Annotated in this window: 46 protein-coding genes (1 of these 46 running past the window's edge); 26 read left to right on the top strand and 20 right to left on the bottom strand. The window is 37.9% G+C overall.

Going from position 1 to position 57,671, the window contains the following annotated elements:
• On the bottom strand, positions 1-421 hold the 5' end (the start) of the coding sequence (locus tag JIV24_RS03275) for a TonB-dependent receptor domain-containing protein (protein ID WP_200463577.1). 2,024 nt of this gene lie to the left of the window's left edge; only the first 421 of its 2,445 coding nucleotides appear in the window; its start codon is at positions 419-421; the stop codon falls past the left edge of the window.
• A gap of 282 nt (positions 422-703) precedes the next feature.
• Here JIV24_RS03275 and moeB point away from each other — a divergent pair, with 282 nt between their 5' ends.
• The 3 genes from moeB to JIV24_RS03260 all read left to right on the top strand — a co-directional run bounded on the left by moeB (position 704) and on the right by JIV24_RS03260 (position 3,528).
• On the top strand, positions 704-1,813 hold the full coding sequence (moeB, locus tag JIV24_RS03270; protein WP_200463576.1) for a molybdopterin-synthase adenylyltransferase MoeB: 1,110 nt from the start codon (positions 704-706) through the stop codon (positions 1,811-1,813).
• Positions 1,814-2,043: 230 nt separating this feature from the next.
• Positions 2,044-2,940: an NAD(P)-dependent oxidoreductase gene (locus JIV24_RS03265; protein ID WP_200463575.1), complete on the top strand. Its 897-nt coding sequence runs from the start codon at positions 2,044-2,046 to the stop codon at positions 2,938-2,940.
• 57 nt (positions 2,941-2,997) lie between these two features.
• Complete coding sequence (locus JIV24_RS03260; protein ID WP_200463574.1) at positions 2,998-3,528, top strand: hypothetical protein; 531 nt, start codon at positions 2,998-3,000, stop codon at positions 3,526-3,528.
• A gap of 2 nt (positions 3,529-3,530) precedes the next feature.
• Here JIV24_RS03260 and JIV24_RS03255 read toward each other — a convergent pair whose 3' ends face one another.
• The 5 genes from JIV24_RS03255 to ligA form a co-directional block, all read right to left on the bottom strand.
• Entirely contained in the window at positions 3,531-4,913 is a 1,383-nt protein-coding gene (locus JIV24_RS03255) for a COG3014 family protein (protein ID WP_200463573.1), read from the bottom strand.
• Positions 4,914-5,047: 134 nt separating this feature from the next.
• On the bottom strand, positions 5,048-5,641 hold the full coding sequence (locus JIV24_RS03250; RefSeq protein ID WP_200463572.1) for a penicillin-binding protein activator LpoB: 594 nt from the start codon (positions 5,639-5,641) through the stop codon (positions 5,048-5,050).
• Between the two features lie 76 nt (positions 5,642-5,717).
• On the bottom strand, positions 5,718-6,602 hold the full coding sequence (gene dapA / locus JIV24_RS03245; protein WP_234445686.1) for a 4-hydroxy-tetrahydrodipicolinate synthase: 885 nt from the start codon (positions 6,600-6,602) through the stop codon (positions 5,718-5,720).
• Between the two features lie 9 nt (positions 6,603-6,611).
• On the bottom strand, positions 6,612-7,157 hold the full coding sequence (locus tag JIV24_RS03240; protein WP_200463571.1) for a DUF6913 domain-containing protein: 546 nt from the start codon (positions 7,155-7,157) through the stop codon (positions 6,612-6,614).
• Positions 7,158-7,189: 32 nt separating this feature from the next.
• Positions 7,190-10,009, bottom strand: coding sequence for an NAD-dependent DNA ligase LigA (ligA, locus tag JIV24_RS03235; RefSeq protein ID WP_200463570.1), 2,820 nt, complete (start codon positions 10,007-10,009; stop codon positions 7,190-7,192).
• 160 nt (positions 10,010-10,169) lie between these two features.
• Between ligA and JIV24_RS03230 the strand changes: the two genes are divergently transcribed.
• The gene (locus JIV24_RS03230; protein WP_200463569.1) at positions 10,170-11,807 is read left to right on the top strand and encodes an ABC-F family ATP-binding cassette domain-containing protein; all 1,638 of its coding nucleotides are present in this window, start codon (positions 10,170-10,172) and stop codon (positions 11,805-11,807) included.
• Positions 11,808-11,920: 113 nt separating this feature from the next.
• Here the strand turns inward: JIV24_RS03230 and JIV24_RS03225 are convergent, their stop codons facing one another.
• Positions 11,921-13,549 (bottom strand): AMP-binding protein, encoded by a 1,629-nt coding sequence (locus JIV24_RS03225; protein WP_289047860.1) that lies wholly within the window; start codon positions 13,547-13,549, stop codon positions 11,921-11,923.
• A gap of 272 nt (positions 13,550-13,821) precedes the next feature.
• Positions 13,822-15,075 (bottom strand): MBL fold metallo-hydrolase, encoded by a 1,254-nt coding sequence (locus tag JIV24_RS03220; RefSeq protein WP_200463568.1) that lies wholly within the window; start codon positions 15,073-15,075, stop codon positions 13,822-13,824.
• 200 nt (positions 15,076-15,275) lie between these two features.
• On the opposite strand from JIV24_RS03220, the gene JIV24_RS03215 reads away from it, so the two are divergent.
• Positions 15,276-16,103 carry a hypothetical protein gene (locus tag JIV24_RS03215; protein ID WP_200463567.1) on the top strand — a complete coding sequence of 276 codons (828 nt, stop codon included), beginning with the start codon at positions 15,276-15,278 and terminating at the stop codon, positions 16,101-16,103.
• 387 nt (positions 16,104-16,490) lie between these two features.
• On the opposite strand, the gene JIV24_RS03210 is transcribed toward JIV24_RS03215, so the two are convergent.
• A complete protein-coding gene (locus JIV24_RS03210; protein ID WP_200463566.1) occupies positions 16,491-18,908 on the bottom strand; it encodes a TonB-dependent receptor in 2,418 nt (805 codons plus the stop codon).
• A gap of 136 nt (positions 18,909-19,044) precedes the next feature.
• On the bottom strand, positions 19,045-19,329 hold the full coding sequence (locus tag JIV24_RS03205) for a hypothetical protein (RefSeq protein WP_200463565.1): 285 nt from the start codon (positions 19,327-19,329) through the stop codon (positions 19,045-19,047).
• Positions 19,330-19,398: 69 nt separating this feature from the next.
• On the opposite strand from JIV24_RS03205, the gene JIV24_RS03200 reads away from it, so the two are divergent.
• Positions 19,399-19,725, top strand: a complete 327-nt coding sequence (locus tag JIV24_RS03200) for a hypothetical protein (RefSeq protein WP_200463564.1) — start codon at positions 19,399-19,401, stop codon at positions 19,723-19,725.
• A 928-nt stretch (positions 19,726-20,653) separates the two neighbouring features.
• Positions 20,654-23,257 (top strand): TonB-dependent receptor domain-containing protein, encoded by a 2,604-nt coding sequence (locus JIV24_RS03195; RefSeq protein ID WP_200463563.1) that lies wholly within the window; start codon positions 20,654-20,656, stop codon positions 23,255-23,257.
• Between the two features lie 94 nt (positions 23,258-23,351).
• On the opposite strand, the gene JIV24_RS03190 is transcribed toward JIV24_RS03195, so the two are convergent.
• The gene (locus JIV24_RS03190) at positions 23,352-23,921 is read right to left on the bottom strand and encodes a hypothetical protein (protein ID WP_200463562.1); all 570 of its coding nucleotides are present in this window, start codon (positions 23,919-23,921) and stop codon (positions 23,352-23,354) included.
• A 153-nt stretch (positions 23,922-24,074) separates the two neighbouring features.
• On the opposite strand from JIV24_RS03190, the gene JIV24_RS03185 reads away from it, so the two are divergent.
• From JIV24_RS03185 to JIV24_RS03175, 3 genes are all read left to right on the top strand, one after another.
• Positions 24,075-25,346: an LVIVD repeat-containing protein gene (locus JIV24_RS03185; protein ID WP_200463561.1), complete on the top strand. Its 1,272-nt coding sequence runs from the start codon at positions 24,075-24,077 to the stop codon at positions 25,344-25,346.
• A gap of 142 nt (positions 25,347-25,488) precedes the next feature.
• Positions 25,489-26,898, top strand: coding sequence for a dicarboxylate/amino acid:cation symporter (locus tag JIV24_RS03180; RefSeq protein WP_200463560.1), 1,410 nt, complete (start codon positions 25,489-25,491; stop codon positions 26,896-26,898).
• 97 nt (positions 26,899-26,995) lie between these two features.
• Complete coding sequence (locus JIV24_RS03175) at positions 26,996-27,517, top strand: hypothetical protein (RefSeq protein ID WP_200463559.1); 522 nt, start codon at positions 26,996-26,998, stop codon at positions 27,515-27,517.
• A gap of 227 nt (positions 27,518-27,744) precedes the next feature.
• Here JIV24_RS03175 and JIV24_RS03170 read toward each other — a convergent pair whose 3' ends face one another.
• The 8 genes from JIV24_RS03170 to JIV24_RS03135 form a co-directional block, all read right to left on the bottom strand.
• Positions 27,745-28,167 carry a hypothetical protein gene (locus tag JIV24_RS03170; protein ID WP_200463558.1) on the bottom strand — a complete coding sequence of 141 codons (423 nt, stop codon included), beginning with the start codon at positions 28,165-28,167 and terminating at the stop codon, positions 27,745-27,747.
• Between the two features lie 181 nt (positions 28,168-28,348).
• Complete coding sequence (locus tag JIV24_RS22745) at positions 28,349-29,023, bottom strand: sensor histidine kinase (protein WP_289047889.1); 675 nt, start codon at positions 29,021-29,023, stop codon at positions 28,349-28,351.
• A gap of 236 nt (positions 29,024-29,259) precedes the next feature.
• Positions 29,260-29,877: a hypothetical protein gene (locus JIV24_RS03160; protein ID WP_200463556.1), complete on the bottom strand. Its 618-nt coding sequence runs from the start codon at positions 29,875-29,877 to the stop codon at positions 29,260-29,262.
• Between the two features lie 100 nt (positions 29,878-29,977).
• Positions 29,978-31,489 (bottom strand): PepSY-associated TM helix domain-containing protein, encoded by a 1,512-nt coding sequence (locus tag JIV24_RS03155; RefSeq protein ID WP_200463555.1) that lies wholly within the window; start codon positions 31,487-31,489, stop codon positions 29,978-29,980.
• Between the two features lie 91 nt (positions 31,490-31,580).
• Positions 31,581-32,843: a GNAT family N-acetyltransferase gene (locus tag JIV24_RS03150; protein WP_200463554.1), complete on the bottom strand. Its 1,263-nt coding sequence runs from the start codon at positions 32,841-32,843 to the stop codon at positions 31,581-31,583.
• A gap of 1 nt (position 32,844) precedes the next feature.
• The gene (gene rsgA, locus JIV24_RS03145) at positions 32,845-33,903 is read right to left on the bottom strand and encodes a ribosome small subunit-dependent GTPase A (protein WP_200463553.1); all 1,059 of its coding nucleotides are present in this window, start codon (positions 33,901-33,903) and stop codon (positions 32,845-32,847) included.
• 371 nt (positions 33,904-34,274) lie between these two features.
• On the bottom strand, positions 34,275-35,513 hold the full coding sequence (locus JIV24_RS03140) for a hypothetical protein (protein ID WP_200463552.1): 1,239 nt from the start codon (positions 35,511-35,513) through the stop codon (positions 34,275-34,277).
• On the bottom strand, positions 35,500-36,822 hold the full coding sequence (locus JIV24_RS03135) for a DUF4270 family protein (protein ID WP_200463551.1): 1,323 nt from the start codon (positions 36,820-36,822) through the stop codon (positions 35,500-35,502). The genes JIV24_RS03140 and JIV24_RS03135 overlap by 14 nt, the downstream gene beginning before the upstream one ends.
• Positions 36,823-37,088: 266 nt before the next feature.
• On the opposite strand from JIV24_RS03135, the gene JIV24_RS03130 reads away from it, so the two are divergent.
• The 16 genes from JIV24_RS03130 (at position 37,089) to JIV24_RS03055 (ending at position 55,924) form a co-directional block, all read left to right on the top strand.
• Entirely contained in the window at positions 37,089-38,105 is a 1,017-nt protein-coding gene (locus JIV24_RS03130) for a Kelch repeat-containing protein (protein ID WP_234445685.1), read from the top strand.
• The gene (locus JIV24_RS03125; protein ID WP_200463549.1) at positions 38,092-38,436 is read left to right on the top strand and encodes a DUF4907 domain-containing protein; all 345 of its coding nucleotides are present in this window, start codon (positions 38,092-38,094) and stop codon (positions 38,434-38,436) included. The genes JIV24_RS03130 and JIV24_RS03125 overlap by 14 nt, the downstream gene beginning before the upstream one ends.
• A 361-nt stretch (positions 38,437-38,797) precedes the next feature.
• The gene (locus JIV24_RS03120; RefSeq protein WP_200463548.1) at positions 38,798-39,238 is read left to right on the top strand and encodes a hypothetical protein; all 441 of its coding nucleotides are present in this window, start codon (positions 38,798-38,800) and stop codon (positions 39,236-39,238) included.
• A gap of 95 nt (positions 39,239-39,333) precedes the next feature.
• Entirely contained in the window at positions 39,334-42,645 is a 3,312-nt protein-coding gene (gene secA, locus JIV24_RS03115; protein ID WP_200463547.1) for a preprotein translocase subunit SecA, read from the top strand.
• Between the two features lie 144 nt (positions 42,646-42,789).
• Positions 42,790-43,575 carry a prolipoprotein diacylglyceryl transferase gene (gene lgt / locus JIV24_RS03110; protein WP_200463546.1) on the top strand — a complete coding sequence of 262 codons (786 nt, stop codon included), beginning with the start codon at positions 42,790-42,792 and terminating at the stop codon, positions 43,573-43,575.
• A gap of 131 nt (positions 43,576-43,706) precedes the next feature.
• Positions 43,707-44,300 (top strand): TetR/AcrR family transcriptional regulator, encoded by a 594-nt coding sequence (locus JIV24_RS03105; RefSeq protein WP_200463545.1) that lies wholly within the window; start codon positions 43,707-43,709, stop codon positions 44,298-44,300.
• Positions 44,297-45,445 (top strand): hypothetical protein, encoded by a 1,149-nt coding sequence (locus JIV24_RS03100; RefSeq protein WP_200463544.1) that lies wholly within the window; start codon positions 44,297-44,299, stop codon positions 45,443-45,445. The genes JIV24_RS03105 and JIV24_RS03100 overlap by 4 nt, the downstream gene beginning before the upstream one ends.
• A gap of 29 nt (positions 45,446-45,474) precedes the next feature.
• Positions 45,475-46,176: an ABC transporter ATP-binding protein gene (locus JIV24_RS03095; protein WP_200463543.1), complete on the top strand. Its 702-nt coding sequence runs from the start codon at positions 45,475-45,477 to the stop codon at positions 46,174-46,176.
• Positions 46,177-46,226: 50 nt separating this feature from the next.
• Positions 46,227-47,390 carry an ABC transporter permease gene (locus JIV24_RS03090; RefSeq protein ID WP_200463542.1) on the top strand — a complete coding sequence of 388 codons (1,164 nt, stop codon included), beginning with the start codon at positions 46,227-46,229 and terminating at the stop codon, positions 47,388-47,390.
• Between the two features lie 64 nt (positions 47,391-47,454).
• Positions 47,455-48,609 (top strand): ABC transporter permease, encoded by a 1,155-nt coding sequence (locus JIV24_RS03085; RefSeq protein WP_200463541.1) that lies wholly within the window; start codon positions 47,455-47,457, stop codon positions 48,607-48,609.
• A 369-nt stretch (positions 48,610-48,978) separates the two neighbouring features.
• Positions 48,979-50,253 (top strand): ABC transporter permease, encoded by a 1,275-nt coding sequence (locus JIV24_RS03080; RefSeq protein WP_200463540.1) that lies wholly within the window; start codon positions 48,979-48,981, stop codon positions 50,251-50,253.
• A gap of 377 nt (positions 50,254-50,630) precedes the next feature.
• Entirely contained in the window at positions 50,631-51,365 is a 735-nt protein-coding gene (locus JIV24_RS03075; RefSeq protein WP_200463539.1) for an outer membrane lipoprotein-sorting protein, read from the top strand.
• Positions 51,366-51,825: 460 nt separating this feature from the next.
• Entirely contained in the window at positions 51,826-53,172 is a 1,347-nt protein-coding gene (locus JIV24_RS03070; protein ID WP_234445684.1) for an ammonium transporter, read from the top strand.
• 20 nt (positions 53,173-53,192) lie between these two features.
• Positions 53,193-53,543: a P-II family nitrogen regulator gene (locus JIV24_RS03065; RefSeq protein WP_200463538.1), complete on the top strand. Its 351-nt coding sequence runs from the start codon at positions 53,193-53,195 to the stop codon at positions 53,541-53,543.
• 130 nt (positions 53,544-53,673) lie between these two features.
• On the top strand, positions 53,674-54,783 hold the full coding sequence (locus JIV24_RS03060) for an SPFH domain-containing protein (protein ID WP_200463537.1): 1,110 nt from the start codon (positions 53,674-53,676) through the stop codon (positions 54,781-54,783).
• Between the two features lies 1 nt (position 54,784).
• The gene (locus JIV24_RS03055) at positions 54,785-55,924 is read left to right on the top strand and encodes a zinc finger domain-containing protein (RefSeq protein ID WP_200463536.1); all 1,140 of its coding nucleotides are present in this window, start codon (positions 54,785-54,787) and stop codon (positions 55,922-55,924) included.
• A gap of 76 nt (positions 55,925-56,000) precedes the next feature.
• On the opposite strand, the gene JIV24_RS03050 is transcribed toward JIV24_RS03055, so the two are convergent.
• Positions 56,001-57,530, bottom strand: coding sequence for a DUF4301 family protein (locus tag JIV24_RS03050; protein WP_200463535.1), 1,530 nt, complete (start codon positions 57,528-57,530; stop codon positions 56,001-56,003).
• Positions 57,531-57,671: the final 141 nt, after the last annotated feature.

Below are 57,671 nucleotides of genomic sequence, written 5' to 3'. Positions count from 1 at the left end.
CAACTGATACGACTTTTTTATCGATGTGAAATTCAACAGATTGTCGTTCGGCAATTACTTCTACTTCTTCGAGCGATTGATTGGCAGAACCGAGAGTGATGTTACCTAAATTTATCATATCACGACCGCCATCAACCACAATGTCGTCGTAGCGTTTGTTCTCATAACCTAAGAATGATACAACCACATAGAAGTTACCTTCTTTGAGTCCTTTGATTTTAAAGTTACCATTCTCATCACTAATGGTACCATTAATAACGCTATTGTCTTGTGCATTATAGATAGCCACTGTGGCATATTCCACAGGTTTTTTTGAATTGCCATCGTACACTTTTCCTTTAACTATTCCTTCTTTCTCGGGTGAATTTGCCATTAATGAAAGAGGAATAAGCATTCCTAATAAGAGGGTTAAAATCTTCACTTTCGTTTTTGTATTTAAAATCCGTTACTTTTTTACTTATCTCTGACGCTGATGTTTTTTTAATCCTGCGCATTAGTTCAACAAAAAGTTACCTAAAAGGATTAATGAACTTTTGCTGCAATTTAAAGCTGCAGAGCTATAATAACTTATGAATCCTGACTGTGTGTAATTATTACTCCTATCGCTTTCCTTTGTTGTTCAAAGGAAACAAACGATTTCTCTATAGTCATAATTGTATGGGCTAAAGTAATTATCTTCACGACCGAAACATTATTATTTAACATGTCATTAACAAAAGAAGAGTTAGAGCGCTACAAGCGTCATACTCTATTACCTGAGATTGGAACAGAGGGACAGAAGAAGCTTAAAGCGGCATCAGTTTTAATTGTTGGCACCGGTGGATTAGGTTCACCTATAGCGATGTATTTAGCAGCTTCTGGAGTAGGGCACATTGGTTTAGTTGATTTTGATGTGGTTGATGAATCTAACCTTCAACGGCAGATTATTCACAAATCAAGCAGCGTTGGTGAAGCTAAGACAGAATCAGCATATGCGACTCTAAAGGAGATAAATCCTTACATTAATATCACCTTATATAACGAAGCATTAACTTCTGATAATGCTATAGAAATAATCAAATCGTACGATATTGTAACAGATGGTACTGATAACTTTGCCACGCGATATTTGGTCAATGATGCCTGTGTATTGAGTGGTAAAATAAATGTATTTGGCTCTATTCGACAGTTTGAAGGACAAGTAAGTGTTTCTGGCGCCAGCGATGGACCATGTTATCGTTGCCTTTTTCCGGAACCGCCAGAACCAGGGACTGTACCATCATGTGCCGAAGCGGGCGTAATGGGAGTGTTACCTGGTGTAATTGGTACACTGCAAGCTACCGAAGTGATTAAACAAATTGTGGGTATTGGTGAACCATTGGTAGGTCGATTATTGAACTACGATGCACTTAAAATGCAATTCGGTGAAATAAAGTTTATGAAAGATCCCGATTGTCCGTGTTGTGGAAATGAACCAAGCATTAAAGAATTGATTGATTATGATGCTTTTTGCGGTCAGCAGGCAACGAATGAATCGGTTGAGGAAATATCTGCAGATGAGTTAAAACACATTTTATCTGGGAATGAAAATACTGTATTGATAGATGTACGTGAACCCATTGAACTTCAGCAAGGCTTGATTGCTAATTCAATTAATATACCCATGCAACAGATTCCAAATCGCTTAGCTGAGATTCCTAAAGAAGTACCTGTTGTTGTTTATTGTCATTTGGGAATTAGAAGTGCACATGTTATTGAATATCTTAAATCACAAGGTTATAAAAAGCTGATTAATCTTGAAGGAGGTTACGATGCCTGGGAGTCGGTAAACTAGAAACACCCACAATCATGGAAAAACTCATTACGAAAAAGAAGTGGATGGAAATGCTACTGAGTCTCTCCATGAATGCTTTTGGGGTTAAGATTTGGCTTGTTTAATAGTGGTTGCCAAAATATAAATTAGAGATACGCTTGTCGTAAATTTAAAGTTAAATAAACATGAAGTTTGCGTGCAACTTTGTAACAACCCCACAATGCATACAAACTGCTAAAATATAGAAAGTAATGTTCCGCCAGATTGTTATTCTTGATTATACCGGTTTGCAAGGTTTTGCTATTGATAAATTGCAAGCTATTTCTGATAGTCCAATCAAAATGTTTAACGATATACCTAAAACAGATGAAGAGATTATTAGCAGAATAGGTAATGCTGACTGTTTATTTGTATCATGGAATACGCCGGTTACTAAAGATGTTATAAGCGCTTGTACAAACCTAAAGTACATTGGTATGTGTTGCAGCCTGATTGACGAAGATTCGGCGAATGTAGATGTCCGTTTTGCCAAAACGAAAGGAATAGTGGTTAAAGGTATACGCGATTATGGCGATGAAGGAGTAGCAGAATTTATTGTTTCTGAATTAATACAACTGCTAAAAGGACTTGGCAAGTATCAGTGGCAATTAGAACCTGTTGAGTTAACAGGGCGAAAAGTAGGAATAATAGGCATGGGAACGACTGGTTTGATGACCTCCAAAAGACTGCAGGCCTTTGGTGCAAAACTGTTTTACTATAGCCGCTCAAAAAAGGAAGAAGCTCATGGGCTAGGAATCGAACACCTGCCTTTGGAGGAACTGTTAAATACTTGTGATATTATTTCTTTCCATTTGCCTCGTCATACAAAAGTTTTGAGCGACGACAATTTAATGCAATTAGGTAGTGGGAAAATACTTGTTAATACTTCATTAGGATTACCATTTAATAAGGAGCCATTCAAGAAATGGTTATTAAAAAGTAACAACTACGCCATTTTTGATGTCTGTGGGTTTGGTCCCTTTTTAGATGAACTATCGAAATGCGATAACCTGATTTATAGTGAACATACTTCCGGATGGACCAAGGAGGCGAAAGAACGCCTTTCTTATAAGGTGTTGGATAATGTGGAAGAATATCTGACAGGATAATTTAGAATTGTCATTCCGAACTGAATATTTATATTTGCCGCCTGATTTTATGAAGGTATGAGTAAAAAGGCGATTTCGAAGAATTCTGTTACCAAAATCATGCGTGTTTTGCACCGCGATATTGGTTTTCTAATGATTGGTTTAACCATTGTTTATTGTGTTAGTGGTATCGTATTGGTTTATCGCGATACTGATGTATTTATCATAGACAAGCATTACTCTGAAAATATTGGAAAAAACAGACGGCCACATGAATTGGGGTCAGCACTTAAATTGAGACGCTTACATGTGTTAAAGGTGAGTAACGATAGCATTTATTTCAATTATGGTAGTTATTGCCGTTCTAGTGGAGAGGCTAATTATACCATTAAAACTTACCCAGATATTGTGTGGACCATCAATAGCTTTCATAAGATAAAAAGTCGTTATATGAGCCATTGGTTGGCTGTTGTCTATGGTGTGTTATTGCTGTTTTTAGCCATCTCTTCGCTGTGGATGTATAAACCAAGTTCGAAGAAGTTTAAAAGAGGACTGGTACTTACCGCCATTGGCTTAGTAATCGCTGCAATCCCCTTGTTTATAGAGTAAACTTATCGTTGGTCGCTTTCAAGATTGTGGAAAGCAAAAAATGTTGTTTGATTCTTTTTAATGTCAAAATTAAAAGGAACTGAATTCTGCATGCGGCCACTGGTGTTTAATTGTACGCTGTTCATTCCTTCATCAAGTGGTATGCGACAATAAGAAATACTATATGGCAATGATTGCCAGTTTCGTGTATCGGCTTTTTCGGTCATAGCATTAACGATGCTAACAATTGTTCCCAGGTTTTCATTCTCGTTACGGGCTACTTCCTCCAATGCTTTCTTAGTAGCCAATCGAGCAATTCCAGCTGCCATCTCACGCATCATCCGATCGCTCAAACATTGAAAAGCAACGGCATTAATATCTTCTCCCAACTGTAAGTCATACTCTTCACTATTGGCGGAGATCGTTGCTTTTGTAAAAATGGGTTTGCGCTCGTGATATTTAGGAAAAGCAACCCTTAAGAATGACAGGTTTTTAAAGGCTGCCTGGTCGTTTCTTGATTTATTACCAATGTAAATCGGAAATGAAAAATCATGTTCTTCGTTGGCTAAGGTTATCCAACCATCGTTATAGCCAGTGTTGGTGAAATTAATGCTCCACTCATCTTTCACAGGACCAAAACCATTTAACCAGAAAAAAACCAAATGACCTTTCTCATTGTCTTCAGGTTCGTATTTAAGGTCAAATTTATTTTCATAAAAGTTTAGTTCAGAACCGAATCCCAGCTGTTGAGCGGTACGCATTAAGTCTTGTTTTAATTGCTCTGGTACGTTAACGCCAAAAAGCTCTTTGTAGTCTTCCTCGTATATTTCTAAGGCATTTCGGTAAGCAATAAATGCATCATTGGTATTTCCTGCAGCTTCATATATCAAGCCCATCATACAATGTGCAAAAGCATCTCGCGAATATTTATTTTTGTTCTTCTTGTATTTGTCATTGAGCTTTTGCAGTACAATATTCACACGGCGGCATTCTACTAATGCACCTTCATAATCTTTGAGATAGATATAATTAAGGGCCTTGTAAAAATGTATCAATACAGCTTCGAAATCTTCTGGTCTATAGGGTTTAACCATCGGATTCGTTATTAGGGCTAATGCTTCGTTACCAAATGATTTACTGAAATCTTCCACATAATAATCGGCCTGATTAAAGTAATTATTACTCAACTCATATTGCCCGTTCATAAAACAGACAACGCCACGGTTACAAAAATACAGATAACGATTCTTTCCTTCGGCGCCTTTAGAATCATTTGATAATTCTTTGTCGGCAGCCTCAAACTGCCCGGAGGCAATCAGGCTTTGTAGCTTAATGTTTTGTTCGTAATAAGTGGCACAGCCAAAAAAGAAGAGGGAAAGAAATATGGTGAGAATTTTGGATTTCATAGGTCGAAGTGTGGGCAGAGGTGTAGATTTTAAGTTAAAGGGGTTAATGGTTAATTATCAATGATTAATTATCAATTATCAACGATAAGTTATTGATTATTAGTAATTAACCATTAGTAATTAACCATTAACCATTATTTATTTATGTACTTTTTAATTTCTTTGTCACCAATCCATACAATTTCATTGGTCTCAAGATTAGATAGTTCCATGTTGATTTTGTAGAAGTTAACGCGCTCCTTTTTGTAAGTGTCAACAATGGAGTTAATATCTCCATTCAGCATAAAATCGGCACCTAATTCTTTACCCCATGCTTTGGCTGTTTCCATACTCGACATTTCTTGTTGAGTAGCTCTTTCGCGACGCAATTCCTCACGTTTTTCACCTGCCTGAACTAATCTGACACGGCCGCTATTGATAAAGGCTTTTTCAACATCTTTAACAAAGGTTTCAGCGCTAATGTGCTCATGTGATTTATTGTAAACTAAACCAACAACTACCACTGGCTTTTTACCATTGTTGTCTTCCTGATGATTACCAATCCAGGCGCCGCCTAGTACTTGATTAACCATTTCTTCGGCTACTAATCGTGAGTCGGTATCATTCCAGCGACCACTTAAATCGATCGTTTCTTTGGTGTCAACGCGTTCAACCTTATGGCTTGAACATCCTTTGATGAAAGTTGCAGTTAATACAATTGCTAATACGAAGGTTAAATTTCGTTTCATAAGTAATAAGTTTAGATTTATGGATATTCCTTTTTAATCCGTGTTTGGTTAATCAAAAAGCATTCCAAAAAACGGTTTAGAATGCATTAAAATAACCCTTTAATTCATTATATAATTTGTCAGTTGTAGAAACAAGTGGCAGACGCAATTGGTTGTCAATTATTTGTCGCATTTCTAATAGTGCTTTTATGCCAGCAGGATTTCCTTCAACAAAAATGTTATTAATTAAATCAATGAGAGAATAATGTATCTGACGTGCTTTAGGCATATTGTTTTCTACGGCAGCATTCACCATGCTACTGAATTCAACCGGACATGCATTTGCAATCACAGAAATAACACCATTGGCACCAGAGGCAATAAGCGGTAAGGTGGTGGCGTCATCTCCCGAAAGAACTGCAAAATCCTGCGGCTTATGCTTGATGATTTGCATTATTTGTTCCCAATTACCAGAAGCTTCCTTTACTGCAACGACATTTTCTATGTTACTGGCTAATTTTAAGCAGGTATCTGCATTTAGATTACAGCCTGTGCGCGACGGTACGTTGTACAAGATTACTGGCACCGGCGAAACATCAGCAATGGCTTTGTAATGTTGATATAAGCCTTCTTGTGTTGGTTTGTTGTAAAATGGAGTAACAGATAAGATCGCATCAACGCCATCAAAATCGGTACGGTTAATGGTGTCAATCAGTTCGTCAGTATTATTGCTACCCATACCTAATATTACAGGAAGCCGATTGCTATTAGCTTCCTTGATGGTATGTATGACTTCCAGCTTTTCTTTATTACTCAGAGTGGCCGTTTCGGCTGTTGTACCAAGTGCCACGAGGTAATTAACGCCACCATCAATCACATAATTCACTAGCTTTTTAAGCGCCGAATGGTCAACAGCTTTATTGTTATCAAAAGGTGTTACCAGAGCTACACCTGTTCCGGTAAGTTGTTGGGGAGATATCATGGATTGTCTTTAGTTGTTGATTAGTTTCAGGTAACGGATGATTTGCTTTTTTAACTCAGAAGTGTCGCTTTCATTTTTTAATTCTATCATGAAGTCGTATAACTCATTATCCAATCCGGCTTTACCCATTTTAAATTCAGCCTTCGAAAGCTGACCCAGGTAATCAATAGCAAAAGGCTGTTTGTCCACCAAAATGAATAAGAGATGAAAGGGCTTATTCACAAATTCTTGAAGTGCATCATTTTTTAATGCATAGAAAAAACTAAAATCACTTCTGCAAGCGAAGGTGTAAGTGCTGTCACCAATGTAATTATCATCTCTTTTCTTTTTATCGATAAAGCCTAAAGCTTCTGAGGTGATATTGGCATCCTTTAACTCATTAATGAGTTCTTTTACAACTTTAAGGTTGCGGTCGTCTGTTGCATCGTATAGTATACCAGCACTTTGAGCCGTTTCCAGGTTGTGCATCCTCTTTTTTCGAGGTGCTTTTTTATGCTGGCTTTCTAGTTTATATATGGCGACTTTCTGTCGTATTGTTTCAATGAAATTGCTCATTTATCCTGTGTGTAATATGAATTAGTATGTGGTTATGCGTTTAATAAATTGAAAAACTCTTCTTCAGTAACAAAATTAATACCGAGCTTTTGGGCCTTTGATTTTTTTGATGCGCCAACATTTTCGCCTGCTAATACAAACGAAGTTTTGGCAGAGATTGAATTAGTACATTTACCACCGTTTTCTTCGATTAACTTGGCATAATGCGGCCGTGGTTGCGATAATGTTCCTGTAATCACAATTGTTTTACCTTCCAGCTTACTGGATCTGTTGGCCGATTTTTCTTCCAGCTTAAACTGTAAACCTGCTGTTTTAAGTCTTTCAACTAGATGTCTGTTTTGTTCATTCTCAAAGTATTGCACCAGACTCGAGAGTATATTGGCTTTTACGCCTTTTATTTGTGCATAATGAAAGTAAGCTTCCGGAATATCGTTTTTGACTTGTTCGCGCAATACGTTTTCAAGGGCTTCTTTTGTGCCAATGTCAATATTGGTTTTGCGCTTAGAGTTCAGGTTTTGAGTGAATGATTTCTGAATGGCATGAATGCTGTAAATATCTTCAAAAATGCTTAGAGTTTGGTATAGGTATTGCGATTTTTTCAAATCACTTTTGGGTGTGTATTTGATGGTTGAAGGCGTTTCCTCTTCGGGTAAGCAATCTAAATACAACTCTTTTAATCTTTCCAAAAGACTTGGTGCAGATGCTGCACTAATATTTTCAACATTATTCACTGTTTTGCAGATTTCCTTCGCTACTGTTTCACCAATATCTTTAATGCCCAATGCAAAAAGCACTTTCTCAAATGGTTCTTTTTTCGAATTTTCGATACTCTCAATTAATTTAGAAACCGACTTTTCCTGGAGCGTTGTTTTGCTCAAAACGTTAAGCTTATCAACTATTCCTTTATTTGTTTTAGAGTTAAGCGTGGTGATTATCGATTGTGCCACCTCATTATTAATGCCCAGTTTTATCAAATCGCTTGCTTCGCATTTGGCAATCTGGTAAATGTAATCGTATGTTTGAATTACTTTTTCCAAATCTTCATGACTGGCCTGGGGGATTCTAAAATATTTAAGAATAGTGATTAAACGTATGCCTTCACTATCGTTTTTGTCATCTTCAAAATGCGTAATAATATCCTGATTGAATAAATCAGATTTATAACCGATAATGCTCGCAATGAATTTAGTTTGCTGTGCTTTATCTCTGAATTCTAACCCTTCAATGCCACTTAAGGAATCAGAACTTGCATTTAGGTAATTTTCTAAAGTTTCATAATGCCTGGTGAGAATGCCTGCATTTTTTAATGTCATTGGCTTGGAACCGATATTTAAGGCGTAAATAACTTTTTCTAAAGGTATTTTTGGTTGCTCATATAGCTCATCTTTTGGCAGGTTGAGTCGCTCCAGGCCGATAAGTTGATTTTGCTTATTGTTTAATTCGTATAAATCAGCTACGTTTTTGATATAGCCTTTTTCTATTAGCAAAGAGATTATACCTTCACCAAGGCTGTCGATGTTCATTGCTTTGCGACTCACAAAATGACTGATTCGGTTTTCTATTTGCGGAGGACAACCTGTTTCATTAGGACAATAATGTGCCGCTACACCTTCTTCTTTAACTAAAGTAGTACCACACTCAGGACAATGACTAATAAATATAAATTTATCAGCGTTTGCTTGACGCTTATCAATATTAACCTTGGTTATTTTTGGTATTATTTCACCACCTTTCTCAACAAACACCGTATCTCCAGTATGTAAATCAAGTGAGTCAATAATATCGGCATTATGCAAAGAAGCGCGTTTAACGGTTGTGCCGGCCAGTTGTACTGGCGATAAGTTAGCTACCGGTGTGATTTTTCCGGTACGCCCAACCTGGTAGGTAATTGATTGAAGCAATGATTCAGCTTCTTCGGCTTTAAACTTGTAAGAAATAGCCCATCGTGGTTCTTTGGCGGTGTAACCCAGCTGTTCCTGGTAAGCACGGTTGTTAACCTTTATTACAATACCATCAATTTCAAAAGGCAGATTAAAACGCTCCTTATCCCATTTATTAATGAATTGATAAATGTCTTGCAAGGAGTTGCAGACTTTGTAGTGTGCTGGTGTTTTAAAACCCCATTGTCCGGCATTTTTAATGTTATCTGAATGAAGAGTGGTGTTTAAATTATCGCTAAAGACATAATACAACAAACAATCTAAACCACGTTTGGCAACTTCTTTACTCTTCTTAAGTTTTAATGAGCCAGCGGCTGTATTTCTAGGATTGGCAAATGTTTTTTCACCTTTAACTTCAAGCTCAGCATTTATCTCATTAAACTTCTTTTTAGGAATAAATATTTCTCCTCGTATAACAAATTCATCAGGATAACTACCCTTCAATTGGAGCGGGATGCTTTTAATGGTTTTGACATTGGCCGTAACGTCGTCGCCTTTTTCGCCATCACCACGTGTAACAGCATTTGATAATTCGCCGTTTTCGTATGTTAAGCTAATGGATGCACCATCGTATTTTAGTTCACAAACAAACTCTACCTCATGACCAATTTCTTTGGAGATTCTATTGTAAAAGTTTTCTATTTCGGCTTCATTGTATGTATTGCCCAACGATAACATTGGGTACTTGTGAGTTACCTGTATGAAATCGTTAGATAAATCACTACCAACACGTTTTGAGGGGCTGTTTGGCTCATCAAACTCAGGGTGTTGTTTTTCCAGTTCAATAAGTTTCTTCAATAACTGGTCAAAGTCATAATCTGAAATTTGTGGCTCATTCAGTACATAATACTGATGGTTATATTGGTGAAGTTGTTCTCTTAACTCTTGTATCTCTTTCCCGATATCAGGCATTACTTGTGCTTTTGTAAGGTTAACAAACAAAAATACAATAATATTTCAATCACTGTGGAGGAGTTGTTGTTATTCTGTCCATCAAATGACGAATTCTTCGGACTGCAAACTTCGGACTTCGGACTATAGTTTTATCTTTGCGGCGCTAAAAATAGATAATATGATTTCGGTAGATGGATTGACGGTAGAATTTGGTGCTACCACACTGTTTAAGAATATCTCTTTTGTAATTAATGAAAAGGACCGTATTGCCTTGATGGGGAAGAATGGAGCCGGGAAATCAACTTTATTGAAGATTCTTGCCGGAGCACGTGAGGCTAACAAAGGTCATGTGGCGGTGCCTAATGATAAGGTTGTGGCCTACTTGCCTCAGCATTTGATGACGGAGGATAACCGGACAGTGTTTGAAGAAGCCTCTCAGGCTTTTGCTCATATCTTCGCGATGGAGAAGGAGATTGCTGAAATTAATAAAGAGCTGGAGTCACGTACTGATTATGAGTCGGAGAGCTACTACGAATTAATAGAAAAGGTATCGACACTCAGTGAGAAATTTTATTCGATTGAGGAAACGAATTTTGATGCCGAAGTTGAAAAGGTATTGTTGGGCCTTGGTTTTATGCGCGATGATTTACAGCGCCCAACCAGCGAGTTTTCAGGAGGTTGGCGAATGCGTATTGAGCTCGCTAAGATATTGCTTCAAAAACCAGACTTAATATTGCTCGATGAGCCAACTAACCACCTGGATATTGAGTCGATTCAGTGGCTCGAGGAATTCCTGATAAACTGTGGTAAAGCGGTGATTGTGATTTCTCACGACAGGGCTTTTGTTGATAATATCACTACGCGTACCATTGAAGTTACCATGGGACGTATTTACGATTATAAAGTCAATTATTCTCAATATTTAGTGCTGCGTCAGGAGCGTCGTGTGCATCAATTGAAAGCGTTTGAAGAGCAGCAGAAGATGATTGCTGAGAATGAGGCTTTTATAGAGCGTTTTAAGGGTACATATTCCAAAACACTTCAGGTGCAAAGTCGGGTAAAGATGCTTGAAAAACTCGATAGGGTAGAAGTCGATGAAGAGGATCGTTCATCACTGCGCCTTAAATTTCCTCCGGCACCTCGTTCGGGAAATTATCCTTTAATAGCCACAGAAGTAACAAAGTATTACGATGAACATCTGGTTTTTGCCGATGCTTCGTTAACCTTGGAGCGTGGTGAGAAAATAGCGTTTGTAGGTCGAAATGGAGAAGGTAAATCCACTCTGGTAAAAGCCATTATGAGCGAAATTGATTATAAGGGCGAACTGCAATTGGGGCACAATACCATGATTGGCTATTTTGCACAAAATCAGGCTTCTATGTTGGATGAGGAACTAACGGTTTTTCAAAGCATTGATGATATTGCCGTTGGTGATATTCGGACAAAAATTAAAGATATGCTCGGTGCCTTTATGTTTGGTGGCGAAGATATTGATAAGAAGGTACGCGTATTGTCAGGAGGTGAGAAAACACGATTAGCGATGGTTAAATTACTGCTTGAGCCGGTTAACTTGTTAATTCTGGATGAGCCAACCAATCACTTGGATATGAAAACAAAAGATGTGCTTAAAGATGCCCTTAAGGCCTTTGATGGAACGCTAATACTGGTATCTCATGATAGAGATTTTCTGGATGGTTTGGTTGATAAGGTATATGAATTTGGTAATCAACGCGTGAAAGAGCATCTTGGAGGTATTCAAAGCTTCCTTGAGATGAAAAAGATGGCGCATTTGAATGAATTGGAAAGGAAGAACTAATTTTCGAAGTTCTCTAAAATATATTTATTAGCCACTGGACGTAGTCGAAGTGATTGTTGTTTTCATCCCGACTACGCTCAGTGAGCGAATTTTGTTTAAGGAATAATTACGAGTTAATTGCGTTGAACCAATCCAAGTTCTTTCGCTGATATTTCCCTCATTTCTACTTTTCGTACTTTACCGGTTACCGTTGTCGGAAACTCCTCTACAAATTTCCAGTATTTAGGAATTTTAAAGGTGGCTATTTGTCCTTTACAATAGGCTTGTAAGTCTTCACCAGAAATCTTATCCCCATTTTTCATGATAACCCATGCCATCACTTCTTCGCCATATTTAGCCGAAGGAACACCAATAACCTGAATGTCTTTGATGGCATCATGCTGATGCAGAAATTCTTCAATTTCAAAGGGTGAGATATTTTCACCACCTCGAATAATTAAATCTTTGATTCGCCCTACAATTTTGACGTATCCACTTTCATCCATTTCGGCCAGATCACCTGTATGCATCCATCGTCCTTCATCAATTACTGATGCAGTAGCTTCTGGATTGTTCCAATATTTCAGCATCACCGAATAGCCGCGTGTACAGAATTCACCTCGCTCACCACGTGTTACAATGGCGCCGGTTTCAGGGTTAATGATTTTAATTTCAATGTGAGGATGCACCATGCCAACTGTTGCACAGCGACGATATTCGTTGTCATCAACAAATGTTTGAGTACTAACGGGCGAGGTTTCAGTCATTCCATAGCAGATGCCAACCTCCCGCATATTCATCTTTTCACGGACTGCCTTCATGGTTGATTCGGGGCAAGAAGCACCGGCCATAATACCTGTTCGTAAGCTTGAATAGTCGTACTTGTCAAAATTCGGATCATTTAGCTCTGCGATAAACATGAGAGGTACGCCATATAATGAGGTGCACTTTTCATTCTGAACCGTTTGAAGCACTGTTTCAGGTACAAAGGCTTCTCCTGTGAGCACCATGCACGCTCCGTGAGTGATGCATGCCAGGTTAGCCAATACCATGCCAAAGCAATGATATAATGGAACTGGAATACACACACGATCTTTCTCGGTGTATTTTAAGCGCTGACCAATAAAATAGCCATTGTTTATAATATTGTGGTGGGACAGGGTAGCACCTTTAGGAAAACCTGTGGTGCCTGATGTGTATTGGATATTGATGGCTTCATCAAACTGAAGCGTTTTTTCTAGTTCGACAAGTTGTTTGCTTGATACCTTTTTTGCTGCATCCAGCAGGCTTTGCCAATCGTGGTCAATGACAATGATGCTTTTTAGATGAATACATTCACCTCTCACTTCGTTTAAAATGTCCAAATAGTTGGTCTGACGAAAACCTTTAGACATGATCAGCAGGCTCGTTTCAGATTGCTTTAGTGCGTATTTTAATTCGGCTGACTTATAGGCCGGATTGACATTCACCAGGATTACACCAATGCGTGCAGTGGCGAACTGGACCAAAACCCACTCGTAACGATTGGGTGACCAAATACCGACGCGATCACCTTTTTTTACACCATAGGATAATATCCCTTTAGCAACTTCTTCTACCTGCTCCCAAAATTCTTTATAGGTGGCTTTGTAGTTCTGATAAGGAACTACGAGGGCGTCGCTGTTTGGGAATTTGTCAACAGTTTGTTTAAGTTGTTCTGATATGGTAATGCCCAAAAGGGGCGTGTCCGACGTTCCGTGGTCGTACGATAAATGATTATTCACAATGTCTGGTTTAATTAGTTATGTTTTGTTCTGGAAGTAATTACTATAAATTAAAACGAAATTAGTAGTAATGTACTGTTACAAATATAAATTTTTAATTAAACCGTGGTGTGATTAAGTCATGTTTTGTTAATCAAAAAATGGATAAAATAACGATTGTTGTCATCTGTTACTTCAATATTTGTCCAAAAAAATAGATTGTTCTTGTTGGTTAACAGTCATGTTCTGTCAGAAGCTAATTGCAATTATTGATTGAAGTACGATGTTAGCAATTAATCTTTAGCTACAGCATTTATATCAATGATTAGGTTCCTATTAGACGCTTCCCACCATTTTACGGTAACTGGTGTTTCTCCATTTAGAATGATACCTTCCCCAATTTGAGGACTTATGATTTTAACTTCAAGTTTATTAGCAGCTATAGATGCTCTGGTAATTGGCTCGAGCCAATCGTGCATGGCTAATTTAAAACCACCCCAATGAATGGGCATTACTACAGATGCTTGAACATCTTTCCCTGCCTGAATCGTTTCTTCAGGCATCATGTGTATTTCTTTCCAAAGCTCGTTATACTGACCACATTCCATCAGAGCCAAATCAAACGGCCCGTATTTTTCACCGATGGTTTTAAAATGCTGACCATATCCACTATCTCCACTAAAGAAAATGTTTTTTTCGGGTGTTTTAATTACCCACGAACACCATAAGGTAGATGCCTGATCATTAAACCATTTGCCACGACCCGAGAAATGCTGAGCAGGTGTACAGGCAAGCGTCAGTTTATCAAGTTTTATTTCTTGCCACCAGTCTAATTCGCTTATGCGATGTTTATCAACGCCCCATGATACGAGATGGGAACCAACACCCAAAGGTGTATAAAAAGCTTCTGTTTTGTCCTTAAGTCGTGTAATTGAACCATAATCTAAATGGTCGTAGTGATCGTGAGAAATAATGATAAGGTCAATTTTTGGTAATTTTTCGATATCAATAGGTAGCTGTTTATTAAATCGTTTAACGCCTACGAAAGGGACTGGAGATGCTGACTGTCCCAACATGGGATCAATCAATATGTTTTTACCGTTGGTCTGAATCAAAAAGGATGAGTGACCAAACCAAAAGAGGCGCATATCGCCGTTGTATTCAGCCATATTAGAGGAATCCATTTGGACAATTTGAGGTGTCTTTTTTGGAGTGGCATTAGGGTGGGTATTAAACTGTTCTTTAATCAACGCCCAAAACTTAGAACCAGACATCTCCATCTTAACGTCGCCGATATTTGCAAATTTTCCGTTACGATACTGTGGTGATTGACTATAGGTATTTTGGATAGTTTTAGTTGCTGTACCGCCAAATTGAGGACTTAATGCCATAAAAGCTACAACTGGCAGAATGATGGTACAAAGGATGCTAACGATTATAATCATTGTCTTCTTTCTTTTACGCATATCCATTTCATTATTAACCATAACAAAAGTAGTGGGTGTTTTGTGCGCAGCTGTATAAATTTTACTTCTTGTTGTATGCATTTTCCTGTTTTGCTAAATGTTGAGTGCCAATAGCGGTGTAGTATGATAAATGCACCGGTGTATTTTTAATAGTGTATAGTGTTGATACAGATGAAGTAGGAGGTATTAGGATTATGGTGTTTGCAGATTGGCCTACGGCAAAGCCATTTTTGGAAAGGATATTGATGATTAGTCATTCAAGTACGATAAAATTTATTGATATGGCAGCATGTAAATATTGTGGTGAGAAAGCCGGCTTTTTAAGTAACAAGCATTATTTCTGTGAACTTAAATACAAACAGGGGAAACAGAGAGTAGCTCAAATGGTGGAATATATATTGCGCAACGGAGGTGAGTTTAGTAGCCTCAAAAAACGTATTAAAGAAATCGCAATTTCTAGTGCTGTTCGATTACAAGAGCTCGATGCAATTTATATTAAAACCTTTAATAAGGCTGTTAACAGTTTGATTGAAGAGGGGCATTTTACCGAAGCCATTGAAGATCGAATAGCTGAATTTCAGCAAGCGTTTCAATTGTCGCAAGAGATGCTGGATCAGGACGGCACCTTAAAGAGAGTAGCTAAATTATCGATTATACGTGATTTGGACAAAGGGCTAATTCCCGAGCCAAGAATGGTTGTTGAGTCTTACCTGCCATTTCATCTGCAAAATACAGAACAGCTTATTTGGATTTTCAATGACGTGGAGTGTTATAAGCAAAATCCCAATTTGCAGGCTGATACAAGCCTTCGGATGCTTGGTAAGAATGAAAAAAGGCATTATTACCGTAAAGTTGATGAGAAAAGTGAAACCGTTAAAATGGTTCAGATGCAACATATGGGTGATGGCACCTGTGCATTGACCAATGAGCATGTGTATTTTACATCGGGTAATAAAAAATATAAACTGAAAATTAATAATATCGCCTCCACTGAAGCATTTAAAGATCAGATTAGTTTATTCAGAGAAGGATTTGATTCAGATGCACAGCTCTTTAAAAACATTGATGGCGTGTTTATGTACAATGCCATTAATCGTTTAATAAGCTAAGTTACATTATGTAGAAAAGCATCACCATTGTGATTTGCAACAGGATTGACAATGAGTAATGACTATTTAGTCATGACGCTGTTTAAGTTTTTTCTTATGACTAAATAGTCAAAGTATGTTTTACTCTTTCCGGAACGCATGACTATTTAGTTAAAGGCCATTTACGTATTGAAAAGGGCTGTGACTATTTAGTCAAAGCTTGTTTCACTGCTGATTGAAGCTTTAACTATTTAGTCACGCTATGTTTCACTAGTGAATTGAGCAATGACTATTTAGTCAAAGGCTGTTTCTTTAGAAGAGTGCCATTTTACGATTGATTTTCGCTTGGCTTGAGCAAAAAAAAGCCCGAAATGAGCCGGGCTTTCAGTATTATGAATTCTATTATAATTAATGTCCGAAAACATTGCTAAGCTTGATGCCTGCATACACCGTTCGTGGGTTGGTAGGTCCATAAACATATGCCGGGTCACGATTGAAGCCTGAATCAAAGTCATCCTGGTATGAGTTAAAGATGTTTTTAACACCCGCAAAAGCGGTTAATGGAAGTCCACCTACTTTTAATTGATACTCAGCTTTTAACCCAAGGTCGAAAAAGGTTGGTGTAGTACGAATTACTCCCGGGTCTTCATCGCCGATGATAATAGGTGTTTCACCTGGCTTAAGCTCCTCACCATAGTAGGCAATCTTCATCTTACCTGTGTAAGTACCACTAGCTATTAAGGTTAATTTTTCTCCAACTATATAATCTACTGCAAAGAATCCGTAATCATTTGGTGTACGTAAAAAGTCACTTTCACCAAGCTCAACAGCTTCGCCAAATTCACTTGATTGAGTGGTATATCCGGCTCTTATATAGAATTTGTTGTTGGGCGAGGCTGTTAATTCAAAATTCACACCTTTAACTTCAGCGCCATTTTCTGCATTACTGCGAATGTATGTTGTAACACCAGTATCCTCATCATGCTCTGGCGATTGAGCAAAGGCATCATCCAGGTTGGTGTAAAATCCTTCTACCAATAGACCAACATTCCAGACACCAAAGCGGCGATTAAAATCAAATGAAGTCATGTATGAATGACTTGTTTCTTGCTTAAGGTTCGGGTCATTTGCATGAATCACTTTACGAGAACCTGAAGTTTCGATGTGTAAATCTTCATCAAATACCTGAGGGGCACGATAACCTTGTGAATAGCTAACACGCCATTGTAAGGATGGAATAACATCCCATAATAAGTTTACGCGGGGGCTAAACACATTGCCATCGTTGTTACCTTCTTTATGATCTAAGTCGGTAATCTTATAGCGGTCAAATCGAGCTCCAAGCGATGCTTTTACAGGGCCTAGTTGGCGATCGTACTGAGCGAACACGCCATATACATTCTTGTTCTGGTCAGTAATGGTGGTATTAGGGATATGCTCAAAGCCTTCAATAGTTGTTCCGTCACCAGCATAAATAGGATTTTCATAATCAGGATATCCCAGTTTTTGGTCAAGCATGTCGTCGTGTACTAACTCAATACCTGTTACAATGCTGTTTTTTCCAAAATCAGATTTAAACTGTATTCCAATATTGTAAGTCATCCCATCTGTTTGACCATAGTCTTGTAAACTTTTATCAGCACCATAATAAGATGCGCGATCAACATTCTGAGTAGAACCGTATACCGACCACATACTACCTGTTCCTACAAAACGCTCGTAGGTACCTGCAATGGTTGTGATTTTATGATCGACTGCTTCTGAAATTTCAGCTTCATGATTTAATTTATCAAAGTCATTTCCGCCTCGGCGTTCTTCATTTACACGCATAAAATCAAAGGTGATTTTATTGCGGTAGTCTATTCGATGATATAATCTAGCTCCTAAAGTCAGGTTTTCAATTTGCGATATTTCAGAGAAGCCATCGTTATTGGCATCATAGGGGTCTTTATCGCGATAGAAGCCATACAAGGCTAAGCCGGTTTTTTTATCGTCACTTACAATGGTGGTATTCATGTTAACTGAATAATCGCCTTGAGCTTCACCATCGGTTCCAGCACCAACTGAGTTGTATTGTGCAGTTAAATCGTATGAGTTAACCATTGGATCTTTTGTAATCAGGTTAATGGTTCCAGCAACCGCGTTACTTCCATATAGGGCTGAGCCACCACCACGAACCACTTCAATGCGCTCAATCATGCTCGATGGTATCAACTCTAAACCATATACACCTGCCAGATTACTAAAAACAGCACGATTATTTATTAATACCTGTGAGTGAGCACCATCTAATCCGTTCATACGAACTTGTGTGAACCCACAATTCTGACAATTATTTTCCAAGCGTAAGCCCGGTACATAATTTAATCCTTCGCCAATAGATACTGATTGTGTGTTTTCTAACAGTTTTGGAGTAAGAGTATTTACAATAGTGGAAGCTTCTTTGCGCTTTCGCTCATTTCTATCTGCCGTCACAACTACCTGTTCCAAGCCTAGAACATCCTCCTCCAATTCAAAGGATAGTTTTATCGATGCACCCTTTTTAAAGCTTACCGTTTTCTCTATAGGTTTATAACCCATTGCCTGCGCTTTTACAATGAATTCACCTTCAGGTATAAAACCTAATTCAAATTCACCATCCATGTCAGATGCCACGCCAAGTGTGGTGTTGTTGATTGTTACCGTTGCAAGTGGTAGTGGTTTTCCTGCGGCAGTAATTGTACCATTTAAATCGCACATAGGCTCTGGTGGTGGAGTTTGTGCAATTGTAATAGTTGATATAAATAAACTGATTAGTAATAATGCTTTCGCAATACAATACTTCATCTTAAAATCTTTTAGTAATCTGTCAATCAGATCTTGAGTTAATAATTAGGTTTTGTTTCAAAGCAGAAACAATGGTGACATAAGCATTTATATATGCCTGTCACTATGGTACGATTCCAATGTTCAGTTGAAGAAATTATGCAACAGGAGGTGCTCTTCCTGTGCATTGAGATATGTGCCTCTGATTGTAAAGAAATGTGCATTCAACAGCAGAGCGTTCATGGTATACTAGCAATATGTCGGATAGCAATGCTGGCGCTTCTTTCGATACTGATGTTTGTAATTGTTGATAAAAGGCAAAATCAGTAGGTGCGTGCGAATGTCCGTCGCAACCTGGGTGTGCGTGGCTGTATGATTTTCCATCAATATTATGGGTGTGATAAAACAAGGCATTGCTTGCAGTTTGAATTGCAAACATCATTACCAATAGTAATGATAATCTATTAAAGACTTTTTGGTGTTTTATATGCTTAAATACCACGATGTAAAAATGAAAAAAATCTTTAATCAGCCAAATCCCTACAAATGGGGATTTTTGGCACGACATACAATCGATGAAACCGACTATGAAGCCAACTCACCCATTTTGTTTTATTTAAAAGTTGGGCAGGTGTACGATTGCGATATTACACAGATTCTCAATGGCTATGTGATGATATTTAAAGAAGCTTTTATGGATGAGTTTAATGATGTGGCGCAATTACTGGCAAGGATTCCAATAAATATGCATTTGAGTAAGCATCATAAAAACTTATTTAGCGATTTTGAGTTGATGATGAATGAATTTGAATTGCCAATACCAATCTACGGGTTTTAAAGAGTTATTTGATTGTGATTATTTATAAAATCACCGAATTGCTCAATGATATCAATCATTAGGTGAGAATAAAACAATTAGTGCCTTTAAAACTTTAGTTTATAAGTGTTACAAATCAGATAAGGAGCTAACTTATTATGTTGAGCAATTAAACCTGACGAAGCACAAACTAACAGTAGTTTGTTTCAAATAGTTTGGTTACCAGGCTATTTCACTTATATTGGAGCGATTAGTGATGGAAAGTAAAGGTTTATTACGATATACAGATAATACTAACTCTGAAACTGCTTTTGAGTTACAATATATCAAACCATCCCGTTTTGTGAAGTTTTTCAAATCGAAAACAAACCAGGGCTATCCCTTTTAAAAATTACATTGTACTTAGCTTATTTCCTCAAGCCGGAATGGCTTCTACTTTTTGTTCATCAAAAATTAACTTTAATAGGTATTCACGATTTACGCTACGCTCCAATTGCCTCCAGCCCAAAAAGTAGACAAAAATGCCGTCGACTAAAGCATTCGCATACCCATTACGTCATTGTTACGGGAAAAATTAATGCTTGATTATTGCTCTATTCAACATTATTCAAACAAGTTTGATACTGTCTTCATTTTTCGCAATAATTTAAAGATTCACAAATCATGCATCAAATTTTTCTTCCCTCCACATACGACGATGGGTCCCAAGCTACATTGCTTAGGTCGATATTACTTAAAAGTGATTTCCCAGGAAAACAAACCTTACGCCATTAGAATGCCGGAAGAAGTTTAAATGTGAAATACGTATGCCTTAAATAGCGATTTTTTCATCTTTTAACATACTTATGTCTAGTAGTCAACAAAACTTACCACAATTTAGTTAATATCTACTATGGCTTAGTAAAAGTAAAATATACTTTTGTCAGGAAGATAATTAACTACACAAATAATGAATTACACAAAAATCACAGGTGTTGTTTGCGGTTTATTGTTATCGCTTTCAGCATTTGCACAAACAGGAATAATTAAAGGGCGCATTGTTGATGCTCAAAATAACGAAGAAATACCCTTTGCCAATATTGCCCTAATGGAGAATGGTATTATCGTAAAAGGTTCAGTAACTAACGACAACGGTGCTTTTAGACTAGATAATATTGCAGAAGGAACTTACAGCCTCTCTGTATCATTTTTGGGTTATGAGGCGAGTGAAGTTAAAGATGTAACAGTATCAAAAGAATCAAGAGTTGTTGATTTGAAGAAAATAGGACTTTCTGTTTCATCACTTAATATTGAAGGGGTAGAGGTAAAGGCGATGGCACAAACCGCCAAAACAAAGATAGACCGAAAAACCTATCGTGCACAAGATTTTGCCACAGCAAGCGGAGGATCTGCTGTTGATGTCTTAGATAAATTGCCTGCTGTATCGGTCGATGGTGAAGGTACTGTTTCGGTACGTGGTACGAGTGATTTCTTAGTATATATTAACGGAAAACCAACACAGGCAGGTGCGACGGAAATATTAAACCAAATACCGGCTGATCAAATCAAAGATGTTGAGATAATTACCGTACCTGGAGCACGCTTTGATGCTCAGGGAAAAGGAGGAATTATTAATATTACCACTCAAAAAGGTGGCTTAGATGGCCTTTCAATCGTGGCCAATGGTATGGTAGGTGGAACGCCATGGACTAATAAAGACGATGTATACAGTCATCAAAAACTGGATAATAACCGTTACAATGCCAGTATAAGCATGATGTATAACAAAGATAAACTATCTATTAGTGGTGCATTATCCATGCAGTCGCGTAATAATAAGGGAAGGGGTATTATTGACCCATACATTTATCAGGATCCGGAAGAATCGGTGAGCGGATATCCTGGTGGCTACTACGTGTTTGATGGTGAAGGTTCGCGTCCTAAATGGTATACCAATATGATGGCTAATATGGGGGTTAACTATCAACTGAGTGAAGATGCTGAGATAGCCGTTAATTACCAGTATTCAAATCGCACCAGTGGTCGCACGGCTAACTACGTGTATGATACTTATTTTCTAGATAAAGATGGCGTACTCCAGGAAGGTACAAGAAAAGAAATTTTTAATCCCAATGATATTCATCGTGATGGTTGGTTTAGTAACCTGAGCGTCGATTATATTCAGAAAGTCAATGAGAATTCAAAGTTGAGTACCACCTTTATCTATGAAACATCAAATCTTGACCAAACAATAGATAATAAGGAATTTCCTTACAATGGAGAACGGTATTATTACAATGATACACCTGATTTTCATTCATTCCAAAGTGATGAAACGCCTATCGATGCCTATCGTTTTGAACTGGATTATCAGCATATATACGATAATGGAAATACAATTAATGTTGGGGTACAACCGCAATTAATTCGTCTGGATGGTGCATTTGCCTATGATACAATTATCGGAAATGGCTATTGGGGTGACCCAAGTATTGAAAGCTATGATAATAGCATAGACCTTAAGCGTGATGTGTACTCTGCATACATCGATTATAACGGAACAAGTGGTAAATTAAGCTACATTTTAGGCTTGCGTGCCGAATATATGGATCAGTTAATGACCGTAAGCAGTACGGAGTACTTTGAATATGTTTATGGGTATTTTAATGATGTGGGTAATGGTCGTGATTTTGATCAAACGGATTTTGAGCAACGTAAGTTTGATCTGTTTCCAACACTACATGCTAAATACGATATGAATGAATTAAATAGTATCTCCCTGGCAGCTAGTCGTCGTATTAATCGTCCGCCAGCTAAAGATATGGCGCCATATTTATATCGCCGTCACCAAGAGATATATGAAATGGGTGACCCATTGCTTGAACCAGAATATACTTTAAATGTCGAGCTTAATTATACTCGCAAATTCGGTAAAAGTAACATGACCCTAACAGGTTTCTACCGCGGAGTTGATAATGCTATTTACCGTGTTAACAGAGTTGCTTACGATATGGGTAACCCTGGTGGAGTTCTTTTAAGAAGTTATACCAACGCAGGAAACCAAACGTCTTTAGGGGCAGAAATGGGGCTAAATATGGACATTTTTAGCAAAGTGAAACTGTTTGTAGGTGGTTCTCTTTATGATTTTAAAGTAATTGCTGATGATGAATTATTAGGAGAAAGCCGGGATAGCCGCAGTACTAACTGGAATCTTAAAACGAATGCATCGTGGATGATAAGCAATCCATTAAAACTAACGGTAGATTACTCTATAAAATCAGGCTCGGTTACACCACAAGGAAAGAGCTTAGAGTTTCAGGCATTAAATGCGGCCGTGAACTACAAACCAGAAAAGCTTAATGGATGGACTTTCTCAGCTAAAGTATTAGATATTCTGGGAACCAATCAGGCCGGAGGATATACTGCAGCATATGAAGGAGAGCAGATTTTGTTGCGACGTGATTATGTCTACGACTACGAAGGTCAGATTGTTGAATTAGGGATAAGTTATTCTTTCAATAGTAATAAGTATAAAGCCAAAAAGAAGAAACATATTGGCGACGATTATTTCTAGGATTACACACTGGTTCCAGAATTGAAAGCTTAGTTTTTTGTAATATTATCCAATCTGATATTGCAAGAAACTAAGCTTTTTGCTTTTTATAAAACTAAAAGACTCGTACGCCAAGCCTTATCGAAAAACGATTGTAGCTTGTTTTTCGTTCTACTTCATTCAAGCGCCAATCGCTGCGTACAAATGCAAATTCGTGGTAACGGTAACCAATGGCAATGAATAAATTAAAGTGTTGCTTTGTGGGAAAAACATAACCTATTTCGCTATTAAAGAAAGTGCCCCCTTTGGTATCAATAATTTCATAATTCCCGAAATCCATATCTTCTAAAGCAATGGCATAACCACCCGAAGCACCCCAGTAAAAAGAAGATTGCTTCTCGCCAGGAAACAAGACCTTAACATTAGGTCCAATTGGCATAACTGTTACGTCAAACCATTCAACGCCCGTAACTATTCCAGTAGAAAAATGCTTGTTAAACTGGTAGTTGTGCTCCATTATTATGGAAGTGATATAGGTTTTTAAATCATTTTTCGAACCAATTAAAGAACCAATCGAAGTGTAATTGTAATAACCTTTGCTTTTTACAGGTGCTTCAATAGCTTCATTTTGTGTCAGCGCCAGCATAGGTATGAGCCATAAAAATAAGAGTAGAATTTGTTTCATAGTTATGAGGTTTAATATCTAAGAGTGTTAAAATATTAAATAGTTGCGTGAAGATTGTTTTTTTAATTAGACGCAACCCTTTAAGTCATTCTCCATCTAATGAGGTGGGTGTTAATTTTATACACATTACCTATTAACCAAATTCCAGATGTTATGAAAACAATAGTCAAATTCTTAGTTATTGCTATCATTTTAACCAGCAGCTTTTCATGCAGCGATAAAATCGAAGAAACTTACACGCTGAATACACCCGAATACATGAGTTATGATGATTTGCGTAATTCTTTTCAAATGAAAAGTGCACAAGTTATATTGCAACCCGGTAAAATCTATTTTAAAGATGATTTTATCTTCGTTAACGAATATTTGAAAGGTATTCATATTATCAATAATTCAAATCCAGAGAATCCTGAAAAAGTTACTTTTCTGGAAATTCCGGGGAATATAGATATGGCTATAAAAGGTAATATGCTTTACGCCGATAGCTACATTGATTTGCTGACGATTGATATCAGTGATATGAATAACATTGTAGAAGTCGATCGTGATGAAGAGGTGTTTCCTTATACTATTCCTGAAATTCGCGAAGGCGTTGCCTATGGTATTGATGCTCAAAAGGGGGTAATAACCGGATATACCGTAACTACAGAAACAGTTGAAATAAAGGGAGATGATATTTCGTATCAGTTTTTTCCGGCATGGGAGTCTAGTTTTGTTGCTGTAGATGCCATGAATGGTAGTAAAATAAGTTCTTCGGGTGCAGGTACTGGTGGTTCAATGGCTCGCTTTACATTATACGATGATTATCTTTACGCAATAGATAATGCATCTTTACATTTGTTTGATGTGTCTGATAATACGAATCCAAATCGGATGAAGCAAATTGCCATTAGTTGGCAGATTGAAACCCTTTTCCCATACGATGAGAAATTATTTATAGGTGCTCAGAATGGGATGTTTATCTACAGCTTGCAGAACCCTGCAAATCCAGAATTTATTTCTGAATTTCGACATGCTACAGCCTGTGACCCGGTTGTTGTAGAGGGGGATTATGCCTATGTAACATTACGAGGGGGTAATTTATGTGGCGCCATCGAGAGTCAGCTCGAAGTGATAAATATATCGAATATTGAATCGCCTCAAATGCTAAAATCATATCCTATGAAGGAACCGTATGGCTTGGGAATTGATGACGAGGTGTTATTTGTTTGTGATGGCTACGAAGGATTGAAAATATACAATGCTGCCGATCCAATGACTCTTGCTGCCAATCAAATAGCGCATTATCCAACAGTTGATGCTTTTGATGTGATTCCCTTGGGAGAAATATTACTCTTAATAGGAGAAGATGGTCTGTATCAATATGACTATTCTGATTTAGACAATATAAAACAGTTAAGCCACATCCGTATCAATGGCATGTAAGTCATAATGACGTTTACGACAATTTTATAAACAAAGCTGTTTCAATTTCTGAAGCAGCTTTTGTTGTGTAAAGCGGCATCCAATAACCTTTTGTGCTTTTTTTGTACATTAGCGTATTGACATAACAAATGGTACATCAGATATGAGAAAACTGGCATTGCATTGGAAAATTATTATTGGATTAGTATTAGGTATATTATGGGCAGTATTATCTGGTTTTTTTGGGTGGAGTGATTTTACAACTAATTGGTTAGCTCCGTGGGGACGAATTTTTATTAACCTTCTAAAACTCATAGCGATTCCATTAGTTTTGTTTTCAATTATTGGAGGTATTGTTGGTTTAGGTGATCCTAAGCAATTGGGACGAATGGGTTTACGTACCTTACTATTGTATTTATGTACCACTATTATTGCCGTTTCAATGGGCTTGCTAATTGTTAATATTGCAAAGCCAGGTAAGTGGATGGATGATGATATTAGAACGGAAAATCGGATAGCATATGAATTGTGGGCTCAACAGGAAGGGCAACCGGTGCATGATCATAAAAACTACCTGGATGATGCCGCCAATGAAACTTTAATTGCCGAAGTAGCTAAGCGTAGGGGGTATGATGAAGACGAGAGTGTTCAGTCGCGCTTAAAATTAGCTAAAAATCAAAAAGAAAGTGGACCACTTACGTTTATTGAAGATATGGTACCAAGCAATGTTTTTATGGCCATGTCTGATAACGGAAGTATGTTAAAAATTATCTTTTTTGCACTGTTTTTTGGAATTGCATTACTGTATATCCCAGAGAAGCATTCAAAACCGGTAATTGATGTCGTTAGCGGGTTAACCGAAGTATTTCTTAAAATGGTTGAGTTGATAATGCAGGGAGCCCCATTTTTTGTATTTGCTTTATTAGCCGGATTAGTGTCAGAGATGGCCGAAGATGACCCTGCAAAGGTGTTTGAATTGTTTAAAGGTCTTACCTGGTATTCTTTAGCTGTATTAACAGGATTGCTAATAATGGCGTTTGTTATTTATCCAACTATCATGAAATTTTTTGTAAAGCGTTTGAGTTATTTTGGATTCCTAAAAGGCATAAGTCCCGCTCAAATGTTAGCGTTTTCTACCAGTTCAAGTGCTGCAACACTGCCCGTTACCTTAGAGTGCGTCGAAGATAATCTAAAAGTCGACCCAAAGGTGTCAAGTTTTGTTTTGCCGATTGGGGCAACCGTTAATATGGATGGTACCAGTTTATATCAGGCGGTTGCAGTGGTATTCCTGGCTCAAATGCACATGATTGATTTAAGTTTTGGTCAGCAAATTACCATTATACTAACTGCCACCTTGGCAAGTATTGGATCTGCAGCCATTCCTAGTGCCGGATTGGTCATGTTAATGATTGTATTAAGTTCGGTAGGTCTTAATCCTGCATGGATTGGTATTATCCTTCCGGTTGATAGGATTTTAGATATGGTACGAACAGTGGTTAATGTAACCGGAGATGCAACTGTAGCGAGCGTAATAGGAGAGGTGAGTGAAGTTGATAGTGAGGAGGTTGTATGAGTGTCCGATGGTAGTTAATGCAACAGGTAAAAGTAAGTTTTGTCGTTTACATATGATGTATTCCTTCGTAACTTTATTTATACTAAAAGATAAAGCTATGAAAAAGAACAGGATATTGATGGTATTTACAATACTGCTATTTTTTGTTGCAGCTTGCAACAAAGATGACGACCCTTCATTTGATATTATACCCGATGATTTAGTTGGGGCTTGGACAAATTATGTGTCGGAAGATGGAGTTGAAAACAGATTTATATTTGAAAAAAACAATGAACGTTCAGGCAACCTCGAATATTATTGGAATTATAGAGATTCAGAGGCTGAAAGCTACATAACATTGTTAGCTGCAAAAGCAACATTTGTAGTTAAAGACAATATGATAATTCCCACTGTAAAACAATGGGGATCTCAATTAATAGAATTTGATGAAGAGCAATTATTGGATGAGATTAGATGGTACACCATTAATGAGGAAGAGTGGGAGTGGTTCGAAATAGAAGATGATTTTACAATTACTTTTGAACTGATAAACGACCAGCTTATTATAAAAGAGGATATGAATGATGATGGTGACTACAACGATGAAGACGAAATAGCTATTTATGTACGAGAGTCTTGAGGGGGGGGACAATGCTTGTTAAAATACCATGATTAATGTGTGAGTTGAGACAGTATGTGATGGAGGTTAATTTGATAGATTAATTTTCATCAATAACACTTGCACCAAACAAACTACAGCAGATACAACTGTTGCAACGGTAATTGGCGAAATTAATACTGAAGGAAAGAATCAAACAGAAATAATACTAAATACAGAATTAGCTAACGACGAAAAGGAGTAGGGCTTTACTCCTTAGTAATTTCGTTTTTGTGTTTTGAGGTGTTTTTAATACAGTTGTTGTTAGGAAGAAGATAGCTTGTGGTTGTTGGCTTTTTTGTCGCATTGCTCAAGGGAAACGCCTTTAAAGAATCTGGGGCACTCTTAAATTTATCCTTATTCGAATAATTTAGTGAGTCATTTGCCGATAGTACAATTGTTCTGCCATCCGATAACACTAAAACCGCCTGTCTTTTGCCAGGTTTTATGCCATCACCTTTTTTATCTTTATTTAGTTGAGCAGATGTACTTAAGCCAAAGGATAGTAGCAGTAATACAATGATTCCAACTAATTTGAAGTTGGAAGAAGATGTCGTATTAGTAAATAACTTTCTAATGTTCAGAATACCAATTGATAATGTGTTGTTGAAAAGTGTAATTATATGGTGCATTAAACGATTATTTATCTGTTGTATTGTTAAAAATATTTCCCAAATATATGGGTATTGTGACATTTACATCTATATAGACACTTGTTATACAACATGAGGTGACAATTTGGATGTTATTAATTGTTAAAGAATAATTCTGTTTGCTAAAAAATATTGCTGCGTATGTGTAAATAACACATAATTAAGTACTTGGGCTCTTGGTTTTGGGTAGTTTTAAATAGAAAGTAGAGCCAAGTCCTTTTTTCGATTCGAAATTCAACTCACCCTCAAGTAGTTGCGATAATTTATAGCTTATTGTTAATCCCAAGCCACTTTCTTCGAGGTTAAGCGTGTCATTATTGCTTCGATCTTGCTCAAACTGCTTAAAAAGGTTGGCATGTTTCGTTTGGCATATACCTAATCCGGTATCTTTAATGATAAAGGTGATATGTTGGTCTTCTATGTTCAGATCAAGGTGAACAAAGCCTTCTTTTGTAACTTTAAGGGCATTAAAGCATAGATTACTAATGATTTGGTAGAGCAACACCATGTCGGATTGTATAAGATCCTCATCACTTTCGCTGGCTAAAACTTTAAAGTCAACTAGTTCGCTTGGTTTGTATGATAGAGCTGAATAGACGCGCTTTAATACCTCTGATGCGTGAAATTTAGAAAGAGAGATGCTTGTATGTTTATCTTCAATTTTCGAAAAGCTGATAATGTTATTTAGCAGGTTGAGAAGTGTATTACCATTCTCATTTATTAAATTGATATATGTTTTTTTGTCGGCGTCAGAAAGATCTTCTTGCTTTAGTAATTCAGCAAAGCCCAAAATACCATTCATTGGTGTTCGAATCTCATGACTTAAGTTGGTAATATATGATGTTTTTACTCTTTCAGAATGCCTTGCTGCGTTACGTTGTTTAATAATTGTACTGAGCTCAGTAGTTAATTACTTATAAGAGAAATTGGCTGATGCATTGTTTTTAGTGCGTAGGCCAGTCAAAAAGGCGGGCCGGCGATGGCTGGTGGGAAGAAGCATCTTTTTGACTAGACTTTTTTGTTTACTTTTTGCGGCAATGGCAAAAAGTAAAAGCCCATCCGGCTAGAGGATTAGCAAATCATGTTAATTTTCAATTGGTTAAGTAGGTATCTACCGACCTCTATAATTGTATTCTTCACGTAAATAATTAGTGGAATTTCAAAAATCACAAAAATTATACAAACCAATAGGATATCTAATATTCTATCGATATTATTGGAATAGTAAGTGATTAACTCAGGGTAGTAGGCTTCTATGAGGAGTAGAATAGGAATGTTAATGCTGATAATGATAAAACCGATTATTAAGCGTTTTTTATCAACGAGGAAAATAAACATTGGAACAAACGCAAGTATATAAAATAATGTTGGTCCGGTACTGCCGCCTGTTTCTAACCATAAAAAGTTAAGCATTAGGATAACAAAGGATAAATAAAAAAAGCGTCCTTGTTTATACTTCTTTTTTACTCTAACAAGCCAATAATTAAATACGATAAGTACAAACGCCAGAAAATTGACATAAATAACACTTAATGGGAGGCCTAAAAAAGGATTGGTAAATGCCGAAAATAAAGACAAAAAGAAGGTTATGTGCAGCATATGAATAAGTACCAGGTTCTGGATTTCATATTCATCTGCACGTATAAAAAATAACCTCTTAACACCCGCCATTTGATGTTTACCCCACATGTCAATATCCCTTTTTAATGGCGGATACGTAAAATATAGAATTAGGTTATGGAAAAATAACTCATTGTATTAATGAACTTATTTTGGCTTTTGGTAGGAGTTATATTTTAGAGGTTTGTTTTTTATATTTCTTCCAATAAATCCATAGCCCAGATAATAGTAGTAGGATGGTAGTGATGCCAGTAAGTGGTACAATTAATATGTAGAATGCTCCAATGAGATCCTGAAAGATCCGTCCTGTATGAACTTCAAGTGCCAGGTTCCATATAGATAAGGGTGAAGCTGTTTTTATTTTATTTGGCATCGTTCCAAAGGAGCTTTTCCTATTTAAACTAACAGCACCTTGGTTATAATCGAAATACACTTCGTTATGATCCAATTGATGATAGCCGGTTGCCATATGGACACCAATAGGCCTGCTCATGCCAACTTGAGGTATATGAGCTTGTTTTGTAACATAGTTGATGCACGAACTGGTAAAAGGATTCCAGAGATATAAACCGCTAAAGGAACCAATTAAGTAATTATTATTTTTTTGTTCCTCAAATACATTTATGCCCATAACCGAAACAGGCGGTTGATTTGGTATTTTAACTATTTGTTCAAAATTGTTGGTTAAGGCATACATGCCTTTTGAGCTTGATACAAGGTATACATTGTATTGCCTATTGTATCGAATGGCCCGTAATTGATCATACCAGGCGTTAGGTGAGTCCAGAACGGTAAATGGAATACTTTTCGCTTCAGAATTGGCAATGGCGATTAACAGAGGCGGTCGCAAAAAGATGCCTGTAAACGTTGTGAAAATCAAAAATATAATAGCATAATACCCAATTTTATTATGCCATTTTACCGAGAAACGAAAAAGCTGTTTCTTCCGTTTAGCTGCTAAAAGTTTTTTTCTCGCTCTTTTTATTAAGGAAGGTGATGCAAACCAAATGATGCCGGTAATAATTAAGAAAATAAAGATGCCAGCAATAATATCCACCAGTATTTTACCGGTAATACCAAGTATTTCGCCACTGTGAAGTATCCAAATGGTTTTAAACAGGCTCGTTGTGTTTTTATAGCCTTCCGGACTTGGCAAAATATTGAATACTACAGAGTCATTAATAAGGTCCAACTGGCCAAGTTCGCTGCGTGTTAGTATAGTAAGTTTACCATTAACTTCAATTAAATCCGAAATTCGAGGATGTTCTATTTCTAGTTTGATGGGTGACCATGATTCACTCTTATATTCATACAAACCAAACAATGTGCCGGCAAAAAGGCGACCATTTTTAGTGCGTATAACCTTTGAGACTTTTCGATTATCAATGCCTTTTGGAAATCCGGTATTAAAATCATTCCATTCATTTGTCTTATTTGTGTTTATCCAACAGCCTACATTGCCATAAAACAAAGTTTGAGTACTGTCCAGTCTAATACTGCCTTTAAGGGCAGCGTTGTTCCAATTGTCATACTGAAAACTAGAAGTTAAATATTGGCGTGAAATATCAACCGAACTTACTTGTTTACGATGGTTGAGTACAATGCCAGAAATGGAAAATAGTAGTAAGAAGAAGCTTAAAATGATGCCTCCCCATTTGTGATATTTGCGCCAGAATTTCATAGCGCGAAAATATAAACTATTCGGTAGTTATTTACTGTTTAAAGAAAAATCCCCACAGATTGTATGTTGTGGGGAAGTTTCTAAACCGTTTTTAATATTGCCCGTTAATCCAGTTATTTAATTTAGGAAAAAGCACATCAAATAATAAACCTACCATTTCTGAGGGATGATTGACATCCATTCGTAAATATTGATCTGCCGGAAATACATCATGGTGAATGTATTGCAGTTCTTGCCATGTACGATACCCTAATAGCAATTGAGTAAGCAATTCTTCACGAATACTTAGAGTGAAGTCAGCTTGAACATCACCTTCGTTTGTTATATCAACCAATTGCCCATTTGTCCATTTTAAAATGATTTGATAGTTGTACATATTAATTGAAATCGTTGAGGATAAACCATTGTATTGACTATCGGCAATGCGTTGTTCAAGTATTGGTTTAATCTTATTCAGGAACTTTACTTTATCTACAATTTTAACCTGCCAGGCATACGAAGGTCGTATTGTCGCGCCACATGCAAGTGCGCTTTTTATAAGCGGATGTGAATCGGGTAAATTAAGCCTGATATATGGCTTGTTTAAAATAGTTGCCCTTTTTTTAAGAAAGCTAAATACTTTTTGGTGAGCATCTGCTGGCATCTTAAAGCTTATTTCTGACAGAATTAACCCTTGCCCAAATCCTTGCTTTAATAGTCGTAGGTAATAACTTTTTTCTTTGTAGTCAAATATATATAACTCGCTGGCATATTCGGTTTTCAAGCCCTTTGTCTGGATGTAATCCCAATGATCACATGTGCGATTAACACCTATATGATATCTTTCATTGAAAAGGTCCTCTTCATCATTCAACAAAGCATAGTTGTCTTTATTAATCTTTCTAAACTCAATTGAATCATCAATTGTTAAGCCTTGCAAGGGCAATTCAGTATGATTTTCCATGGGGATGGCATAATGATAACCTAAGCGATGATATATTCCGGGAATGCCCTGGATGACCGCTAGATCAAAATCATTTTCTTTTAAATCATTCTCGAATAATGCATTGCATTGCTTGAATAAGCCTTTCCCACGATGGAGTTCGTAGGTGCCCAGAATGCCCAATTCAGCAACTTTTAATTTCAGACCATTAAACTGCCATTGCCACGGAATAAAAGCAAAACCAGATACTACTTCATCTGTGTTTTTGTCTTTGGCAATGTACCAATTGTTAAAGCCCATGTTTGGAAAATGATGTGTGAGCGTATCTGCCAGTTTCCCAACTTCTTCGGGTGCAAAAACTGTATTATATAATTTGACTAATTGGCTTAATTCTTCTTTGTTATTTGCTTTTGTAAATATGTAATTATCCATTTTAATACCTTTTTTTGATGTTATAACGCTTCATATTACGCACAAGCTTTGATAAATCTTTACCCTTTCGTTTTTTATCTTGTGTTGATGCCGCATAATGCTCTGCTTCACTTCTAAGCTTTATGTAACTGTGGTAAACCGATTCTTCAAGCTTACCCTTGTCAATAGCCTCCAATACAGTGCAACCAGGCTCATCGATGTGTGTACAATCACTATACCTGCATCCTTTACCGAGTTGATTGATGTCGTCAAACGATAAAGTAACTGACTCGATATCATCCAGGGCCAGGCCAAATTCCCGCATTCCTGCAGTGTCAATCAAAACACTGCCATTGTCGAGAAGAAATAATTCGCGACTGGTAGTAGTATGCTTTCCTTTTCCAACGGCCTCGCTAATGGTGTTTGTTTTTTGTACTTCATTGTGCATTAGGTTGTTTAGTATGGTGCTTTTGCCAACGCCCGATGAGCCAATCATTATATAGGTCAATTGTGGTTGAAGCAAAGATTCAATCTGTTCAAGCCCCTCTTTGGTTAAAGCACTTATTTTAAGAACCGGAATGTTTGGGTGATTCTCTCGAATCAATTGGACATTTTCTTCCGCTTCTTCTGCTATATCAGCTTTATTAAGAAGGATGAAAGGCTCAATATTGGCATCGTTAAGTGTTGTAAGCATGCGTTCCAATCGTCGTGGGTTGAAATCACGATCAAGGCCTTGTACAATAAAAGCCCCATTAATATTGGTAGCTAATATTTGTTTGTCTGTTTTTTTACCAAGTTCTTTTCTTGCCAATTGGTTATAGCGCGTCAATACTTCGGTGATAATGCACTGCTGGTCGAAAGGCATTATTTTAACCCAATCGCCGGTTTGTGGTCGTTCTTCATTGGAGGCCGTAAATAATAGCTGACCAGTTAATTCCCCTTTTAAAATACCTTGATTGGTAAGAATATCATAGTTGGTTTTATTAACATTACGAATGCGTCCGATTTCGTTGTCATCAATTGAGATATTTGTTTTTAACTGGAAGTGTTTCCAACCGTATAGTTGTATGTTTTGATTCATTGCTAATCCGAATTACTTATACCAAATACATGGTAATACTAATTTAATTTTGAAAGAAATAATGGTGTGCAAAAGACAGGCCGATAGTGAATAACGACTAATGAGAATTAGTAAAGACTTGCCTGCCTTTACTTTACCAGGATAGCAATAGTTTCTGTCATAAGTTGCAAATATAGGAGAAATCTTTCGTTTTATGAAAAAATCCCTATAAATGGTGATTGTATCATTTTGAGTGTGATACTATATTTGTTGCGGTTATTACAAAACAAGTCATATTATTACAAGCGATTAATCAAATTGGTTATTGAAAAATCCCAACTATTGTGTCAGCCAGACTATAGTTGGGATTTTTAAGTTGGAAAGATGAAAGATTAATTGAATTTTCGCTTTTGAAACCAGTTTTCATTAAAGGTGATACCTAGTTTGATAGTATTGTAAGTTTCTTTAACAAGGCCGGCATCAGTAGTTCCGGTTTCTTTATATTCATATCCTAAGTTTATTCGAGAACCATCACGCATTGGTATGGTGAAACCGGCAGTTATACCTCTTTCATCAATGTCTTTACCTTGAACCGTCAGGTATTGTTGGTTGTAAAATGTACCTATACGATAATGCATCCGTTTAAATACTGAACGATGGTGACGTTGTGCTGCATATTGGATACCAAAACTACCACCATGAGTATTTCTGGCTTCACCGCCTGATATTAATAGTTTAGAGTTAGACCAATCGCCATAACGATAATCTGCCGCTACTGTTAAACCTTTGGCGGTTTGTAAAGCTAGTCCTCCCTGATAACTTAAAGGAATAAACAAATTGTTGACGTCTGTTTCTGTAGTGCTCAGGTCGGATGTGATATCATTGTAAATGCGTTGTTTGTAATAGGTGTCTAACTCTGTCGACATATTAATTATGCCACCTATTGAAAGGGTTGATAAGCCTATTGGTTGATGGTACTGGAATCCATATTCAAACAACAAGCTGCTGACATGGTAATTACGTTCGTTGTATATGGTTTCGCCAATAATACTCGGGTAATAAGATACTTCAATAACGTCAGTGGAGCCCCACAAATAGGAGGCGTTGATACCTAAGGATAACCTTTTGCCAATAGAAAAACCATTGTACCACGATAGTTGAGATATACCTCCTTCACCATAATAGTTGACCGGGTATTTATCAGTTGTGCCAAGTATGTACTTCTCACCATTTATGTTGTAGCCAATACTCGAATATGGGGATAAGCTAAATCCCATGCCCCAGTTTTTACCTGCTTTAAACCCAAAGCCTAGTGATTCTATATTTGCATTGGTATTATTCTGTTCATCACTTGACGTTTGGTAGTTCGAAAAGGCTATGTTTCCTTGTAGGTTAAATAAAAACTTCACACTGTCCATGGCGCTGTATGAGGCTGGGTTTAATTTGTTTAAATAAACTTCGGAGGGCAATGCAATGCCGGCATAACCCATTCCGGCCGTTGATGCATCGGCCTTTGAGTTAAGTAAACCAATGCCATATCGCGAGTAAGTTGATGATGTATTGTTTTGACTCAATGCCAACTGCGAGAGCGTAAAAAGTAGCAATAAAAAAGGTGTTTTATTCAATGTCATAATAATAGTAGTATAAAAGAAGCTTCGACTTGTTTTTTGTAATAGTATGTCCGTTAACGCATAACCAGGTTAATGAACTACCAATTTGACTCTCCGGAATGGTAATGAACAATCCTTGATCGGCATCAATGATAGACTCCTCTAGACGGCTATTGATATATGTAGTTAAGTCAAATGAATAGTAGGTGTCTTCATTGTAAATAGGATCAATAACCAGGTTGCTGGTTAAGGCATTACCATTGACATCTGAAAGGTATCCCCAAATTTCGTTGGCACGATAAATATCTCCTATGTACAGAGTGGATGGGAGTTCATCTGTTTCCATTATATCTAGGTCGGGATGGATACGTAGTTCAGCTTTAACTACATGACCTTTTGCTTTTAATTCCAGTAAATTATTAATGGTTGGCAAATCGACCCTTAACTTGTGACCCAGCCCGGATTGTAATATGGCCTTACCATTGGCTTGTTGTTCAGGTAATCGCTCTTTTTTATCGGTTAATTGATTATAGATTACATCTGAGTTGTGTGTTTGTATTTCATTAAAATGCGTGGTTTGTTGAAGGCTGAATGTTTGTTGGTTTTCAACTTTTTCTAGCCCAATGGTGTGTGAATATAATCGCAGGTACGATGTCGAATCACTGACCTCAAAACCTAAAGCTACCTTGCTTAAGTTGGTGTCACAAGCCACAATAAAACCCTTAAACTCCTCTTCAAAAAGGCTGTATTTGTCGGTGTGGTTTTTATAAGTATTTAAAAAGTCAATTATGCTTTTCGAGAAACTATCATCAAGCCGCATTATTATTTCTTCTTTGGCCTGAGGGTAAGGTCTGAATGTATGAGTACTTATTGGGGTGGCATCGTAACTAAAGGAATTTGTGTTATACAATGAACCATCGTCGTTCAATTCTATTGTTTCTGAAAGTTTGTGGAGTTTAAAATAAGCATCAACTGTTGTGTCGCCTATGGCATACGAATTTGGATGAAGTACCATAACCAGGCTGTCAAAAACTTCCTTTTCAGTATCCCAAGTAAAACTTCCGGGTGCACTTAATGAGAAATAAGTTTTTGCTTCCTGTCCGCCCAAAATCGGATTTTCGTAGTAGCCAATAAGTGCATTGGACGTATTAGAGGTTTTTACCGTATCTACAATGGTGGAAAGTTGGATGGTGACTGTATCAATTAATGCCGTATAGGTTGACGTATAAACAAAGCTATCGGCCATATCTAAACTACCTTCCTGACATGCAGAAAAGCATATAATAACTAAAAATGAAAGAGAACTCAGCCATGCTTTATGTTTTTTCATAATCATATGTTCTGATTGAAATTATTTTGGCACAAATAAAGGTTTCCTGCGCTTCGTCACTAAATTTTATCAATGAAGACAGAAACTGAATATGCCAATGGCAGGAGAGTTTCAACTAACGGTTGTTTGTTGGTCGTTATTAATTGTATCGACGTTTATTGAAGAAAACTGGAGTCCTGAAGATAAAATAGGAGTATTAATCGAAATGTTTTAGTTCTGCATGGTGTGTGTTCTAGTTTTGGATGAATTTTAAAATATATCTAACAATGAATTATACACAGCAATTAAGTATTTTGATTTTGCTATCATTAATGATTTTAAGCGCTTGTTCATCCAGTGATGATGACGAAGATTTAATGGGCAATTGGGTTGAAATGGGCTCTTTTGAAGGTGTGCCGCGTTGTGATGCGGTGGCCTTCGTAATCGACAATTACGCCTATGTAGGTACAGGCTATGATGGCGTTGAAGATGAACGATTAAATGATTTCTGGCGCTATGATGCAGAGAAGGATTTTTGGACGCAGATAGCACCATTTGAAGGCGCCGCGCGTAATGGTGCTGTTGGCTTCGGAGCCAATGGAAAAGGATATGTAACAACAGGGTATGATGGTAAAAATCGCCTCAATGACACATGGGAGTATAATGCATCGGCTAATAGCTGGACGCAGAAGAGTGATTTTGGTGGTTCTGCCCGATACGATGCAGTTTCGTTTGCTTTAAACAATAAAGGCTATGTCGGAACGGGGTATGATGGTAATCTTTTAAAAGATTTCTGGCAATACGATCCTGTAACGGATTCCTGGGAGCAACGTGTGAGTATTGGAGGTAAAAAAAGACGTGATGCAACAGCGTTTGTTATTGATGATAAGGCCTATGTATTAACAGGCTCGGATAATGGGCAGTATCTGGATGATATGTGGGAGTATGACGCTGCTAACGATATTTGGAATGCTAAACGTGATATTGATAAAGATGCAAATGAAGATGAGAGTTATGACGATGAGTACGAAATTGTAGGTATTAAAAGTGTTTCATTTTCGATTAATGGCTTAGGGTATATCACAACAGGAGGTCCGGGCGCACCAGGTGCTTTAACATGGGAGTATAATCCCGATAGTGATGTGTGGGAGCAGCGCAGTAACCATGAAGGTTCGCCACGCTACGATGCTGTTTCTTTTGTAATCAACAATGAGCCGTATATCGCAACCGGACGAAGTTCAGGTTATTATTTCGATGATGTATGGACGTTTAAGCCTAATGAAGAACAAGATGACGACGATTAAGGCTTTTCAGGAAAGTAGCTTGAGTATACAAGTCTTTTTAAAATGGGGAATCGCTTTTTTAGTGGTTGTAAGCTTAGTGGCATATTTTCTGGAGCTTAACGCTGAAGCTTATTCTTATAAAATTCATAAAGTAGAATCTGGGTATGGCTATCAGGTATTTAATAATGATAAGTTGTTGATTCAACAGGACTTTATACCAACGCTTGAAGGCTATATTCCATTTGATGAAAAGAATAAAGCAGAAGCTGCTGCCAAATTGGTTATTAGTAAATTGAAAGATAAACAACGACCGGCTTTAACTAACCTGGAAATCGAAAATATTATTCAATAAATCTGTTCAATTACCTATTAACCTCAGTTCGATTAAAAATAAACAGCTCAGATTTTATTAAATGACTGATATACCAAGCTATGGTGATAAAATTTAGAGAAGTAGATCTGTTATTTAATGAGAAGCATGTTTTTCCACTTGTAAACAACTGTTTTCTTCGTCATCTTTGCTTACCATAGCCCGCTATGCTCTCGCAAAAACTCCTTGAAACCAATTGTTTGCAAGCGGTCTGAGCTATTGATTTTATGTCGAACTGAGGTTATTAAAACCGCTAAGGATGATGTTTCTTTTTGAAATAGTCATCCTTAGTGTCGTTTGATTATGAAAATCTTTTCGCATCTTTACATGCAGTTTAGTAAGAATGATGCAAAAGCAAAAAATAGACGCCTATTATTTAAAGCTCATTGGGGTGACCCTAATGATGACTGCTACTTGTGTTGCTGATGGTAACAACAAACGTGGTCTTACCTTTGCTGAAGATAATGTTCGTGAAATTATCCTTGAACAGTTTCAATTGCTTTCATCAGGTCATCTGGCCGAGGTTATTGAATGGGATAATGCTATAAAGCATGCGAGCGAATTACCAATAGAGCGCTTTCAAACACTTAAAGCTACAGAGTATAAAGTTGTTGAGACCAAAGGTTCTTTGCCCGATTTTAATGCTGAGAGCATAGGTGTAAAACCTGAATCAATTCCTGATGAAGCTAGCTGTTGTACTTCTTATTACGCATTTAATGATGCGTTAATTCTTCAAAACAGAAACAAGTATTCGCTTGTAACTCGTGCCGGACCTTTGGTATAATTAATCAGACTAAAGTTTTTAACTCATAGAGTCAAAGTCTAACAATCGCTTAGACTCATATTCAATAAATTAGTAAATAAATAACACATAATATTATGGCATTGAGTGGTTTGATTTCCAAGTTGTTTGGAAACAAGTACGACAGAGATATGAAAGAGGTACAACCTTTGGTAAAACAAATCAAAGAGGTTTACCCACAGATTGAAAAGTTATCGCACAATGAATTGCGTCAGAAGTCAACTGAATTACGTGAACGCATTCAGGGAGCAGTAAAAGCCGAACAGGATAAAATTGCTGAATTAAAAGCAAAAACCGATTCGCTAGATGTTCCGGTTGCTGAAAAAGAAAAGATTTACAAAGAAGTTGATAAGCTAGAAAAAGACATCACAGAGAAATTAGAAACAGCTTTAACAGAGGCTTTGCCTGAAGCTTTTTCAATTGTGAAAGATACGGCTCGTCGCTTGTCACAAAATCAATCGATTGAAGTGGCTGCTACACAATTCGACCGTGATTTATCCACAACCAAAGATTTTGTTGAAATAGAAGGTGATAATGCCATTTATTATAACTCATGGTCAGCTGGTGGTAATGAAATTACCTGGGACATGATTCATTACGATGTGCAGCTAATTGGTGGTGTGGTGCTTCATAGTGGTAAAATTGCCGAGATGGCTACTGGTGAAGGTAAAACATTGGTGGCGACATTACCAGTGTTCCTAAATGCATTGGCTGGTCGTGGTGTGCATGTGGTAACGGTGAATGATTACCTGGCTAAGCGTGACTCGGAATGGATGGGGCCTTTATACCAATTCCACGGTTTGTCAGTTGATTGTATTGATAAGCACCGCCCTAATTCTCCTGAGCGTCGTGCGGCATACAAAGCAGATATTACATTTGGTACCAACAATGAGTTTGGTTTCGATTATTTGCGTGATAACATGGCTATTTCGCCTGACGATTTAGTGCAGCGTCCGCACAATTATGCCATTGTCGATGAGGTTGACTCGGTATTAATTGATGATGCTCGTACGCCATTGATTATTTCTGGTCCGGTACCAAAGGGGGATGATCAGTTGTTTGGCGATTTAAAACCAAAAATTGAAAAGATAGTTGAGGCTCAAAGAAAATTGGTGACTGGTGTTTTGGCAGAAGCCAAGCAAAAAATGAAGTCATCAGACAAAAAAGTACAAGAAGAAGGTGCACTATTATTGCTTCGTGCATTTAAAGGTTTACCAAAAAATAAAGCTATCATTAAGTTTTTAAGTGAGGTTGGTGTTAAAGCCAGTATGCTTAAAACTGAAAACTTCTACATGCAGGAGAATAGTAAAAACATGCATGTGGTTACAGATCCTTTATTCTTTGTTATTGATGAAAAAAATAACTCTATTGAATTAACAGATCAAGGTCTCGATTTAATAACAGGTTCGTCGGAGGATCCTGATTTCTTCGTATTGCCCGATGTAGGTTCTGATATTGCAATTCTGGAAAAAGAGACAATGTCTGAAGAAGAGCGTACGAAGAAAAAGGATGCGATTCTTCAAAATTTCTCTATCAAATCAGAGCGTGTACATACCATCAACCAGCTATTAAAAGCCTATACTTTATTTGAAAAGGATGTGGAGTATGTGGTAATGGAAAACAAGGTGAAGATTGTTGATGAGCAAACAGGTCGTATCATGGAAGGGCGACGTTACTCAGATGGTTTACACCAGGCAATTGAAGCAAAAGAACGCGTGACGGTTGAGGCAGCTACACAGACATATGCAACCATTACTTTGCAGAACTACTTCCGTATGTACAACAAGTTATCAGGTATGACTGGTACAGCGGAAACAGAAGCAGGCGAACTTTGGGATATCTATGAGTTGGATGTGGTTGTAATACCTACTAATCGCCCAATTCAACGTCACGATATGGAAGATATCGTGTATAAAACCAAGCGTGAGAAATACAATGCTGTAAGTGCTGAAATCATTCGTTTAGTTGAAGCAGGACGCCCGGTATTGGTTGGTACCACATCGGTTGAAGTTTCGGAGCTGTTAAGCCGTACTTTAAAGATGCGTGGAATTAAGCATAATGTACTGAATGCGAAATTACACCAACGTGAAGCAGAAGTAGTTGCAGAAGCCGGTGCTGCTGGTATTGTAACTATTGCTACCAACATGGCAGGTCGAGGTACCGATATTAAGCTATCTAAAGAAGTGAAAGATGCAGGTGGTTTGGCCATTATAGGTACCGAGCGTCATGAATCACGACGTGTCGATCGTCAGTTGCGTGGTCGTGCGGGTCGTCAGGGTGATCCGGGTTCTTCTCAGTTCTTTGTGTCATTGGAAGATGATTTAATGCGTATGTTCGGGTCAGATAGGATCGTGAAAACGATGGACCGTCTTGGATTAGAAGATGGTGAGATGATTCAGCATAGCATGATTACTAAATCCATTGAGCGCGCACAGAAGAAAGTAGAAGAAAATAACTTCGGTATTCGTAAGCGATTATTGGAATATGATGATGTGATGAATTCGCAGCGTGAAGTGATATACACCAAGCGTCGACATGCCTTGTACGGAGAACGTATTCAGGTAGATATTTCCAATATGATGGCTGATACATGTTCGGATATTGTGGCCGAATATCAAGAAGCAGGCGATTATGAAGGTTTCAAATTAGAATTGATTCGTGTTTTCTCGGCACAATCCCCATTTGCTGAAGAAGAGTTCTTAAAAGGAAGAGCTGATGAATTATCAACTCAGCTGTTTGATAAAATGTGGGAAGCCTACAAGCGCAAAGGCGAAATGATTGCTCAGCAGGCTAATCCTGTTATTAAAGATGTATACGAGACTAAAGCTGAAATGTACAAGAATATTGTGGTGCCTATCAGCGATGGTCAAAAAGTATATCAGATTACGACCAATCTGAAAAAAGCTTATGAAACAGAATCACAAGAGTTGGTTCGTTCGTTCCAGAAGGCTTCCATGTTAGTAACCATTGATGATGCTTGGAAAGAGCACTTGCGTGAGTTGGATGATTTGCGTCAGGCCGTACAGAATGCTACTTACGAGCAGAAAGATCCATTGTTAATATACAAGTTTGAGTCTTTTAACTTGTTTAAGACCATGGTTGGTGAAAACAATAAAGCGGTTGTTTCATTGCTTTCAAAGGGGCATATTCCTATTCAAAATGCCGATGGTGTTCAGGAAGCTCAGGAGCGCAAGCGTCAGGATTATAGTAAGATGCAAACGCGAAAAGACGAATTCTCACGAGGTAATGGTTCTCAGCAAGGTGGTCAGAAAAAACCTGAGCGTGTTGAGCCGGTACGAGTAGAGAAAAAGGTAGGTCGTAATGAGCCTTGTCCGTGTGGTAGTGGTAAAAAATATAAGCAGTGTCATGGTAAAGGATTACCTGCTTAAGAAATAGATATAAGGCATAGGTATCAAGCTTAAGGTTTTGCGTCATAATATTCTGAATATTGCTCCCTGAGCTTAGCGTATTGGACGAATAACCAAGGATTAAATCATCTTGATACTTAATGCTTAAATTATAATACTAAAAATATGATACTCAATTCAATCAATTGGAATGTTGATCCCGAAATTTTCTCAGTAGGACCAATTCATGTACGATACTATGGCCTGTTGTTTGCCATGGGTTTTATGCTGGGTTATTACATTATTGAGAAGATGTTTAAGTCAGAGGGTATTCAGCAGGAGTGGCTCGACAAATTATTTATGTATGTGGTCATTGCTACTATTGTAGGCGCTCGCTTAGGACATGTGATTTTTTACGGATGGGATTATTATTCGCAACATCCTGGTGATATTATTAAAATCTGGGAAGGTGGACTGGCCAGTCATGGTGGTGCCATCGGAATACTAATAGCACTCTATTACTATTCTAAAAAGGTGACCAGGAAAAGTATGATTTGGACATTGGATCGCCTGGTTGTGCCGGTGGCTTTAACTGCTGTTTTTATTCGCTTAGGCAACCTAATGAATTCAGAAATTTATGGTCATGCTACTGATTTACCATGGGGATTTGTATTTGAGCGTCGTGGCGAAGAATTAGCAAAGCACCCAACTCAATTGTATGAGGCCCTTTGTTATTTGATAACATTTGTGGTTACCTTCTTTACGTATTGGAAAACTAAGGCTAAAGCAAAGCAAGGGCTAATTTTTGGAATCTTTCTGATTGGCATTTTTGCTTCGCGTTTCTTTATTGAATTTGTAAAGGAGAATCAAGAAAATTTTGAAGAGGGGATGACCTTTAATATGGGGCAGTTGTTAAGTGTGCCATTTGTAATTGCTGGTGTGTATTACATTTATAAGGCTCTTAAGAAGTAACATAACTATAATAAAGGCAACCGGAATCATGTTTATGGTTCCGGTTTTTTTATGTGAAAAAGTTAAAAGTGTACGAATTTAGTAACAAAGTAAATAAATAGTCTATATTTGCATGATAAGTATATTTTGTCATGAGAGATAAAAACAAGAGCAAAAAGTATCAGTCAATTGTAGCTACCGGCAAAGAGTTATTCTGGCGCTATGGAATTAAAAGAGTGAGTCTCGAAGAAATTTGTAAAGATGCCTCTGTGAGCAAAATGACCTTCTATAAATACTTCCCCAACAAAATAGACTTGGCAAAAAGTATATTGGAAAGCATTTTAGAAGAATCTTTTGAGAAATTTGATCTAATACTTGAATCCGACAGCACATTTCAGAATAAAGTAGAGCAAATGCTGCTTATGAAAATGGAAGGCACAAAGGATATCAGTGCTGAGTTTTTAAATGATGTGTATGGAAATCCCGATATTGGTCTTCATCAATTAATGGAGCATGCTCACAAGCGTTCGACTAAAATGTTTACACGATTCCTCGAGACTGAACAGGAAAAAGGTGAAATTCGATCAGATATTAAGATTGACTTTGTCATTTATCAGATGAATTTAATGACGCAGATAGTCAACGATCAAACAATGCTGGATAAATATGATACGCCAAATCAATTAATAATGGAAAGTATGCGCTTTTTGTTTTATGGACTAATGCCAATAAATAAAGAAGGGTGATAAAATATTTATCCATATTAAGTTTCTTGTTGCTTGGATTTTGGGTTAAAGCTCAACTTGTTGCCGATAAAAATAAACTGGATTGGCAAGGACAGGTGGTGGGCTGGACACATTATAATCCAGATAATCCTTACCCAGTCTATTTTGGTGCTCGTTTTATACCGCAGCTAAATTATGAGATAGATTTGGGCAACAGCCAACGAATTGACTTTGAAGCTTCGGCTAATATGGTGGGTGATGTCGGTGTGCATATTCCTGATTCGAGCGATTGGAGCGGTAAAGTATCTCCCTATCGTATTTGGGGGCGCTATTCAAGTGAGCAGTTGGAGGTTCGTGCCGGACTACAAAAAATAAACTTTGGCTCGGCTTCACTATTAAGGCCATTAATGTGGTTCGATCAGGTTGATCCTCGCGATCCGCTTCAATTGACCGATGGTGTCTGGGGTGGTTTAATGCGCTATTATTTTATGAATAATGCCAACCTGTGGTTTTGGGTCTTGTATGGCAATAATAATGTTAAAGGTTGGGAGTTTGTGGAAAGTAACAATCGCATTCCTGAATTTGGAGGACGATTTCAAATGCCTGTACCGTTGGGTGAAGCAGCTATTTCATACCATCATCGCGTGGCCGATAGTCGCGATTTGGTTGGTGTAATACCCACTTATGAAAAGATTCCTGAAAACCGGTTAGGTATTGATGCACGCTTTGACAAAGTAGTAGGCTTTTGGTTTGAAGGGGCCTGGGTAAACATGGCGAAGAATGTGGGGATGTTTACCAATCAAGTGAATCTTAACCTGGGGCTTGACTATACCTTCGGTTTTGGAAATGGCTTAAATGTAATTGCCGAACATCTACTGACATCTTATGATGAGCAAGCTTTTGTATTTGATAATTCAGTTAAAATGACGGCTTTGTCATTAAACTATCCAATTGGTATGTTTGATAACCTGAATACCATCGTATTTTACAATTGGAGTGACAAGCAGCTATATAACTTCATCAATTGGAGTAAGCAATACGATTCCATCATTCTAAACATTATGGGGTATTGGAATCCTGAAAATTATAATATGCCCATACAGGCCAATGCAGAAAATTTGTTTGGAGGTAAAGGCATACAGTTGATGTTGGTATATAATTTTTAATAAAATTCAACTTACTAAACGAAATGACGATGAATGATATGATAATAGAGCTTAATCAGCTCACTAAACGTTTCCCTGTTGGTAGTGGGTTTTTCACCGCGTTAACCGATATAAATCTTGAGTTTGGTAAAGGTGAGTTTGCTGGCTTGGTAGGACCTAGTGGTTCGGGAAAAACAACATTGCTAAATATAATCGGTTCACTGGATGTGCCCAGCGATGGCAGTGCCACTGTTATGGGTAAATCCATTGCGTCACTAAATCAGAAGCAGGCTGCTAATCTACGCAATCATAACATCGGTTTTATCTTTCAAACTTACAATTTGCTCCCAGTATATACCGTTTACGAGAATGTTGAGTTTGCCTTGTTGTTGCAAAATATGTCGACCAATGAACGACGTAAAGCTGTGATGCAGGCGCTTGAATGGGTGGGCTTGACAGATAAAGAAAAATCCAAGCCATCCATGTTGTCAGGTGGTGAATGCCAGCGGGTGGCTATTGCACGCTCCATGGTTAAGAAGCCTGAGATTGTCCTGGCCGATGAGCCAACAGCAAACCTGGATTCTAAAAATTCTCATCACATCTTGCAAACCATGCAGAAGTTGAATGAAGAGTTGGGGGTAACTTTCATTTTTTCAACTCATGATGAAAAAGTGATGCAGTACCTGAAGCGAAAAATATCACTGGCAGATGGAAAAGTGGTAAATGATGAGTTGGTAAGTATGTTGCAATAGTAAATATTCAGTATAGGATTTCTTAAATAAACCATCGTTGAACGTCACAAATGTTAGCATTTAAATTAGCATATAAGAACCTCATAGGAGCTGGACTAAGAACCTGGCTGAATGTGAGCGTGCTGTCTTTTGCTTTTGTATTAATCATCTTTTACAATGGCATGATCGATGGCTGGAATCGACAAGGACGTAATGATACGCAAGCCTGGGAAGTGGCCAATGGACAATATTGGCATCCCGAATACGACAAGTTGGATGTTTATAGTATTAAAGATGGTCACCAATCATTGAGCCCATTAATACATCAGCGTGTATCGAAAGGCGAAATAGTACCATTGCTAATTCAGCAGGCAACTATTTATCCACAAGGGCACATGCAAAGCATTTTACTAAAGGGTATTCCTGCTAATCAACAGCTTTTGGAATTGCCTACCAGTGTTTTGCAGTTAAGTGATAGTGGCGTATCGGCAATTATCGGCAAGCGGATGGCGGAAACCACTCGACTTAAAGTTGGAGATAATGTGTTGATTCGCTGGAGAGATAAAAACGGGACTTTTGATGCGCGTGAGGTGACCATTGCAGCGGTGTTTAGTTGCGATGTGCCGGGTGCTGATAATGGACAGATTTATATTGATTTTGATGTGATGCAAGGCATGATGGGGTTTGAAAATAATGCCACCATCTTGGTTACTGCTGATGAGGCACCAATAGCCCTTGACGGATGGGATTTTAAAGATTTGGATTTTCTGCTGGCAGAATTAGATCAAATGATTGAATCAAAGAAAGGTGGTGGTATCGTGTTGCAAGGTGTGTTGTTGTTGTTGATTGCCTTATTGGCCATATTCGATACACAGGTCTTGTCCATATTCCGACGACAAAAAGAAATTGGTACCTATATCGCCCTTGGCTTAACTCGTAAGCAGGTTGTGGGAATCTTCACCATTGAAGGTGGTGCTCATAGTATTTTAGCGGCAATGGTTGGTGCGGCCTATGGTATACCATTTTTTCTATGGCTCGATACTGTTGGCTTAAGCTTCGGAGCTGCAGATGTTGGCATCACAATCGCTGAAACCATCTACCCTTATTATAGTCTCGGATTAATACTTTCAACCATGTTGTTGGTGGTGATGTCTGCTACGCTTGTTAGTTACCTGCCGGCACGTAAAATTGCCAGAATGAACCCAACGGAGGCTTTAAAAGGAAAGATTCAATAATAAGGTTTAATTATATAATAGTTTATCAATCGAAAATCATCCATCATAATTCAAACATCAAAACATGCTTGCATTAAAACTAGCCTATAAAAATTTACTTGGAGCCGGATTAAGAACCTGGTTAAATGTGAGTGTCTTGTCGCTGGCTTTTGTGCTCATCATCTTTTACAATGCGATGATTGATGGCTGGAATCGACAAAGCAGGAACGATACACAAAATTGGGAGATTGCTCAGGGGCAATATTGGCATCCTTCATACGATAAATACGATTTCTATTCCATTAACAATGCCCATCAAAAGCTATCGGATGAGGCGAACTCCTTGGTTCGTAAGGGTGTATTGGTGCCTGAATTACTTCAGCAAGCGACTATTTACCCTCAGGGTCGCATGCAAAGCATCCAATTAAGGGGAATACCATTTAACCAAAGTGTACTAAAATTACCAACAGCTAAGCTGCAAAATGTTGAAGATGAAGTAAAGGTAATCATTGGAAAGCGCATGGCTAAAGCGGCCAAACTAAAAGAGGGAGATGGGGTTTTGCTTCGCTGGCGTGATAAAAACGGCACTTTTGATGCCGTGCAATTAAAAGTTGCAACTGTTTTTAATTGTGATGTTGCCGAGGCTGATAATGGTCAGATATATATCGATTACCTAACAATGCAACAGATGATGGGCCTCGACAATGAAGCGACCCTTCTGGTGTATGATGATAATAAAAATCCGGTGATTACAGGATGGGAATTTAAATCTGCTGATTACCTGTTGAAAGAATTGGATGAACTCATTAATTCAGAACGTATCAGTGGCATGGTAGTACAAATGATATTGTTGATGATTGCTTTGTTGGCCATCTTCGATACACAGATATTATCCATATTCAGACGCAAGAAAGAGATTGGGACCTATATTGCTCTGGGGCTAACCCGACAACAGGTAGTGGGTGTTTTTACCATTGAAGGAGCTATGCACAGTGTGTTGGCTGCATTGCTTGGTGCCGCCTATGGTATTCCATTATTTCTATGGATTAATTCTGTGGGTATCAATTTCGGAAGTGCCGATATGGGCATCACCATTGCAGAGCGTGTGTATCCTTTTTACAGTGTAGGACTGGTGCTTGCAACAATTTTAGTGGTTCTTATTTCATCCACTATTGTTAGTTACATTCCGGCACGTAAAATTGCTCGTTTAAAACCAACGGATGCGTTAAAAGGGAGGTGAGTCAAGGCAATTCGCATTTAAAACGATTTTATTTTTGTGTTGCATAATACCGACATAAGCGGCGTAGTTTGGGACCCATTGACACAAACGGAGGAAAGAAAAATTTGATACCAAGCTGTTAATCTTTAAATTTTTCCCGTAGAGTTGACATAATGGGTAAACGAGTGCTTCGGTCGGCGGCTTTTTTCTCCCCTTTTTGAGCTGGAGGCAAAAAGGGGAAGCCTCAACGACTTGAGTTGTAAAATAATTTCTAAAATGCGATTGCAGTGGGAGGTGAGTGTTAAGCCTTGAAAAGTTAAAGAGTTTAATGATTTGGGTTTTCCGTACTTCGGACATAGTGCTTCGGACTTCGGACTAAAAAAAAGAGATATGATCAAATTTCTAATCAAAGGTATATTGCGCGATAAAAGCCGGAGTTTGCTACCAGTAATAGTGGTGTCTTTGGGTGTGTTCCTCACTGTATTTATGAGTGGGTGGATGAAAGGTGTGTTTGGCGATATGATAGATATGAATGCTAATTATAGCATGGGACATGTCAAAATAATGACACGTGCATATGCCGAAAACGAAGAACAAATACCCAATGACCTGGCTTTACTTGATGTCAGTTCGCTTACAGAGAAATTAAATAAGGAATACCCCGATTTGGAATGGGTACGACGTATTCAGTTTGGTGGATTGCTTGATGTACCTGACGCTAATGGTGAAACACGTGCTCAGGGACCAGCAGCCGGTCGTGCTGTTGATTTATTGTCGGCAGGCTCAAAGGAAGCAGAGCGGTTAAATATTCCCAAATCAATAGTGAAGGGGCGATTGCCGCAGAAGCAAGGTGAAGTGCTGATTAGTCATGAATTTGCTGAACGTTTTGGGGTGGAGTTGGGTGATGATATTTCCATATTGGGTTCAACCATGTATGGTAGCATGGTGGTGCCAACCTTTCAGGTGTGTGGAACTATTAATTTCGGAATGGCAATGCTCGATCGTGGTGCTATTATTATGGATATCACAGATGCTGAACTGGCTTTTGATATGTGTGATGCAGCTGGTGAGCTCTTAGCTTACTTTAAAAGTGGTTTGTACGATGATGAATTGGCCTTGGCCATACGGGAGGATTTTAATAATAAATATAGTGATGAAGCTGATGAGTTTTCGCCTCAAATGGTGCGTCTTCGCGATGAAGCAACGCTCAAACAATACCTCGATATGGCTGATAATATGAGTGCCATGATGGTGTCAATATTTGTGATTGCTATGTCTATTGTATTGTGGAATACTGGTCTGTTGGGTGGCCTGCGGCGTTATACCGAATATGGTGTGCGTTTGGCTCTGGGCGAAGAAAAAGGACATATTTTCCGAACGATTATTTATGAGGCTGTGATTATCGGTAGCATTGGTTCTGTTGTTGGTTCAGCCTTAGGTATTGGAGTATCCTATTATTTGCAGGAAAACGGTATTGATTTTAGTGCTATGATGGAGAATGTAACGATGATGATGCCAACGGTTTATCGCGCTAAAGTAACGCCGGAACTGTTTTATATTGGTTTTATTCCCGGTCTGCTGGCTATGACATTAGGCAATGCTTTAGCCGGTTATGCCATTTATAAACGTAAAACTGCACAGTTGTTTAAAGAGCTGGAAGTGTAATTTGGCTTGAAAGATACGTGTATGCGTGTGTAAGATGGGGTTTTACCATTGCGAGATGAGTTTTTGACATTGTAAGATGCGTTTTAGCTAGTGCGAGAAGGATTTTTTTTAATGTGAGATGGTATTTTCTGAATGTAAGAATGGATTTAGCCATTGCGAGATGAGTTTTTGACACTGTAAGAAGCGTTTTAGATAATGCGAGAAGTAATTTTTCGAATGTAAGATGTATTTTTTCGAATGTAAGACGCATGTTTTTGATTGCGAGATAGGTGTTGGAGATGGCACAATCAGCCTGTAAGAATGTGCGATGGATGATCTGTTGTATGTAAATGAAATTAAGAAGAGATTTTTTGAAGAACTTATAAAATACTAGCAATATGAAGCATTTATTAATTGCAATAATACTATTAGGTCTGCATGGTGTCATTTGCGCACAATCGGCCGATGAAATAATGCAAAAGATTGACAGGAACATGTCATCTGAAAATCGTGTGGTTGAATCGAGCATGACCATTCATGGGAGCCGAAACAGTCGAACGATTACTTCTGTCAGTTACACGGTAGGTACTGAAAAATCATTTACCGAATACTTGTCGCCAGCCCGCGAAAAAGGAACCAAAATGCTGAAACTGGAAGATAAGCTTTGGACCTATTACCCTGCGAATGATCGAATTGTTCAAATATCGGGGCACATGTTGCGCCAGTCGGTAATGGGCTCCGATTTATCATACGAAGATATGATGGATGACCGCAAGCTAACAGATGTTTATACAGCTGAAATAGAGTCGACCGAAATGATGGATAATCGTAAAGTCTTTGTTCTCAAATTAACTGCTAAAGTTGATGATGCAGCTTATTATTCGCGCAAACTATGGGTAGATGCCGAATATTATTTGCCACATAAAGAAGAAATGTACGCCAAAAGTGGTCAGTTACTTAAGCGCACTGTGCTAAGTAATTTTGAAAAGATTGATGGCCGCTGGTATCCTATGAAATTAAACTTTAAAGATGTATTAAAGCAGGGCAAGGGAACCGATTGGGAAATAATCAGTATAAAATTCGATGAAGAAATTCCTGACTACCTTTTTACAAAGGCAGCATTGAAACAGTAGATAGAAATACATTGTAAGTTTTTTTAAGCCGGATTATGTATTAGAATGTAGTAGATTTTCTAATGCATATTGCGAGGTTAAGTAACGCCACTTTATTGTAATGCAATAAAGTGGCGTTCTTTTTCTTAAATATTAAATGTTTGAGTTAGTGGTTCATTGTAAGTGGGGGTGTTGTTGTAATAATATGACATTAAATTGATAGGTACTAAAATAAATAGGGGTTAAAAATAAAAATAAACTAATAATTTGTAAATACACCCCTCATTTATATATTTGCACTCAATAAAACTGACAAATGTCATAAAAAACAATTTCGGGGGAGAGCAGCGCAACACAATTGAAGTGAAAGAAGACTAATTTCACTGAACTATTTTAAATGATAATGCTGATTGATTCCAAACTGTTTGAAGCACTCAATGAGTGTGATTGACATGCAATCGTTAACCTATATCACTTTATCATGAAATTGAAATTAAATTTAAATCTGAAGAAGAGAATGCTGGCTACCCTTGCCATTATTATGGGTTTGGGGGGCCTTATGGAGTTGAGTGCGCAACCCGGAGTTGATTCAGGAGCTACAGCCTGGATGATTACATCAACCGCTTTAGTGTTATTAATGGTGCCCGGACTAGCCATGTTTTATGGTGGATTGGTTCGTTCTAAGAATGTTCTGGGGACTATGATGCATAGTTTTGCGGCTATGGGCGTTATGAGTGTACTATGGGTAACTGTTAGTTATAGTATGTGCTTTGGTTCAAATGTTTTGGGTGGCTGGTTTGGCTGGAACCCTGATTACGTTTTCTTACAAGGTATTGATGAAACAGTGATGGAAGGTGGCGTACCCGAGTATGTATTTTCTATGTTTCAGGGTAAATTTGCTATAATCACGCCTGCTTTAATCGCCGGAGCTTTTGCCGAGCGTGTTAAATTCAGAGGCTACCTTGTGTTTATTACTCTTTGGGGGTTACTGGTTTATAATCCTTTATGTCACTGGGTGTGGGCCGAAGATGGATTCTTATTTAATATGGGTGCCGATGGCGCTATTGATTTTGCTGGTGGTACAGTGGTGCATATTTCTGCTGGTATTAGTGGATTAGTGGCAGCTATTTATTTAGGAGCTCGTCGTGGTTATCCACATCGTCAGATGAAGCCTAATAACCTGGTAATGGTTATGATGGGAGCTGGCTTACTTTGGGTTGGCTGGTTCGGATTTAATGCCGGAAGTAGTGTATCCAGCGGTTTAAGTACGGCACAGGCATTAACAGCAACACAGGTAGCAGCGGCAGCAGGTGCGTTAACCTGGATTATTATTGAAGGTTTTCACCAAGGTAAAATGACAGCACTAGGCTTTGCTTCAGGTATATTATCTGGTTTGGTTGCAGTAACACCGGCAGCTGGTGTTGTACAACCATTAGGAGCTATGTTATTAGGTGCCTTGGCTACCATAATTTGCTACCTGATGTTAATTGTAAAGGACAAAATGGGTTATGACGATTCATTAGATGCCTTTGGCATTCATGGTGTAGGCGGTATTGTTGGTGCCATTGCACTTGTATTCTTCATTCGCGATAGCTGGATGGCTAATGCTGCAGAAGCAGCAGGTGGCAGCTGGACTATCTGGCAGCAATTAGGAGTTCAGGTGGCAGCTGTAGGAATTGCCATCGTCTATTCAATCGTACTTACGCTAATTATTCTTGTTGTTGTAGAGAAAATATTTGGCTTAAAATCATCACCGGAAGAAGAGATGCAGGGCTTAGATCACGCCTACCATGGTGAACGAGGATATGGAATGCTTAACCCTAATTAATGATTTAAACACAAAAAGCAATGAAATTAATAACAGCTATTATACGTTCATACCAGCTTGATCAGGTACGTGAAAGCTTGATAAGTGCAGGGATTACAAGAATTACAGTGAGTCGTGTTTCAGGACATGGAGCTCAAAAGCGAGAAGAAGTTTATCGTGGTAAAAAGGTGATTCCCGCATTAATACCAAAAATGCGTGTTGAAATTGCCGTTAATGAGGAGTTTGTCGATACAACGGTAGATGCCATCATTAATGGCGCTAAGTCAGTTAGCGAAGTCGAAGGTGAAATCGGTGATGGTAAAATCTTTATCACGCCTCTTGAAGAATGTATACGAATAAGAACGGGAGAAAAAGGTAGCACGGCAATATAAAATTACAGGTGCGAACAAAGTACCTGCCAACTCCAAATCTATGAAAATGAAAATCCTCCAAAACCGGAGGATTTTTTCGTTTATAACTATTCTGTATATTTAAAGATTATAACCTAATTAAATACTGAAAATGGGATTATTCGATAAATTAAGAGGTGAATTTATTGATATTATTGAGTGGCTCGATGACTCTAACGATACAATGGTTTACCGTTTTGAAAGGTATCAGAACGAAATTAAAAATGGTGCTAAGTTAACTGTTCGCGAAGGACAGATTGCTGTTTTTATTAATGAAGGGCAGATAGCAGATGTCTTTCAGCCTGGCATGTATACCTTAAATACACAAAACTTGCCAATACTGTCGACCTTGCAAGGATGGAAGCATGGTTTTAACAGCCCGTTTAAAGCCGAAGTATACTTTGTGAGTACACGTAGCCTCACAGCACAGAAATGGGGTACGAAAAATCCCATCACATTAAGCGACCAGCGATTTGGTATGCTTGAGATACGTGCCTTTGGTACATATGTGATTAAAGTAAGCAATGCCCCTTTATTTATCAAAGAAATAGTTGGAACCGACGGTCACTTTACAACTGATGAAATTGCTGATCAGCTAAAAAGTATGATAGTTACACGCTTTACCGATGCCGCTGGAGAAGCCGGTTTTCCTATTGAAGCGTTTGCAGGTAATATCAATGAATTATCGGATTATGTATTGACCATAATTGCACCTGAATTTGCACAGTATGGCCTCGAATTGCCAAAGTTTTTGGTTGAGAATGTGTCGATGCCTGAAGAAATCAAAAAAGAGATTTTTGAATTAAGTCGATTAAATGCCATAGATTTAAACAAGTTGGCACAGATGAAAGCGGCTAAAGCCATGGAAGCAGCAGCAAGTAATCCTAGTGGAACAGCGGGAGCAGGAATGGGCATGGGTATGGGATTTGCTATGGCAAACCAAATGGGGCAAACTTTTGCCTCTGACCAACAACAGCCACAACAATCGGCTCCATCAACACCACCTCCTGTACCACCAGCATTAACGTTTTTTGTGGTTGTAAATGGGCAGCAGGCTGGTCCTTACGATATGGCGGCGTTAAAGCAAATGGCCATGCAAAACCAACTTAGTAGGGAGTCGCTTGTTTGGCGCGATGGTATGGCTAACTGGGCTGCAGCGGGCGAACAAGCTGAATTAAAATCCTTATTTGGAAGTGTCCCACCACCAATACCAGGACAGTAAGATGGAAAACGAAAACATAGAATCACAAGAGTTGGCAGTAGGTACCTTTGCTTGCTCATCGTGTGGTGCCGACCTTAAATATAAACCTGGTACGCAGCATCTCAACTGTGCCTATTGCGGTGCTGAAAATGATATTCCTCAAATTGATGTTGACATCGAAGAGTTGGATTTTCATCAGTACCTGGCTCAAAAGACTGAATCAGAAGAGTCAATTACTGCAAAATTCATTAAATGTGATAACTGCGGCGCTTCCGCTACTTTGGAGGAGGATGTAACCGCCACTAACTGTGCATATTGTGCTTCTCCATTGGTGCTAGAGCATGCAAAGGAAGAAGAGGTCATTCAGCCAAAGTCACTACTTCCATTTAAGCTCAATAAAAACGATGCTAAGGACCAGTTTAAACAATGGGTGAATCGTTTATGGTTTGCACCGAATGACTTAAAGAAAGCTACCCTTAATTTTGACCACTTTATGGGTGTTTATATTCCTTATTGGACATACGATACTGATACGTATTCCAAATATATTGGACAACGTGGTGACTACTATTACGTAACAGAAACTTACACAACTACAGAAAATGGTAAATCTGTAACGAAAACACGCCAGGTTAGAAAAACACGTTGGAGCCATGCATCTGGTCAGGTGCACAGGTTTTTTGATGATATACTTACGGTAGCCACACGTTCTTTACCTCAAAAATACATCTATAAACTGGAACCCTGGGATCTGGAAAATCTGGTGCCCTTTGATCCGAGTTATATTAGTGGATTTATTGCCGAAAAATATCAGGTTAATTTAGAAGAAGGGTTTGAGATTGCCAAGGATATTGCAGAGCCTGAAATACGTCGTTTGATTAGACGTGATATTGGTGGCGATGAGCAGCGAATCATATCCCTGAATACGAGCTATAAGGACATTACATTTAAACACTTGTTGTTGCCTGTTTTTGTGTGTGCTTACCTTTTTAAAGGCAAATTGTACCAGTTTTTAGTTAATGGTAGGACAGGAGAGGTACAAGGGCAACGTCCGTATTCCTGGATTAAAATTACTTTTACAGTCATTGCAGTATTATTGCTTATTGCGGCAATAGTATTTGCCTATCAATACTATCAAAATCCACCTCCTTCAGACTATTAGGAGCTTATGAACTAGATATAAAAAGATCCCCAATTCAAATTTGAGTTGGGGACCTTTTTTGTATAGGAATAAGATATTATTCTGGTTGATGTTGCGGACGAAGCAAGTCCATCACCGTTTTAACTGGATTAAATGTACTAACAGGAACTTCTACAAAGAAAGTAAGCCAGTGAGCCATCGCACCGTTCCAAAGTCCTGGTAATTCAAGGGCTTTTAATGGTCTGCCACTTTGTGTTTTCTCCGATATGAAACCAGTTGCAGGATCAACAAATGCTTTAAGGTCAAACTTCTCGCCCTTGTAATTTTTGGTATAACACACTAAATCCACCGGATTAAAATGAGTACTCGACTGTAGTATTTTTTGTTGTTCAGCATCATTAGGATCAATTTGTGCACCTTCAACAATTTGCAGGCTAATGCTACCATCTTCCTGATTTACCCAAAATGGACCACCACCTGCTTCACCTTCATTTTTTACTATACCACAAACACGTATTGGCTTGTTAAGTTTTTCTTTAATTATTACTGTTTTCTCATCACTACTTAGGGCTTCCAGCTGTGTTCTGTTCATTTGAAGTTCAGCACATAAAAAGTCAAGTCCTTTAGTTAATGTTGTACCTATATTATTGGCATTGGCATGATCTAATTCTTCAAGAATCTCAAAAGCCTGTTCTTTTTTTGATAATAGAATACCGGCCAGAAGTTGCTTGTATTTAATGGTATCTGGCAATAGGTATTCTGGCACCACATTATCAATGTTTTTAATGAAAATAAGCTCTTCTTCTAATTCATTGAGGTTTTCAATTAAAGCTCCATGTCCTGCTGGTCTGAATAATAATGAACCATCATTTTGCCTGAAAGGGGTATTTTCGGGATTAACAGCTATGGTATCAGTGGCCTGTTTTTGGAATGAGAAATCGACAGTAAATTCACAATTGAGTTCATTCTCGATTGAAGCCCTGCTCTTTGCCAATTGTTTTTTAAATAGTTCGTGATGTTCAGGACTAACAGTAAAATGTACTTTACCTTTATTATTGAAGCTAGCATAATGAGCTGCTTCTTTTAAGTGTTCTTCAAGTGGGGTGGTACATGAATTATTTTGTTTATGAAATTTCAATAAACCCTTTGGTAGTTTGCCATAATTCAAGCCTTCCGGTAACAATAAACACTCAATGATTCGCGCTGCTTCATTAGTGTCAATAATATCCTCATTAACCTTTCCGAGTTGTTCGAGTAGATCATCATAAAATGCAAATTTTGAAAGCTTTACAACAAAACTGGCATAGGGTTCTTTATTTAATAATTGACTTTGATTATTCTTATCAGTTTGTATAAATTCAAAAAGAGCCTTGAACATTCGTGTAGCAGCTCCCGACGCTGGCACAAACTTAATGGTGTCTAATCCATCCTTAATCGCCTGTTTGTATTTCTCGATATATTCGCTTTCTGTTCCCGGGTCATTCTTAATTATTCCATCATTAATGGTAGCTGCTTTATTTAATGATGAATAAGCAAAACCGTTTTTGAATTGACCTAATTGCTTATCTATTAGTTCCCGTGAAATATTTTTCTCTTCAATACTTTTGATGTCGTCCTTGGTTAGCATGTATTATTTGTTTTAGTTATGTAATATTAATTGTTTTGTGGCTTTTTAACAAGCTAATTAAGTATTGGAGTTACCCCATAATACAGATGCCTATCTCATGGATTTCTTAGTTAACAAGGGTTTGCAGGGAATGCTAAGTGA

It is taken from the genome of Carboxylicivirga marina (assembly GCF_016612505.1).
GTDB lineage: Bacteria > Bacteroidota > Bacteroidia > Bacteroidales > Marinilabiliaceae > Carboxylicivirga > Carboxylicivirga marina.
The sequence above is the reverse complement of the archived record's forward strand: the minus strand, read 5'-3'. Positions and strand labels throughout refer to the sequence as shown.

What these genes read in the sequence shown, in the direction of transcription:
- moeB (WP_200463576.1), top strand. Translation starts at nt 704, where the DNA reads ATGTCATTAACAAAAGAAGAGTTAGAGCGCTACAAGCGTCATACTCTA.
- JIV24_RS03265 (WP_200463575.1), top strand. Translation starts at nt 2,044, where the DNA reads ATGTTCCGCCAGATTGTTATTCTTGATTATACCGGTTTGCAAGGTTTT.
- JIV24_RS03260 (WP_200463574.1), top strand. Translation starts at nt 2,998, where the DNA reads ATGAGTAAAAAGGCGATTTCGAAGAATTCTGTTACCAAAATCATGCGT.
- JIV24_RS03255 (WP_200463573.1), bottom strand. Translation starts at nt 4,913, where the DNA reads ATGAAATCCAAAATTCTCACCATATTTCTTTCCCTCTTCTTTTTTGGC.
- JIV24_RS03250 (WP_200463572.1), bottom strand. Translation starts at nt 5,641, where the DNA reads ATGAAACGAAATTTAACCTTCGTATTAGCAATTGTATTAACTGCAACT.
- dapA (WP_234445686.1), bottom strand. Translation starts at nt 6,602, where the DNA reads ATGATATCTCCCCAACAACTTACCGGAACAGGTGTAGCTCTGGTAACA.
- JIV24_RS03240 (WP_200463571.1), bottom strand. Translation starts at nt 7,157, where the DNA reads ATGAGCAATTTCATTGAAACAATACGACAGAAAGTCGCCATATATAAA.
- ligA (WP_200463570.1), bottom strand. Translation starts at nt 10,009, where the DNA reads ATGCCTGATATCGGGAAAGAGATACAAGAGTTAAGAGAACAACTTCAC.
- JIV24_RS03230 (WP_200463569.1), top strand. Translation starts at nt 10,170, where the DNA reads ATGATTTCGGTAGATGGATTGACGGTAGAATTTGGTGCTACCACACTG.
- JIV24_RS03220 (WP_200463568.1), bottom strand. Translation starts at nt 15,075, where the DNA reads ATGCATACAACAAGAAGTAAAATTTATACAGCTGCGCACAAAACACCC.
- JIV24_RS03215 (WP_200463567.1), top strand. Translation starts at nt 15,276, where the DNA reads ATGGCAGCATGTAAATATTGTGGTGAGAAAGCCGGCTTTTTAAGTAAC.
- JIV24_RS03210 (WP_200463566.1), bottom strand. Translation starts at nt 18,908, where the DNA reads ATGAAGTATTGTATTGCGAAAGCATTATTACTAATCAGTTTATTTATA.
- JIV24_RS03205 (WP_200463565.1), bottom strand. Translation starts at nt 19,329, where the DNA reads ATGATGTTTGCAATTCAAACTGCAAGCAATGCCTTGTTTTATCACACC.
- JIV24_RS03200 (WP_200463564.1), top strand. Translation starts at nt 19,399, where the DNA reads ATGAAAAAAATCTTTAATCAGCCAAATCCCTACAAATGGGGATTTTTG.
- JIV24_RS03195 (WP_200463563.1), top strand. Translation starts at nt 20,654, where the DNA reads ATGAATTACACAAAAATCACAGGTGTTGTTTGCGGTTTATTGTTATCG.
- JIV24_RS03190 (WP_200463562.1), bottom strand. Translation starts at nt 23,921, where the DNA reads ATGAAACAAATTCTACTCTTATTTTTATGGCTCATACCTATGCTGGCG.
- JIV24_RS03185 (WP_200463561.1), top strand. Translation starts at nt 24,075, where the DNA reads ATGAAAACAATAGTCAAATTCTTAGTTATTGCTATCATTTTAACCAGC.
- JIV24_RS03180 (WP_200463560.1), top strand. Translation starts at nt 25,489, where the DNA reads ATGAGAAAACTGGCATTGCATTGGAAAATTATTATTGGATTAGTATTA.
- JIV24_RS03175 (WP_200463559.1), top strand. Translation starts at nt 26,996, where the DNA reads ATGAAAAAGAACAGGATATTGATGGTATTTACAATACTGCTATTTTTT.
- JIV24_RS03170 (WP_200463558.1), bottom strand. Translation starts at nt 28,167, where the DNA reads ATGCACCATATAATTACACTTTTCAACAACACATTATCAATTGGTATT.
- JIV24_RS03160 (WP_200463556.1), bottom strand. Translation starts at nt 29,877, where the DNA reads ATGTGGGGTAAACATCAAATGGCGGGTGTTAAGAGGTTATTTTTTATA.
- JIV24_RS03155 (WP_200463555.1), bottom strand. Translation starts at nt 31,489, where the DNA reads ATGAAATTCTGGCGCAAATATCACAAATGGGGAGGCATCATTTTAAGC.
- JIV24_RS03150 (WP_200463554.1), bottom strand. Translation starts at nt 32,843, where the DNA reads ATGGATAATTACATATTTACAAAAGCAAATAACAAAGAAGAATTAAGC.
- rsgA (WP_200463553.1), bottom strand. Translation starts at nt 33,903, where the DNA reads ATGAATCAAAACATACAACTATACGGTTGGAAACACTTCCAGTTAAAA.
- JIV24_RS03140 (WP_200463552.1), bottom strand. Translation starts at nt 35,513, where the DNA reads ATGACATTGAATAAAACACCTTTTTTATTGCTACTTTTTACGCTCTCG.
- JIV24_RS03135 (WP_200463551.1), bottom strand. Translation starts at nt 36,822, where the DNA reads ATGAAAAAACATAAAGCATGGCTGAGTTCTCTTTCATTTTTAGTTATT.
- JIV24_RS03130 (WP_234445685.1), top strand. Translation starts at nt 37,089, where the DNA reads ATGAATTATACACAGCAATTAAGTATTTTGATTTTGCTATCATTAATG.
- JIV24_RS03125 (WP_200463549.1), top strand. Translation starts at nt 38,092, where the DNA reads ATGACGACGATTAAGGCTTTTCAGGAAAGTAGCTTGAGTATACAAGTC.
- JIV24_RS03120 (WP_200463548.1), top strand. Translation starts at nt 38,798, where the DNA reads ATGATGCAAAAGCAAAAAATAGACGCCTATTATTTAAAGCTCATTGGG.
- secA (WP_200463547.1), top strand. Translation starts at nt 39,334, where the DNA reads ATGGCATTGAGTGGTTTGATTTCCAAGTTGTTTGGAAACAAGTACGAC.
- lgt (WP_200463546.1), top strand. Translation starts at nt 42,790, where the DNA reads ATGATACTCAATTCAATCAATTGGAATGTTGATCCCGAAATTTTCTCA.
- JIV24_RS03105 (WP_200463545.1), top strand. Translation starts at nt 43,707, where the DNA reads ATGAGAGATAAAAACAAGAGCAAAAAGTATCAGTCAATTGTAGCTACC.
- JIV24_RS03095 (WP_200463543.1), top strand. Translation starts at nt 45,475, where the DNA reads ATGAATGATATGATAATAGAGCTTAATCAGCTCACTAAACGTTTCCCT.
- JIV24_RS03090 (WP_200463542.1), top strand. Translation starts at nt 46,227, where the DNA reads ATGTTAGCATTTAAATTAGCATATAAGAACCTCATAGGAGCTGGACTA.
- JIV24_RS03085 (WP_200463541.1), top strand. Translation starts at nt 47,455, where the DNA reads ATGCTTGCATTAAAACTAGCCTATAAAAATTTACTTGGAGCCGGATTA.
- JIV24_RS03080 (WP_200463540.1), top strand. Translation starts at nt 48,979, where the DNA reads ATGATCAAATTTCTAATCAAAGGTATATTGCGCGATAAAAGCCGGAGT.
- JIV24_RS03075 (WP_200463539.1), top strand. Translation starts at nt 50,631, where the DNA reads ATGAAGCATTTATTAATTGCAATAATACTATTAGGTCTGCATGGTGTC.
- JIV24_RS03070 (WP_234445684.1), top strand. Translation starts at nt 51,826, where the DNA reads ATGAAATTGAAATTAAATTTAAATCTGAAGAAGAGAATGCTGGCTACC.
- JIV24_RS03065 (WP_200463538.1), top strand. Translation starts at nt 53,193, where the DNA reads ATGAAATTAATAACAGCTATTATACGTTCATACCAGCTTGATCAGGTA.
- JIV24_RS03060 (WP_200463537.1), top strand. Translation starts at nt 53,674, where the DNA reads ATGGGATTATTCGATAAATTAAGAGGTGAATTTATTGATATTATTGAG.
- JIV24_RS03055 (WP_200463536.1), top strand. Translation starts at nt 54,785, where the DNA reads ATGGAAAACGAAAACATAGAATCACAAGAGTTGGCAGTAGGTACCTTT.
- JIV24_RS03050 (WP_200463535.1), bottom strand. Translation starts at nt 57,530, where the DNA reads ATGCTAACCAAGGACGACATCAAAAGTATTGAAGAGAAAAATATTTCA.